General features: G+C 72.0%; 58 protein-coding genes (2 of these 58 only partly in view). 19 read left to right on the forward strand and 39 right to left on the reverse strand.

Annotation, left to right across the window (positions count from 1 at the left end; translation table 11 throughout):
- The 3 genes from QP090_RS09965 to QP090_RS09975 form a co-directional block, all read right to left on the reverse strand.
- A protein-coding gene (locus tag QP090_RS09965; protein WP_285938293.1) for a DUF4097 family beta strand repeat-containing protein crosses the window boundary here: on the reverse strand, positions 1-512 show its 5' portion. The gene continues 427 nt to the left of window position 1, outside the view; the window shows 512 of its 939 coding nt (coding positions 1-512); it begins with the start codon at positions 510-512; the stop codon falls past the left edge of the window.
- A gap of 1 nt (position 513) precedes the next feature.
- Entirely contained in the window at positions 514-810 is a 297-nt protein-coding gene (locus QP090_RS09970) for a WhiB family transcriptional regulator (RefSeq protein WP_285938294.1), read from the reverse strand.
- A gap of 102 nt (positions 811-912) precedes the next feature.
- On the reverse strand, positions 913-1,059 hold the full coding sequence (locus QP090_RS09975; protein WP_285938295.1) for a hypothetical protein: 147 nt from the start codon (positions 1,057-1,059) through the stop codon (positions 913-915).
- Positions 1,060-1,219: 160 nt separating this feature from the next.
- On the opposite strand from QP090_RS09975, the gene QP090_RS09980 reads away from it, so the two are divergent.
- Complete coding sequence (locus tag QP090_RS09980) at positions 1,220-1,987, forward strand: GntR family transcriptional regulator (RefSeq protein ID WP_285938296.1); 768 nt, start codon at positions 1,220-1,222, stop codon at positions 1,985-1,987.
- Between the two features lie 15 nt (positions 1,988-2,002).
- Positions 2,003-3,163 (forward strand): type III PLP-dependent enzyme, encoded by a 1,161-nt coding sequence (locus QP090_RS09985; protein ID WP_285938298.1) that lies wholly within the window; start codon positions 2,003-2,005, stop codon positions 3,161-3,163.
- A gap of 168 nt (positions 3,164-3,331) precedes the next feature.
- Here QP090_RS09985 and QP090_RS09990 read toward each other — a convergent pair whose 3' ends face one another.
- The gene (locus QP090_RS09990) at positions 3,332-3,868 is read right to left on the reverse strand and encodes a TIR domain-containing protein (protein WP_285938299.1); all 537 of its coding nucleotides are present in this window, start codon (positions 3,866-3,868) and stop codon (positions 3,332-3,334) included.
- A 33-nt stretch (positions 3,869-3,901) separates the two neighbouring features.
- Here QP090_RS09990 and QP090_RS37820 point away from each other — a divergent pair, with 33 nt between their 5' ends.
- A complete protein-coding gene (locus QP090_RS37820; protein WP_490393312.1) occupies positions 3,902-4,516 on the forward strand; it encodes a Pycsar system effector family protein in 615 nt (204 codons plus the stop codon).
- Positions 4,517-5,316: 800 nt separating this feature from the next.
- On the opposite strand, the gene QP090_RS09995 is transcribed toward QP090_RS37820, so the two are convergent.
- Positions 5,317-5,856: a TetR/AcrR family transcriptional regulator gene (locus tag QP090_RS09995; RefSeq protein WP_285938300.1), complete on the reverse strand. Its 540-nt coding sequence runs from the start codon at positions 5,854-5,856 to the stop codon at positions 5,317-5,319.
- Positions 5,857-5,931: 75 nt separating this feature from the next.
- Here QP090_RS09995 and QP090_RS10000 point away from each other — a divergent pair, with 75 nt between their 5' ends.
- Positions 5,932-6,411, forward strand: a complete 480-nt coding sequence (locus QP090_RS10000; protein WP_285938301.1) for a hypothetical protein — start codon at positions 5,932-5,934, stop codon at positions 6,409-6,411.
- Between the two features lie 18 nt (positions 6,412-6,429).
- Here QP090_RS10000 and QP090_RS10005 read toward each other — a convergent pair whose 3' ends face one another.
- From QP090_RS10005 to QP090_RS10045, 9 genes are all read right to left on the reverse strand, one after another.
- On the reverse strand, positions 6,430-8,142 hold the full coding sequence (locus tag QP090_RS10005; protein ID WP_285938302.1) for an ATP-binding cassette domain-containing protein: 1,713 nt from the start codon (positions 8,140-8,142) through the stop codon (positions 6,430-6,432).
- Positions 8,139-10,007, reverse strand: a complete 1,869-nt coding sequence (locus QP090_RS10010) for an ABC transporter ATP-binding protein (RefSeq protein ID WP_285938303.1) — start codon at positions 10,005-10,007, stop codon at positions 8,139-8,141. The genes QP090_RS10005 and QP090_RS10010 overlap by 4 nt, the downstream gene beginning before the upstream one ends.
- 177 nt (positions 10,008-10,184) lie before the next feature.
- A complete protein-coding gene (locus QP090_RS10015) occupies positions 10,185-10,337 on the reverse strand; it encodes a VenA family class IV lanthipeptide (protein ID WP_285938304.1) in 153 nt (50 codons plus the stop codon).
- Between the two features lies 1 nt (position 10,338).
- Positions 10,339-12,261, reverse strand: coding sequence for an alpha/beta hydrolase family protein (locus QP090_RS10020; RefSeq protein ID WP_285938305.1), 1,923 nt, complete (start codon positions 12,259-12,261; stop codon positions 10,339-10,341).
- The gene (lanL, locus tag QP090_RS10025; RefSeq protein ID WP_285938306.1) at positions 12,258-15,086 is read right to left on the reverse strand and encodes a class IV lanthionine synthetase LanL; all 2,829 of its coding nucleotides are present in this window, start codon (positions 15,084-15,086) and stop codon (positions 12,258-12,260) included. The genes QP090_RS10020 and lanL overlap by 4 nt, the downstream gene beginning before the upstream one ends.
- A 602-nt stretch (positions 15,087-15,688) precedes the next feature.
- Complete coding sequence (locus QP090_RS10030; RefSeq protein ID WP_285938307.1) at positions 15,689-17,773, reverse strand: dynamin family protein; 2,085 nt, start codon at positions 17,771-17,773, stop codon at positions 15,689-15,691.
- Entirely contained in the window at positions 17,722-19,455 is a 1,734-nt protein-coding gene (locus QP090_RS10035; protein ID WP_285938308.1) for a GTPase domain-containing protein, read from the reverse strand. The genes QP090_RS10030 and QP090_RS10035 overlap by 52 nt, the downstream gene beginning before the upstream one ends.
- 130 nt (positions 19,456-19,585) lie before the next feature.
- The gene (locus QP090_RS10040; protein WP_285938309.1) at positions 19,586-20,902 is read right to left on the reverse strand and encodes a serine/threonine-protein kinase; all 1,317 of its coding nucleotides are present in this window, start codon (positions 20,900-20,902) and stop codon (positions 19,586-19,588) included.
- A 120-nt stretch (positions 20,903-21,022) separates the two neighbouring features.
- A complete protein-coding gene (locus QP090_RS10045) occupies positions 21,023-21,406 on the reverse strand; it encodes an MmcQ/YjbR family DNA-binding protein (protein WP_285938310.1) in 384 nt (127 codons plus the stop codon).
- Positions 21,407-21,554: 148 nt separating this feature from the next.
- Between QP090_RS10045 and QP090_RS10050 the strand changes: the two genes are divergently transcribed.
- Positions 21,555-22,193, forward strand: coding sequence for a hypothetical protein (locus tag QP090_RS10050; RefSeq protein WP_285938311.1), 639 nt, complete (start codon positions 21,555-21,557; stop codon positions 22,191-22,193).
- On the opposite strand, the gene QP090_RS10055 is transcribed toward QP090_RS10050, so the two are convergent.
- The 11 genes from QP090_RS10055 to QP090_RS10105 are packed head-to-tail and all read right to left on the reverse strand — an operon-like array spanning position 22,194 to position 31,651.
- Positions 22,194-23,015, reverse strand: coding sequence for an HpcH/HpaI aldolase/citrate lyase family protein (locus QP090_RS10055; RefSeq protein ID WP_285938313.1), 822 nt, complete (start codon positions 23,013-23,015; stop codon positions 22,194-22,196).
- Positions 23,012-24,166: an acyl-CoA dehydrogenase family protein gene (locus tag QP090_RS10060; RefSeq protein ID WP_285938314.1), complete on the reverse strand. Its 1,155-nt coding sequence runs from the start codon at positions 24,164-24,166 to the stop codon at positions 23,012-23,014. Before QP090_RS10060 ends, QP090_RS10055 begins: the two co-directional genes overlap by 4 nt.
- A complete protein-coding gene (locus QP090_RS10065; protein WP_285938315.1) occupies positions 24,166-24,528 on the reverse strand; it encodes a Zn-ribbon domain-containing OB-fold protein in 363 nt (120 codons plus the stop codon). The genes QP090_RS10060 and QP090_RS10065 overlap by 1 nt, the downstream gene beginning before the upstream one ends.
- On the reverse strand, positions 24,525-25,667 hold the full coding sequence (locus QP090_RS10070) for an acetyl-CoA acetyltransferase (protein ID WP_285938316.1): 1,143 nt from the start codon (positions 25,665-25,667) through the stop codon (positions 24,525-24,527). The genes QP090_RS10065 and QP090_RS10070 overlap by 4 nt, the downstream gene beginning before the upstream one ends.
- The gene (locus tag QP090_RS10075) at positions 25,664-26,110 is read right to left on the reverse strand and encodes a MaoC/PaaZ C-terminal domain-containing protein (RefSeq protein ID WP_285938318.1); all 447 of its coding nucleotides are present in this window, start codon (positions 26,108-26,110) and stop codon (positions 25,664-25,666) included. The genes QP090_RS10070 and QP090_RS10075 overlap by 4 nt, the downstream gene beginning before the upstream one ends.
- Positions 26,107-26,598, reverse strand: a complete 492-nt coding sequence (locus QP090_RS10080) for an FAS1-like dehydratase domain-containing protein (protein ID WP_285938319.1) — start codon at positions 26,596-26,598, stop codon at positions 26,107-26,109. Before QP090_RS10080 ends, QP090_RS10075 begins: the two co-directional genes overlap by 4 nt.
- Positions 26,595-27,629, reverse strand: a complete 1,035-nt coding sequence (locus tag QP090_RS10085; RefSeq protein ID WP_285938320.1) for a RidA family protein — start codon at positions 27,627-27,629, stop codon at positions 26,595-26,597. Before QP090_RS10085 ends, QP090_RS10080 begins: the two co-directional genes overlap by 4 nt.
- Positions 27,626-28,957 (reverse strand): MmgE/PrpD family protein, encoded by a 1,332-nt coding sequence (locus QP090_RS10090; RefSeq protein ID WP_285938321.1) that lies wholly within the window; start codon positions 28,955-28,957, stop codon positions 27,626-27,628. The genes QP090_RS10085 and QP090_RS10090 overlap by 4 nt, the downstream gene beginning before the upstream one ends.
- A complete protein-coding gene (locus tag QP090_RS10095; protein WP_285938323.1) occupies positions 28,954-30,162 on the reverse strand; it encodes a CaiB/BaiF CoA transferase family protein in 1,209 nt (402 codons plus the stop codon). The genes QP090_RS10090 and QP090_RS10095 overlap by 4 nt, the downstream gene beginning before the upstream one ends.
- Entirely contained in the window at positions 30,159-31,142 is a 984-nt protein-coding gene (locus QP090_RS10100; protein ID WP_285938324.1) for an LLM class flavin-dependent oxidoreductase, read from the reverse strand. The genes QP090_RS10095 and QP090_RS10100 overlap by 4 nt, the downstream gene beginning before the upstream one ends.
- The gene (locus tag QP090_RS10105) at positions 31,139-31,651 is read right to left on the reverse strand and encodes a MaoC family dehydratase (RefSeq protein WP_285938627.1); all 513 of its coding nucleotides are present in this window, start codon (positions 31,649-31,651) and stop codon (positions 31,139-31,141) included. Before QP090_RS10105 ends, QP090_RS10100 begins: the two co-directional genes overlap by 4 nt.
- A gap of 156 nt (positions 31,652-31,807) precedes the next feature.
- Here QP090_RS10105 and QP090_RS10110 point away from each other — a divergent pair, with 156 nt between their 5' ends.
- Together QP090_RS10110 and QP090_RS10115 are read left to right on the forward strand one after the other, a co-directional pair.
- Positions 31,808-32,839, forward strand: a complete 1,032-nt coding sequence (locus QP090_RS10110) for a nitrilase-related carbon-nitrogen hydrolase (protein WP_285938325.1) — start codon at positions 31,808-31,810, stop codon at positions 32,837-32,839.
- Between the two features lie 36 nt (positions 32,840-32,875).
- On the forward strand, positions 32,876-33,328 hold the full coding sequence (locus QP090_RS10115) for a DUF3598 family protein (protein ID WP_285938326.1): 453 nt from the start codon (positions 32,876-32,878) through the stop codon (positions 33,326-33,328).
- A gap of 71 nt (positions 33,329-33,399) precedes the next feature.
- Here QP090_RS10115 and QP090_RS10120 read toward each other — a convergent pair whose 3' ends face one another.
- Positions 33,400-34,143 (reverse strand): FadR/GntR family transcriptional regulator, encoded by a 744-nt coding sequence (locus QP090_RS10120; RefSeq protein WP_285938327.1) that lies wholly within the window; start codon positions 34,141-34,143, stop codon positions 33,400-33,402.
- Between the two features lie 131 nt (positions 34,144-34,274).
- Here QP090_RS10120 and QP090_RS10125 point away from each other — a divergent pair, with 131 nt between their 5' ends.
- From QP090_RS10125 to QP090_RS10145, 5 genes are all read left to right on the forward strand, one after another.
- On the forward strand, positions 34,275-35,774 hold the full coding sequence (locus QP090_RS10125; protein ID WP_285938329.1) for a class I adenylate-forming enzyme family protein: 1,500 nt from the start codon (positions 34,275-34,277) through the stop codon (positions 35,772-35,774).
- A 52-nt stretch (positions 35,775-35,826) separates the two neighbouring features.
- Entirely contained in the window at positions 35,827-37,059 is a 1,233-nt protein-coding gene (locus tag QP090_RS10130; RefSeq protein WP_285938628.1) for a DUF4437 domain-containing protein, read from the forward strand.
- Between the two features lie 257 nt (positions 37,060-37,316).
- Positions 37,317-37,502 (forward strand): hypothetical protein, encoded by a 186-nt coding sequence (locus QP090_RS10135; RefSeq protein WP_285938330.1) that lies wholly within the window; start codon positions 37,317-37,319, stop codon positions 37,500-37,502.
- Positions 37,503-37,586: 84 nt separating this feature from the next.
- Positions 37,587-38,135 carry a MauE/DoxX family redox-associated membrane protein gene (locus QP090_RS10140; RefSeq protein ID WP_285938331.1) on the forward strand — a complete coding sequence of 183 codons (549 nt, stop codon included), beginning with the start codon at positions 37,587-37,589 and terminating at the stop codon, positions 38,133-38,135.
- Between the two features lie 61 nt (positions 38,136-38,196).
- The gene (locus tag QP090_RS10145; protein ID WP_285938332.1) at positions 38,197-38,487 is read left to right on the forward strand and encodes a hypothetical protein; all 291 of its coding nucleotides are present in this window, start codon (positions 38,197-38,199) and stop codon (positions 38,485-38,487) included.
- 155 nt (positions 38,488-38,642) lie between these two features.
- Here QP090_RS10145 and QP090_RS10150 read toward each other — a convergent pair whose 3' ends face one another.
- From QP090_RS10150 to QP090_RS10185, 8 genes are all read right to left on the reverse strand, one after another.
- A complete protein-coding gene (locus QP090_RS10150; RefSeq protein WP_285938334.1) occupies positions 38,643-39,059 on the reverse strand; it encodes a spore-associated protein A in 417 nt (138 codons plus the stop codon).
- A gap of 128 nt (positions 39,060-39,187) precedes the next feature.
- Complete coding sequence (locus QP090_RS10155) at positions 39,188-39,919, reverse strand: ABC transporter ATP-binding protein (protein WP_285938335.1); 732 nt, start codon at positions 39,917-39,919, stop codon at positions 39,188-39,190.
- Entirely contained in the window at positions 39,916-41,745 is a 1,830-nt protein-coding gene (locus QP090_RS10160) for a branched-chain amino acid ABC transporter ATP-binding protein/permease (RefSeq protein ID WP_285938336.1), read from the reverse strand. The genes QP090_RS10155 and QP090_RS10160 overlap by 4 nt, the downstream gene beginning before the upstream one ends.
- Entirely contained in the window at positions 41,745-42,614 is an 870-nt protein-coding gene (locus tag QP090_RS10165; protein WP_285938337.1) for a branched-chain amino acid ABC transporter permease, read from the reverse strand. The genes QP090_RS10160 and QP090_RS10165 overlap by 1 nt, the downstream gene beginning before the upstream one ends.
- The gene (locus QP090_RS10170) at positions 42,611-43,801 is read right to left on the reverse strand and encodes an ABC transporter substrate-binding protein (RefSeq protein WP_285938338.1); all 1,191 of its coding nucleotides are present in this window, start codon (positions 43,799-43,801) and stop codon (positions 42,611-42,613) included. Before QP090_RS10170 ends, QP090_RS10165 begins: the two co-directional genes overlap by 4 nt.
- Before the next feature lie 191 nt (positions 43,802-43,992).
- Positions 43,993-44,796 carry an IclR family transcriptional regulator gene (locus QP090_RS10175; protein ID WP_285938339.1) on the reverse strand — a complete coding sequence of 268 codons (804 nt, stop codon included), beginning with the start codon at positions 44,794-44,796 and terminating at the stop codon, positions 43,993-43,995.
- An 18-nt stretch (positions 44,797-44,814) separates the two neighbouring features.
- The gene (locus QP090_RS10180; protein ID WP_285938340.1) at positions 44,815-45,159 is read right to left on the reverse strand and encodes a hypothetical protein; all 345 of its coding nucleotides are present in this window, start codon (positions 45,157-45,159) and stop codon (positions 44,815-44,817) included.
- 78 nt (positions 45,160-45,237) lie between these two features.
- The gene (locus tag QP090_RS10185; RefSeq protein ID WP_285938341.1) at positions 45,238-45,861 is read right to left on the reverse strand and encodes a cupin domain-containing protein; all 624 of its coding nucleotides are present in this window, start codon (positions 45,859-45,861) and stop codon (positions 45,238-45,240) included.
- An 89-nt stretch (positions 45,862-45,950) separates the two neighbouring features.
- Between QP090_RS10185 and QP090_RS10190 the strand changes: the two genes are divergently transcribed.
- Both QP090_RS10190 and QP090_RS10195 read left to right on the forward strand, forming a co-directional pair.
- On the forward strand, positions 45,951-46,826 hold the full coding sequence (locus QP090_RS10190) for a VOC family protein (protein WP_285938342.1): 876 nt from the start codon (positions 45,951-45,953) through the stop codon (positions 46,824-46,826).
- Positions 46,827-46,853: 27 nt separating this feature from the next.
- Positions 46,854-47,354, forward strand: a complete 501-nt coding sequence (locus tag QP090_RS10195) for a hypothetical protein (RefSeq protein ID WP_285938343.1) — start codon at positions 46,854-46,856, stop codon at positions 47,352-47,354.
- Between the two features lie 16 nt (positions 47,355-47,370).
- Here the strand turns inward: QP090_RS10195 and QP090_RS10200 are convergent, their stop codons facing one another.
- Complete coding sequence (locus tag QP090_RS10200) at positions 47,371-47,817, reverse strand: YybH family protein (RefSeq protein ID WP_285938344.1); 447 nt, start codon at positions 47,815-47,817, stop codon at positions 47,371-47,373.
- Between the two features lie 148 nt (positions 47,818-47,965).
- Between QP090_RS10200 and QP090_RS10205 the strand changes: the two genes are divergently transcribed.
- Positions 47,966-48,850: an IclR family transcriptional regulator gene (locus tag QP090_RS10205; protein WP_285938345.1), complete on the forward strand. Its 885-nt coding sequence runs from the start codon at positions 47,966-47,968 to the stop codon at positions 48,848-48,850.
- 18 nt (positions 48,851-48,868) lie between these two features.
- Here the strand turns inward: QP090_RS10205 and QP090_RS10210 are convergent, their stop codons facing one another.
- Entirely contained in the window at positions 48,869-49,582 is a 714-nt protein-coding gene (locus tag QP090_RS10210; RefSeq protein ID WP_285938346.1) for a hypothetical protein, read from the reverse strand.
- Between the two features lie 118 nt (positions 49,583-49,700).
- Here QP090_RS10210 and QP090_RS10215 point away from each other — a divergent pair, with 118 nt between their 5' ends.
- Complete coding sequence (locus tag QP090_RS10215; protein ID WP_285938347.1) at positions 49,701-51,116, forward strand: aldehyde dehydrogenase family protein; 1,416 nt, start codon at positions 49,701-49,703, stop codon at positions 51,114-51,116.
- Here the strand turns inward: QP090_RS10215 and QP090_RS10220 are convergent.
- Positions 51,113-51,574: a VOC family protein gene (locus tag QP090_RS10220; protein WP_285938348.1), complete on the reverse strand. Its 462-nt coding sequence runs from the start codon at positions 51,572-51,574 to the stop codon at positions 51,113-51,115. The two genes, QP090_RS10215 and QP090_RS10220, sit on opposite strands and share 4 nt — an antisense overlap.
- A gap of 162 nt (positions 51,575-51,736) precedes the next feature.
- Here QP090_RS10220 and QP090_RS10225 point away from each other — a divergent pair, with 162 nt between their 5' ends.
- The 3 genes from QP090_RS10225 to QP090_RS10235 all read left to right on the forward strand — a co-directional run bounded on the left by QP090_RS10225 (position 51,737) and on the right by QP090_RS10235 (position 54,387).
- On the forward strand, positions 51,737-53,173 hold the full coding sequence (locus tag QP090_RS10225; RefSeq protein ID WP_285938349.1) for an FAD-dependent oxidoreductase: 1,437 nt from the start codon (positions 51,737-51,739) through the stop codon (positions 53,171-53,173).
- A 92-nt stretch (positions 53,174-53,265) separates the two neighbouring features.
- Complete coding sequence (locus QP090_RS10230) at positions 53,266-53,676, forward strand: YchJ family protein (RefSeq protein ID WP_285938351.1); 411 nt, start codon at positions 53,266-53,268, stop codon at positions 53,674-53,676.
- 207 nt (positions 53,677-53,883) lie between these two features.
- The gene (locus tag QP090_RS10235) at positions 53,884-54,387 is read left to right on the forward strand and encodes an NUDIX hydrolase (RefSeq protein WP_285938352.1); all 504 of its coding nucleotides are present in this window, start codon (positions 53,884-53,886) and stop codon (positions 54,385-54,387) included.
- Between the two features lie 56 nt (positions 54,388-54,443).
- Here QP090_RS10235 and QP090_RS10240 read toward each other — a convergent pair whose 3' ends face one another.
- Positions 54,444-54,605: a hypothetical protein gene (locus QP090_RS10240; RefSeq protein ID WP_285938353.1), complete on the reverse strand. Its 162-nt coding sequence runs from the start codon at positions 54,603-54,605 to the stop codon at positions 54,444-54,446.
- 139 nt (positions 54,606-54,744) lie between these two features.
- Positions 54,745-54,751, reverse strand: partial view of a LysE family transporter gene (locus QP090_RS10245; protein ID WP_285938354.1) — the 3' end only. It continues 173 nt past the right edge of the window; the window shows 7 of its 180 coding nt (coding positions 174-180); its start codon lies beyond the right edge, outside the window; the stop codon is at positions 54,745-54,747.

Here is a 54,751-nt window from a genome sequence, read left to right on the forward strand (position 1 = left end):
GAGGTGAAGTCGACCTCGGCGAACTCTCCAACCGCGTTGAGCGGTGCCGAGCGGGTGAGCGCGCCCACCGTGGAGCCCTCGGGTACGTGGGCGGTGATCTCGATCTGGCCGGCGGCCTCGATGCCGCCACCGGTGACGGTCACGCCGTCGATGACGACCCGGCCACCACCGGTGACCACACCGCCGGTGATGGTCGAGCCGGTGATCGTCACTCCCGCGGGGACGTCTCCGAACGACTGCACGACCGTGACGCCACGGTTGCCGAACACCGTCTGACCGGCGTTACCGGCGACCTCGGGAACCTGGACGACCAGCGCGCCGCGGCGCTCGTCCCACCGCAGGACCGCGTTACGGACGGCGGTGTGCAGGGCGGGGTCATCTCCACGGGCGGTCACGGTGACCTCGGCGACCGTGCGGGCCGGGTTGGCGGTCACCGTGATGACGCCGGCCGGCAGGTCCAGCGACAGCGGCACCGGGCCGGAACGCTGCGCGATGACGGAACGAGTCGTCACGTCAGGCCACCTCGCCCATGTCGAGGGCGGACAATTCGGCGATCTCGTCGGCGGTGAATCCGGCCCACACTCCGTAGGTGGGCAGGATCCGAAGCGCGAAGTTCAGGCATCCGTCGCGCAGCGGGCAGGACGCGCACACCTCGGCGGCGACGACCTCACGCGCCGCGCGCTCGTCCGGCGACTCCTGCGCCGGACAGTCGTGAAGCTCGGGATCGAACCGGCACTGTGCGCCCTCGATGGGCATACCGCGCAGGTCCACGGCGGGCAGGCTCTCGAAAACGGTCATACGAGCGGACACGGGCAACTCCCTGGTGAGATTCGTGATCGATCGGGACACCGGCCCCGGCTGCGTGCTTGGTGGCGTGTGCACCGGGACCGGCGGGCGGTAGAGGGGCATCGGTCAGCCCAGCGCGCCGGCGAACTGCTGAATCGCGGCGACGATCTTGTTGATCATGTGCGCGGCCGAGGTCGGGTTGTTGACCGCGTACACCGCGACCACCACACCGGCGACCCACTGACCGACCTTGCTGGACTTCTGCGGGAACATCCGGACCATCTCCTCCCATTGAGATATACGCCAAACGTTTGGCGTCTGTCTTGCCTCTAATTGTGGCCATCCCGCGACGGATGTCAAGGGGTGCCAATCGTTTGGCGTATGCCGTAGTCTCTGATTAGGTAGCCCTAAGGGGCTAGGAAGGAGCAGGTAGATGCAGCATTCGGAGCGGCACGGGTTCCGCGAGATCGCCACGAAAATCCGTCAGGAGATCGTCGAGGGCCGGTACCCAACGGGGTCCGTCCTGCCGGCAGAGCCAGAGCTTGCCGACCGGTACGGCGCATCCCGCAGCTTGGTCAACCGAGCGATGCAGGTGCTCGCGGCCGAGGGCATCGTCCGGCCTCGGCAGGGCCGCGGCACGATGGTCACGTGGCTTCCGCCGATGCTCCACTCACCCGCCCGCTACGACCGGATGACCCGGGAGAACCAGGGCGCACGCGGGGCGTTCGACGCCGAGGTTCGTAGCCGCGGCCTAGAGCCACAGCACGAGATCACCACCGAGCACGCCGAGCCACCGGTGGCCGTAGCCGAGATGTTGGGCGTGTCGACCGGGGAAGAGAACTGCCTCGTCCGGCGCCGGCGTCTGCTGGCCAGCGGCATCCCCATCCGGCTTAACGCCAGCTGGTTCCCGCTGGACATCGCAGGCGGGACCGTCCTCGAAGAGGAAGGCCCCGTGATCGTCGGCGGCGTCAAGAGCGCCCTCGGCGAACTCGGCTACCCGCAGGTGTCGGCGCGTGAACAGATCGTTCCGAGCCGTCTGCCCACCGACGCCGAAGCCAACGCGCTGGAGATCAGCCCGGAACGTACCGTTGTGGAGATCACGCACGTGGGCATGACCGCCGAGGGACGGGCCGTCGAGGTGACCATCTCCGTCGCCCCCGCCCACTACCTCACGGCCCAGTACGAATTCCCGCTCGCCTGAACCGGAGACCACCCAGTGATCACGCGTCTCGTCGAAGACCACGCCCAGGCCCTAGCCCGCAAGGCCGAACTGCCCGCGTTCGTCTACGACCTGGCCGCGCTCCGAGGGCACGCGGCCGAGGTCAAGGAGGCTCTCTCCGGCCCCGGAGCGCCAGAGATCTTCTATGCCGCAAAGGCCAACCCGGACGCCCCGATCCTCCGTGCCCTGGCCCCATACGTCGACGGAATCGAAGTCGCGTCCGGCGGCGAGCTGGCGCACGTCCGCGAGGCGCTGCCGGACGCGCGCCTAGCCTTCGGCGGCCCCGGCAAGACCGATGACGAACTCGAGCTGGCGCTGAACCTCGGCGTCGAACGGATCCACGTCGAGAGCCCCTACGAACTCACTCGCCTCGCGAGCATCGCCCGGACAACCGGCCGTGAAGTCGACGTCCTTCTACGGCTGAACCTCGCTGGCGACCGCAGCGGGGTCGCGCTGGCCATGAGCGGCCCGTTCGGCATGGACCCGGGACTTATGGAGTCCTGCACAGACATCCTGTCTGCCTCCCCAGAGATCCACCTGCGCGGAATCCACGCGCACCTCGCGTCCGGCCTCGACGCGTCGGCCATGGTGGCCCAGTCCGCCGAGATCCTCGCTTGGGGCCGGACGTGGCTCGACAGGATCGGCCACACCGGGCCGCGTGAGTTTAACCTCGGCGGCGGCATGGCAGTCGACTACAGGACGCCCAACACCCGATTCGACTGGAAACAGTACGGCGCCGGGATCGCAGCCATGGCCCAGCCAGGCGAGACTCTGCGCATCGAGCCGGGCCGTTCCATCAGCGTCTACTCGGGGTGGTACGTCACCGAGGTACTGGACGTGAAGAAGGCACACGGTCAGTGGTACGCCGTCCTACGCGGCGGCACCATGCACATCCGGACACCCGTCACCAAGCAACACAACCAACCCTTCGTGGTGCTCAACCGCGACAGCGCCGGTCCCACAGTGACCAACGAACCCGTCACCCTAGTCGGCCAACTCTGCACACCAAAGGACGTCTTCGCCCGCGAGATCCCCACCGGCCACATCACCGTAGGGGACCTGGTGGCGTTCTCCATGTCCGGCGCCTACGCCTGGAACATCTCCCACCACGACTTCCTCATGCACCCAAAACCGGCGTTTTGCTACCTAGACGCATAATTCGAATCTCGATAGGGCCCCTGTCTCGGCGATGCCAGACAGGGGCCCTATCCATTGCACGCGAGAACACCGAGTCGAGAGCACGGGTCCGATATCCGACTTCTCGGCACCTAGCACACCAGACTATCCGGGGCAGCCGATGCACCGATCCAGCACCGGAACATGGGGTTAATCATTCAACGCTTCCACCTTATCGGCGAGTTCACGCAGTGCGCTGGCAATAGCATTACTTTGCAAGTCTTCCGCGCCAGAGACATAATGTGCAACCTCCTGCCCGATCCTCAAGAAATCGTTCTCGACATTCCTATAATCAAAGCGCATATATTGAAACGAACTAAATTTACGCACGTCTTGAGGCAATTGCAGCTCGGCCAACCTGGGAGCCCCCGATATAAGGATTGGGATGATAACGACCCCAACCTCAAGGGCCTTAGCAATCTCCTTGCGAACCCAGTCATCCGAACCAAAGAGCTTCCCACCAGTAGCCTCTACGCCTTCTCTCCAACTCTTCCCTACGATTACAAGCATTACTCTCGAAGACTCAACTCCCGCAAGTAGAGCGGACTCGTAGTCGCTACCTGGGACGATGGACCTACTAGCGCGAAACACGTTGTTGCGACCGAACATTTGAGATAGCATCTGATCCAACAGTGCAGCCGCATAGGCATCGTCTGCACTCCTATAGCTAATGAATATTGATCCCATCTGACACTTCCCTCCCTTCAGAGCGGGCACTCAATGTTTTACTCAAGACGCGACAGAGAGTCCGACCGCTTAAATCGTGCTGAACAAGACAGGGAACTACTTGACCTCGTCAAGTGGAACATAACACGATACGATCAGATTCGAGCTGCAACAGCGTCCCGGGCTTCTCTTCTTGTTAGCGCCAACGCTCTCCTACTCGCCGGTACTACAGTGTTACTCAACAGCTACAATACAAAAAGCACAAATAAGAGCTGGCAGATAGACGCTATATCTATATCTTTTGTGGCAATTGTACTAGTGACGGTCGCCTCGATTTCAATATCTATATGGTACTGCGTGGGTGCCGTCTCTGCCTACAAGAGACGTAGGACTAGCCGTCAAACCTTTCGCGACCAATTGCCGCCGAGATTCCTCTTCAACTGGGGCGACACTCTTAGAGCGAATGGAAACTTTCAGGATTTCTTCACCGCACTGCAATCGAAAACTGCGGAGGAAACTCTCAAGGGAGCATCGGCGGAACTTTGGGGTGCAATCTATCAACACTCAACGAAGCACCATTCTCTCCGCATGGGAATTAGATTCTTCCGAGTTTCCCTCCTTTTGTTCGTCACACTGGCAATAATAGCTCTGCTTCACAAGTCCTATTGATCGCCGATGAGTGTCTTCGGCTCTGCGTCCGGTCGTTGGCCGACGTCAGGCACAGCAGGCGGTACACACGGAAACGGCTCCAGAGCCGCGACTGTCGGTATCGGGCTCAGGGATCAGACTCGATCAGAAGCAGCGCCGCGCAATCCACAGAATCCGCACAACCCTCTGACCCCAGGCAGCGAGCAAACCTGGACTGGATCGAGGGTTGCCGCATTATGCCGCAGAAGTACACGTAATCCGTTGACCTGCAACAATACTTTTGGCGGCGAGCGCCTCTGAGAGGTGCGCAACCACATCGATGGCACGGACGCACCTCGACCCAAGAGCGTGTGACCTGCGCAGCTTCCCTGCCGTGAAGCGCTGGCACCGTTTTGCGATTCTGTGGAGTGCGCGGCGAGGTACCTGCCACCGCAGCCGCCGGGGGCTACGCAGGCCGTGAATCAGACCTCTCGTTGCGCCGCTCAGCAGCGTCTGACACGAGGCTTGATAGGTGGGACGGGTGCAGGAGGGATCTCCGCCAAGAGCGGCTCAGTGCTTGATCATTCCCAATGCGTCCCCAATCCGCTCGCTGGAGTGTCGACAGTGGCCTCGTTTGCGCAGGTCGAGAGTTTCTCGTGTGAGTGGTGATCACCTGTCTCCTAAAGCGGGTGCCGCAGGTTCAAATCCTGCCGGGGGCGCTTTCAGGGCGACACTGTGGACCAGCAGGGACGCCCCCGGCTATGCCGGGGGCGTTCTGGTTTTCTTGATCACCCTTCCGCGCCTGATCCCCGCTCGTGAACGCCGAAAGCGCCCCGGCCTCATCAGGGCGTGCCTTGGAACGCGTCGATGCCCTTGCGCCAGGTGGTGTCGAGATGCGCGTCAGGCGGGAAGCGCTGGTTCAGCTCGAGGATGACCATGCCGTGCGCGAAGGCCCAGATGGCCCGTGCGCGTTCGCGGTCACCGCCGGTGGCGTCGAGGAGCGGCATCGCGGCAGCGTCCTCGACGCCGGGGGCGAGCAGGTCGCGGCGCAGGGGCCGCTCGGTCATCAGCCGATAGAGGTTCGGCTGGCGGCGCGCGAAGTCGCGGTACGCGGTGGTGAGGGCGGCGATCGGGACATCGGATCGATGGACGGCCTGCGCGAACAGTTCGGCCTGCTCCTCGAAGCCGACCGAGATCAGCGCCGCCTCCAATGCCTGCTTGTCGCGGAGATGCTCGTAGATCGAGGAGGCGCGGATCCCGAGTTGGGCGGCGAGGCGACGCATCGACAGTGCATCAGGGCCCTCCCGCTCGAGGAGCAGCCGCGCGGTCTGCACGATCTCCCGGGCTCGTGGGGTGAGCCGGCTCAGTGCGGAGGAAGTCATCCGTCCTGCCTTCCCGAAATGCCCTAACAGTGTTAGGTTGCAACCCTAACACCGTTAGGGCGAAAGGTGACGTCGATGCCCGCTCATGCTCTATCCCTTCACGTCGAGACCGACACCGGCTCCGCGCGGATCCGTGACCGCGTCGCGCGGGCTCTGCTCGTCCTCGCCGCCGCCGGTGCCGTCGCCGCGGTGGTCAGCGCAGTGAGCACCGTCGCGGACGCCGGACCGGCCACACGGATGGTCGAGACCTGGCGCATGCTCGGCTTCGGTGTCTTCGCGGGCGTGTTCCTGCTGCTGGCCTACCGCCCCCGGCTCTACGCCGGGATCTGGGAGCTCGCCATCCTCAACAAGCTCGGCCTGACCCTGGCCGCCTTGTCCTTCGGGAGCGGGACCGACGGCGCCGGCGCGGCGCTGATCGCCGACGGAGCGGTCACGCTCATCCTGCTGGCCGCGTACGTGCTCAACCGGGGCTGGACGGCCTGGTCGGCCGCAAGGGGTCGTGGCGTGATGCAGGGCGTCAGCGACCGCCGCCACCCCGTCCGGGACGGAGCCTGAGCGTCGCTCTCGCCGGGGTCATGACCGCCAGTGCCCCACGAGTTCGGCGTAGAGGGGGCTGTGGCGGAGGAGGGTCTCGTGCGTCCCGAGCATCGGGCGGGGGCCGTCGATGAGCAGCACCTGGTCGGCGCGCTGGGCCGAGCTGATGCGGTGCGCGATCACGATGAGGGTGCCGCCGCGGGCCGCGAGGGCCCGTTCGGCCCGCGCCTCCGCCGCCGGGTGGAGGTGGCAGGTCGCCTCGTCGAGGATGACGACGGCGGCGGCCGACAGGTGGGCGCGGACGAGGGTGATGAGCTGGCGCTCCCCCTGGGACAGCGGACCGCCGCCGGGAGGGATCTCCGCGTCGTACCCGCCGAGACGGTCGACGGTCTCGCGCAGCCCGACGGCGTCGACGGCCCTCTCGAGGTCGGCGGTGGTGGCCTGTGGCCGCAGGTAGACGAGGTTCTCCCGCAGCGTCGCGGCGAAGACGTACGCCTCTTGCGGGATGAGCGTGATCGTCCGCCGCAGCCGCTCCGCGCCGACCCGGGCCAGGCGCACGCCACCGAGCCTGATGTCGCCCTTCTGCGGCTCGAGGTGGCCGGTGAGCAGGCTCGCGAGGGTCGACTTCCCGACGCCGCTCGGCCCCACCACGGCGAGGTGGGCGCCCGCGGCGATCCGCAGGGACAGGTCGGTGAACACGGGTTCGGCGTGCGGCGAGTAGGCGAACGTGACGTGCTCGGCCGCGACGTCGTGGGACGTGGGGACGATCGTGACCTTCGCTTCCGGGGCGCCGGCCGGGCGGGCGCAGACCTCGGCCAGCCGTCCGAGGACGACGGCCAGGCTGAGCAGCAGCGTCCCGCCGGCGTCGACCAGGACGACGAAGGCCGGTTGCAGGGCGGTGATGAGGTAGCTCACCCCTCCGGCCGCCTGCCCGGCGGTGAGGTGGTGGTGCGCGATCAGCCACGGGGACATCGCGAGCAGCGCCAGGAGCGGCACGTGCACGCCCAGCGTCAGCACGGGCAGCCGGAGCAGCCGCGACCGGGCGAACGCGCGCAGCGCCTCGGCCTGGGCGTCGATCGCCCCGGCGACCGCCTGGGCCGCCCGGTCCTCGGCCGCGCAGACCACGACGTCGCGGACGCCCTGCACGACCGCCGCGGCCGTCTCGCCGATGTCCTCGGCGTGCCGGATGACGGCCCGGTAGCGTCCGATCTGGATGTGCAGGAACGCGGCGAACACGGCCGCCCCGAGCAGTACGAACACGGTGATGACCAGCGCGAGGAGCGGGGACAGCAGGACGAGCCCGAGCAGCGCCGCGACCCCGGCGGACAGGAGCTGGCGCATGTTGCGGATCGCGGTGGCCAGCAGCGCCCGGACCGCCTCGACCTGCTCGGTCACCTGCGACACCCCGGCCCCTCCGGACGGCTCGTCGTCGATCATGCGGCGGAGCGAGGCGGTGACGACGTCGGTGATCAGCGAGTCGCGCAACGGCTCGACGAGGGCGGCCAGCGACGGGTAGACCTGCCTGGTGCCGAGCGCCCCCAGCGCGTACAGGACGGCCAGGACCGCGAGCCATGCCAGGCCGACGAGCGGTTTGCGCGGGAGGAACCCCTGGTCGATCGCCGTGGCGAGCAGCAGCCCGGACGCGAACACCGGCACGGCCTCGAGGGCGGACCATGCCGCCAGCCGCCGCGCCGCCGGCGACCGCCCGCTCGCATGCTCCCGCAGCAGCCGGAGACCGGCCGAGGACCTCATCCGCGCCCAGGCCGGGGGGTGGACGTGGGCGCGGGGGTGAAGATGGCCCGGTAGTCGGGGTCGGGCCAGAGGCGGGTGTGGGGGGCGAGGGCTCGGAGGCGGCCTCCGTCCAGCCAGGCGACGAGGTCGGCGCGGGCGGCGGTGGCGGGGCGGTGGGCGACGACGAGGCAGGTGCGGCCGGTCAGGACGCGTTGCAGGGCCTGCGTCACCCGCAGCTCGGTGGCGGTGTCGAGGCTGCTGGTGGCGTCGTCCAGGACGACGACGCGCGCGGCGCTCAGGGCCGCGCGGGCGAGGCCGAGGCGTTGCAGCTCACCGCCGGACATCGGGGCGTCGGCCGGCGCGGTGTCGTAGCCGGACGGGAGCGCGCGGACGAAGTCGTCGGCCGACGCGACGCGGGCGGCCTCGCGGACCTCGGCGCGGGTCGCCTCGGGACGGGCGTAGGCGATCATGTCGTGCAGGGTCGCGCCGAGCAGCGCGGGCCGTTCGAAGGCGTAGGCGACGGTGCGGCGCAGCTCGGGCAGCGCGAGGGTGTCGATCGGGACGCCGTCGAGCTCGATCCGTCCCGCGTCCGGGTCGAGCAGCCGTCCGGCCAGGGAGACCAGCACGCTCTTGCCCGTCCCCGAGGCGCCGACGACGGCGACGCTGGTGCCCGCGGGGACGGTGAGGTCGAGGTGGTCGAGCACGGTCCGGTCCCCCATCCGGACGGTGACGTCGCGCAGCCGCAGGTGGCCGGGGCCGTCCGGGAGCGGGGCCGGGCGCGCGGGCGGGACGACGGCCGGGGCGGTGCCCAGGATCTCGCCGACGCGTCCCGCGCCGACCTGGCAGTTCAGCAGCGCGACGAGCGTGTCGAACAGGCTGGCGGAGCCGAGGGCCATGGCCGTGTAGGACGAGGCGGCCACGAGCTGGCCCGTGGTGATGTCGCCGGTGGCGAGGCGGACGCCGGCGATGGACAGCACCAGGATCTGGAGGAGGGGCGCGAGCAGCGACAGGCGCCAGCTCACCTGTCGCTGCGCGGCCCAGGTGCGCAGCCCGGCCTGGTGCAGGTCCGGCAGCGGTGCGAGGATGCGGCCGACCTCGCGGGCGGCCGTGCCGCCGGCCCGGATGGTGCGGACGCCGAGGCGGGCGTCGAGCATCCGGGTCGCGATCGCCGCCTGGCATCGCTGGTAGCGGGCGAAGGGCTCACTGGCCTTGACGACGAAGACGCGCAGCAGCACGACCGCGGGCGCCATCCCGACGGCGAGGGTCAGCGCGAGCAGCCAGTCGATCGTGGCCAGCGCGATGACGGCTCCGGCCGTGGTCAGGACGGCGGCCGTGCCCGACAGCAGCAGGATCGGGAACGTGGCCGGGGCGGCGGCGCTCTCGGTGAGGCGGGACAGCACGTCCCCGGTGGGGAACCGCCGCTGGCCCGGTACGCCGAGCGCCAGCACCCGTCCGACCAGGCGGTGCCTGAGCCAGGCGGTCATCCGGCTGCCGCAGTACGAGCCGACGAGGTCCTCGCCCGCGTCGGCGAGGGCGGCCACGGTGAGCACCGCCGCCAGGCCCGCCAGCGCGGCGGGGAGTCCCGCCCCGTCCTGTCCTGCGTCGATGGCGACGGCGAGCATGACGGGCGTGATCAGGGACGCGACGACGCGGGCGAGGGTGAGCGCGGCCAGCAGGGACATCATGGCCCGGGAGCGGCCCGCCACCGTGCGGAGCAGGCGGCCCCCCTGGACGCGCAGCGCGTTCGAGGCGTCCTGCGAGCCGGTCAGGTAGGCGAGCCCATGAGAGGGCCTGTGGGCGGATCCGCCGGTGGGTCCGCCGGTGGGTCCGCCGGTGGGTCCGCCGCCCGGCGCGGACAGGGCGGCGGACGTTCTGCGGCGTGGCACGGGGAGCGTACGGCGTCTTCGTGTCGTGGCCACGCTCTCGGCTCCGTTCGGTCTCGACGCTGAACGCATCGGGCGCGTCCGGTCACGGGCCGGCCCTTCGACCAGCCCGTGACCGGCGTCCTGTGGGGCTCGGCTGCTAGCTCACCGGACCCGGCGGACGGTCGTCGTCTACTGCTGTCAGCAGGAGACGCCGACACAGATGGTGTTCAGCAACGTGAGCAGGCCCGTGCAAGCGCACGTTCCCCCGAGCTGGATCCCGTCGATCTCAATGGGGTCGGTCTCGGGCAGCTCCTGCAGCTCAGCCACAAGGTCACCGTCGAAAGCGTTCATTTCACCTCCCCTCCTGGCCGGTATGAAATCGGTGCCGCTCCCTGCCGAGGCAGAAGCGGACCACCGTTTCGCGGAGGACGTCCGGCCACGCCTGGACCACGGCCACGTGGTCGTCGTCGACTTCCACGTAGGCGAAGTCGGGGCCTTCGGTCCTGCCGAGTTCGAGGAGGCGCCGTCGCAGCGCCCGTGATTGCCCGACCGGGATGATCTGGTCGCGGGTTCCGTGCACCAGCAGCAGCGGCGCGGTGATCCGTCCGCACCCGTCCAGGACGTCGCGGCGCGGGCCCGTCCGGTCGTCGTGGCCGAGCCCGCTCAGCCGGGCCACGCGGTCCCTGACCGCCGCGTCCGCGCTCTGGTGCAGGCTCGGCGCCGAGGTGAAGGGCGCGAGCGCGACGCATCTCGACCAGAGGCCGGGATCGGCGCCGGCAGCCAGCAGCGCCAGGTACGCGCCGTAGCTGGCGCCGAGCAGGATGGGGCGGGGCTGCCCGCCGTCCCTGGTGGCGGTGATCGCGCGGGCGAGGTGGACGACGTCGTCGAGGTCCGGGCCGGCCCAGTCGCCGATGACGGGGCGCAGGTGCTCCATGCCGTAGCCGGTGCTGCCCCGGTAGTTCGGCGCCAGCACGGCGATGCCGGCCGCGGCCAGGTGTTGCAGCAGCGGGTCGAACTCGAACCGCCATGAGGAGAGGGGGCCGCCGTGCAGCGCCATCACCAGGTGGCGGGAGCGGCGCCAGTCAGGGCCGCCATAGACGATCGCCTCGATGGTGCCCGCCGGTCCGGGCAGCTCGACGAGGTCGGCGCCTTTCCAGGCCGCCCGGTCGTCCACCGGATGCGGGCTCGTCGACCAGCGGTGACCGGCCACACCGCCGGTGGACGCGATGGAGGTGGACGCGGCGGCGCCGGCGGCGGCGGTGGTCGCGGCCGGGATGGCCGCGCCTGGGACGGTGGCCAGGGTGGGGGGCTGGTGCGGGGCGGAGAACCGGATGTGGATCGGCTCGCCCGTCCAGGACGCGGGTGGCCAGAGTGTGCCGGCCGGGCCGGGGATCGGCTCGACGCGGTCCTCGGCCGGGAGGTAGACCAGCAGGCGGGACGCGGCCCCGTGCACCTCGTGGATCAGCAGGCGGTGACCGCCCGCGTCGAAGGTGAGGGGGGTCCTCGGGTGCGGTGACCGGTTGAGGACGGTGGGGAACCGCACCGGACCCGCGCCGGATAACCGCAGGCCGATGCGTTCGGCGCCGGGCGATCCGCTGGTCACCGCGAGGTGGTCCGTGCGGGGGCTGTAGGCCGCGATCCGGTCGTCGCTCGTGGCGGAGACCGACCAGGCTCGGCGCCAGCTCCGTTCCCGCAGGTCGACGACGATTCCGTTCGCGCGGTGCCCGCCCGCGGTGTGGTCGAGCGCGGTGTGGTCGAGCGCGAGCAGCCGCCCGCCGTCCAGCCAGACGCCGCCCGACAGCGTCCCCGGGACGCGCAGGACCGGTTCGAGGTGCGGACGCCTTCCCGAGAGCCGCCAGATCCGCGAATGGCGCGTGTCGTCGAGCGTGATGAGCAGCGTCGTCTGATCGGGGGACGGGGCGGCCAGCAGGTATCCGGTGAGCATAGGGGGCGTGGCGCAGGTGGCCCGGGTGGTGGTCGACGCGTCCGGCGACTCCGGCGGCTCCGCCAGGAGGATCTCGCCGCGGCCCGACGGGCCGTCCGGTGGCCGCATGACCACGACGCGGCCGTCATCGAGGGGGATCGCGCAGGTGCGGCGGTCGATCGGGCCGGCGGCGACCGTCCGGCGACTCGGCGCGGAGCGGGCTAAGTCCCAGCGCTCCAACGTGATCTCGTCCTGGCTGCCGCGCAGGCAGGTGGCCCAGCGGCCGTCGCCCGAGAAGGCGAAACCGAACCGGCTCGGGATGGGCGGGAGATCCGGCACGCACGCGGTCATGACGCGCGCGCCTGAGAGGCCGGGCCAAAGGCCGTCCGGACGGGCGGCGGGGCGTCGGCCGCCTGGGGGGACGGGCGGGTGTCGGCGTTCTGGAAGCGCGGGGTCCCGTCGGCCATCCACATCCGGGGGGACCGGTGCTGGAGGCGCAGCAGGAAGCCGAGGACGCCGGCGACGCCGTCCCCCCACGACACCGCCGGTGCGCCCTGCTCGCCGGGGAACACCAGGTGCCCGTCCCGGTACGCGCGGTTGGCGATGATGACGCGGGCCAGCCGCCACGCGGCGGCCTCGTGCCGGTCGCGGTCGCCCGCCGCGGCCATGTCGAGCAGGAGGTCGCCGTTGCCCGAGAGTCCGTGGCACTGGCCGAGCACCCCGCGCCAGGCGTTCTCGACGACGGCCTGGGCAGACAGGTCGGCGACGCGTGCGAACCGTTCGTCGCCGGTGGCCTGGTGCAGCCTGACCAGGAAGCCCGCGATGCCGGCCGCGCCGTGGCACCAGTACGGCGCCGTCGGCTGGTCACCGGTCCCGGCCCCCCACTTGGCCTCGCGCTCGGTGATGAACGCCTGGTCGAGCAGCGTGTCGCCGACGCGGACGGCCAGCTCCAGGCAGTCGGCGCGGCCGGCCGCCTCGCCGCAGGCGAGCAGGAAGTAGCCGACGCCCGCGATGCCGTGCGCGAAGCCGTGGTAGCGCTTGCCCGCCAGCTTGGACTCGTACTCGGCGGGCGTGGCCCAGCCGATGGCGCCGGACCGCTCGTCGGCGGACGCGATGAGCGCGTCGGCGGAGGCGGCGGCGCGGTCGGCGTAGGCCGTGTCGCCGGTGCGCGTCCACAGGTGCAGGGCGGTGAGGCCGATGCCGGCCGTCCCGTGGGTCACGTCGGGGTTGGGCACCGACACCGGGAGCGCGTCCCCCACCGCGAGGGCCTTGGCAGCCAGCGCGTCGTCGCCGATGGCCCGGCCCGCGTCCAGCATCGACCACGCGGTGCCCGCCGTGCCGAAGTACAGCCCGGACGGCCGGGTCATGCCCTGGTCGAGCTGCCGCGCGATCCACCGTCCGGCGGTGCCGATGACGTCGGGGACGCGCGGGTCGCCGGTGAGCTCGAAGCATCGGACGAGCGCGCCCAGCGGTCCGGCGGCGCCGTGCTGGAGGCTGCACGGGTCGGGCGCCCCGTGCGCGCAGGAGACGGGCCAGAGGCGCTCGGCGGAGTCCGGGGTCATCGACGCGATCAGGTGGCCGGTGATGCCCTCGACGGCCCGCCGGACCTGGTCGCGCGTCTCGTCCGAGGGGACGCCGTCCCGGCGCGCGCGGGGGACGGAGCGTCCGGGCACGTGGACCGGCGGGGTCAGCAACTGCTCGCGTGCCTGGGACGGGGTCCAGCGCCGCTCCGGCTCCTCGGCCATCAGCCCGAGGAACATCCGGCTGAGGCCGGGCGGCAGGTCGAGGCCGACCGAGCGGGCCGCCAGCCATTCGGTGAGCCGCTCCGACATCGGCCGGGCGGCCGGCAGGTCGTCCACGAAATAGGGTGGAGAGCCGGTGAACAGATAGCAGAGCGACGCGCCGAGGCTGTAATAGTCCGCGGATATCGAAGTCGGTGATCCAGCCAATTGTTCGGGGGCGCCGTATCCGGGGGTGCCCACGCGAGCGGGCGGCCCGTCCTCGGGCTCATCGACGCTCACCGCGAATTCGAGGTCGATCAGGATGGGCCGGCCGTCGGGGCGCACGATGACGTTCCCGGGGCTGAAGTCCCGGAGGACGAGCCCGGCCCGATGCGCGGTGCTCACGAGGTCGACCAGCCGCGCGGCCATTTCGAACGCGCGTGGAAGATGCCCGCCCCAGCCGGTCTCGCCGATCAGATCGGGCACCCATTGGTGCAGGGATTTCCCGGGAATCATCTCTTCGGCGAGAAAAAGGTGGCCGCCCTGCGGGAACAGCAGGATCGGGCGGGGCGCCACGCCGAGGTGCCTGAGCGCCTCCAGCGCCCGTGCCTCCCCGCGGAGGCGATCTCGGGTGTCCTTTCCCGCCTCGTCTCCGGCCACGTGGGGGCGCGCCTCCTTGATCACCACCAGGTCGCCGGACGTGACGTCCAGCGCGCGGTACACGCCCCCCTTGTTCAGATAGCGGATCGCCTCCTTGACCCGGAACCGGTCGCCCAGCATCACCCCGCCGGACCCGCCGGACGGCTTCGCCGCACGGCCCATTCCGTTGTCGGGAAACGGGCAGACCGCCCAGGAAGGTGCCGCGTACGTGCCGTTCCTCCGGTCTTCTACGGGATTTCCGTCCGGGTCGAGGATCATCCACGCGTAGAATCCGTCGTTGGTCATCCTGCGCTCTTCGACGAACGCGCCATAGCGGTAGTGGACGAGACTCTCGGGCGCGTAAGGCCGATCCGAAAGGATGCGGGGGCCGGGCAGGCCGGCCGTCGCATCGTGGAGTTCAGCCGCGAGGCGGACCGCCTCGGCGTCGCTCTCCGGGTAGATCGTGATGAACTTCCCCGAGTGGCCGCGGGAGGTGTTGCGCGCGTTCAGCAGCTTGACGTAGTCGAGGGTGCAGGCGAACTTGAATCCCGATCCGGACGCCAGCAGCACCTTCAGCGACCGGGCGAGGACCTCTTCCGCCGAAGCCGCGGTCGCGGAGACGTGCAGCTTCCATCCCTGCGGGTGCCGGACGGAGCCGGCCGGGCTGACATAACACCACAGGCCACTCCGGCCCGATTCCCATTCGGCGTTTCCGTGCGGCGATTCGAGCGCGCGCTCCAGCACGTCGACCAGGCTGGTGTCATCGATATCACCGGCCGGTGCCGACCCGAAGACACTGAAATTAAAGTCCGCCATTAGAGCTCCCCCGCCGCCGATTCTTCTGGCGGCCCCACCGATGTCACATTCGACGATCTTGTGGCGGCTTTCCGCTCTCGCGGATCGCGATCACGCCGCCGAGATCACGATTAGTTCTCTGACCGACGACACAATAAGCACGAATCCGGGGCGGGCGCCAGACCCATGTTTCCCATCAAACCCGTGGGAAAAATAGGGAGCACAATCAAAAAGACCGTGTATGCCATAAAAGGCGAGCTTTGCCCGTATTTGACAGCAGATGAACCCGGACCATCCACCAATTGGATCGACGATGGCCATCCGCGGGCAGGTCACCGCACCCCGACGACCCTGCGGTGCGCCATCGATATTCGATCTCCGAATGGACCACCGGTCCGCCGGCGGAGCCGATGCGCCGGAATTAAACGGTGTTATTCAAGGAAAACGGGTGCGGTGCCGGAACTCGCACGAGACGCGTGGTCAGTGCCGCTACTCCGGATTCTCATGGTGTGTCGTCGTCCATCTGGTGTTGATCCGGTTCTGCAAAGGACTGGGTTCACTGGCCGCCGGGTAGCAGTTTCTTACCCGGGAGACCAGTGCCGGGGACCGGTGCCGGGGGCCGGTCAGCGCAGCCCGTCGAGCACTTCCTTGACCAGGACGCCCACCGAGTTCTCGATCTCACCGAGGGACTCCTCCCATTCGGCCAGCGCACGTCCATGGCGTTCGGCCTCGGCACGGCCGGCCCGGAGCCTCTCGATCACCTTCTCGGCGTCGTCGATGGTCTCGTGGATGGAGCGGTTCAGCTCGCCGCCCAGAGTCTCGATCTGCGCGCGCAGGGAGTCGGCGTAGCGCTCGGCGTACCGGAGGGCGATCTCGTTGGCCGCGCGGCGCAGCTCCTCGCGGTACTCGCGGGCGGCGTTCGTCCGCACCTGGCGGCGGCGGAGCCGCCCGGTGACGATCGGGACCCCGACCGCGGCCAGGGCCAGCGCGACCGGGCCGGCGACCATCGCCGTCGCCAGCCCGGCCCAGACCAGCCCGGCCGCGACGCCGCTCGTGGCGAGGACGATCGAGCCGCTGCCCGCCATGCTCGTGGCCGAGAGTCCGGGCACGACGGGCTGGGGGGTGAGCGCGCTCCATCCGGTGATGAGCCCGTCGAGATGGCCGGGCTCCGGGCGGGCGTCCGCCGCCTCGTCCGCCCCGAGCAGGGCGGTGCGCAGGCCGGCGAGCTGCCCCTCATAGTCGCGGAGCAGCGGGGGCAGGCTGTTCTCCAGCATCTCCTGCCGCGTGGCCAGGGAGCCGGCCAGCCCCTTCGGGTCGATGCCGAAGAGGTACAGCTCGCGCTGCAACCGCTGGTCGAGGAAGTCGTCGACGCGCTGGACCTCGGCCCGCCAGCGTTCGCCGCGGTTACGCGGCACCGAGGCCGGCGAGGGCTTCTTCGGCAGGTCGGCGAGCCAGTCAGCCTCGACGTCGGGCAGCACCTTGAGGATATGGTTCTCCACCTCGGTCGCGACGAAGCGCTCGGTCTCCTCCACCCACGCCGACAGGGCGGTCTCGATGCGGGCCACGGTCAGTTCGAGGCTCTGCTTGGTCTCCTTCTTCCGGTCCAGGTCCAGTTGCAGGTCCTCGGCCGAACGCAGCAGCAGGCCGCGGCGGCGGGCGCCGCGCTGCCGCAGTTCCAGCACCTCCCGGCGCAGCACCTCGGCGGGCCTGAGGATCTTGATGCGGGACCGCTCCGCCACGCAGAACTGCGCCAGCGCGTCATAGAGCCTGGTCACCTCGTCCCCGGCGGGCGTGGACCCGGCGGCCGGGTCGGTGATCGCGTCCAGCGCGTCCAGGGCGCTGGTGAAGAAGATCCGCTCGGGCCGGTCGGTGTAGTCGGCCACGATCCCGGCGCACCGCTTCCGGACGCCCTCGCGGTCGCTGTCCTTGCGGATCAGGTCGAACTGGTTGACCACGAAGAAGATGTCGGAGTGGCCGAGCGTCCGCAGCAGGTTCAGGTACTGCTCCTGGTCGTGCTTCTTGAACGCGCCCTTGGCGGTGGTGACGAAGACGATCGCGTCCACCTTGGGCAGGAAGTCCAGCGTGATCGCCTCGCGCGCGATGCTCTCGTTGGTGCCGGCCGAGTCGATCAGCTCGACGGAGCTGGCCAGCAGCGGGAACGGCCAGTAGACGACGCCGTACAGGTAGGGCGAGCGGGCGTCGTTCTGCCCGTCGTACAGGTCCAGCTCGACCTGCCGGGTGAACTCGTCGACGCTGACCGTCTCGGGGTGCCCGTTCTGCTCCCGGAACAGCTCGGCGCCAGGGGTGTCGCCCCACCGCAGCATCGTGGTGAACGCGGTGGTCGGGTTCTCCTTGGTGGGGAGCAGCTCCTCGCCGAGCATCGCGTTGATCAAGGTGCTCTTGCCGCTGCTGAAGTCGCCGAAGACCATGATCCGGAAGGTCTCCCGGGCCAGCGACTCCGAGGCGTGCCCGAGCCGGTCGTACCGGTCGCCGCGTTCGCCCCGGCCGGCGCCGGCCTCATCGCCCGCGCCCGCGCCCTCGCCCTCGCCCTCGCCCGCGCCCGCGCCCCCGACCCCGACCCCGAGGCCGTCGCCGTCGTCGCCGTATGCGCGTTCCAGGTCGCGGGCGATCTCGCGGGTCCGGTAGAAGAGCTCGATCAGCCGGGCTCGCCAGCGCGTCCAGTCCTCGAACCTGCCGGTGGGTTCCATGGCTCCCCGTCCTCGTCGTCGTGGGCCGTCCGGTCGGCGGCCTTCGTGATCTCCGCGCGCAGGTGCCGGGCCTCGGCGCGCAGCCGGCGCCAGTCGGCGGCCTCCCGCTCGGGCCGGTCCCAGACCGCCAGCCGGGCGGCCCACCAGGCGTCGAGGCGCTCTTCCCCCGCCTCCATCAGCCGTTCGTACAGGTCCCCGATCCGGTCGTCGCCGCGCCGGACGGACTCGGCGACGTAGCCGGCCAGCACCAGCCGGGCCGCGTCCCGGACCGCCGAACGCTGCCGCTCGATCAGCCGTCCCCCCACCCTCGGCTGGACCACGTCCCCCAGCAACCGCGGTAGCGGCAGCGCATCGGCCGGGACGACCGCGCCGAACAGCAGCTCGGTCAGCAGCGCCCCCGCCTCGCCGGCGAGGCCGCCGAGGGTGTCGATCGTCGCGGCGGAGAACACCCGCATCCGCCCCGCCGCCTCGGCGAACGCGCCGGAACCGTCGGCGAGCGCGGGGTCGCCGGCCGCGGCCGGGCCGGTGACCTCCAAGTGCGGGCGCGGGCCCGCGATGGCGTCCAGCTCGGCCGCGACCCGCAGGACGTCCCGGCGGAACGCCGCGCCGATGATCGACTCGTCCTCGTCGATCCGGCCGGTCATCCGGGAGTGCAGCTCACCCGCCAGCTCATCCAGCCAGAGCGCCTTCGGATCGGTGTGCTCGGCGACCCGCTGCTCGACCTCGTCGAGGATCTCCGTTTGCAGGGCGGAGACCCGCGCGACGACCTGCGCGCGGAGGCGGTCGCGTTCCGCCGACACCTCCAGCCGGACGACCGACCAGCGGGCGAGGGAGGCCCGGTGTTCGAGATCGCCGGTGCGGCGCGCCTCCCCCGTCCCGCCGGGAGCCAGCGCCTCGTCGGCCAGCGCCTCCAGCTCGTCGCAGACGGTGGACAGCGCCGCCGAGATCCGCCGGTCACGCGTTCTCCGCCGCCCGGACGCCGCCCCGAGATCGGTGAGGCGGGCCCGCAGGGCGTCCAGGTTGCCGGGCCATCGCGGCCGGACGAGGTCACCGCCCGGCCCGGCGAACACCTCGACGGTCCCGCCTGCAGCCTCCGCGATGCGGCGGTAGCGCTCCATGACCGCGTCGCGGTCGCCGGTCACCTCGTCCAGCATCGTCACCACCAGCAGCACGGTGCCGCCGGGCTGCGCGGCCAGCCGGGCGAGCAGGCCGCGCTCTTGCAGGTCGGCTCCACCGACGGCGCGCACCGTCAGGACCACCGCGTCGGCGCCGAGCGCGGCCGACACCGCCTCGGCCGCCTCGCGCCCGTCGTCGCCCCACAGGCCGGGGGTGTCGACGAGTTCGAGCCCGGCCTCGCGCAGCCAGGAGTTGTCGAGCGAGGCGGACCCGTCCGGCTCCCGTCCCGTGCGGGCAGCCCGGACCGCGCGCGGCACCGCGGCCGGCGCCTCGTCCAGCGCGTACGAGCCGGCGAGCTGGTTGATCAGATGTGTCCTGCCGGTGCCGAACCCGCCCACCACGCAGGCGCGGACGCCGTCCGGGCCGCGGTCGGCGCGCACCGCCCCGAGACCGGCCACCAGCCGGCCGAACCCGTGGTCCATGGCGAGCGCGATGACCTGGGCGCAGCGCCGGTCCCACCCGTCCTCCCGCGGGTCGTCGGCTCGCGGGTCGTCTTCGTCGATCATGCTCCCCCTCAAGGCCGTCACAGCTTTCCTGCAATGTCCGCAATGCCACAGGATTGCTGCTCTGCGGCGAGAGTGATGCTCGCTCTAGGACGTCGCGCGCCGGCCCCCGGTTCGACCGGAGCCGTCCGCGTCAGCGGGGGGCGAAGCGCCGGTGGATCAGCGTGGCCACGATGCCCGCGACCTTGACGGACACCTCGACGTCGCCGACCGTCCAGGTGGTGGTCGTGTCGTCGGTCGCGCCCAGCTCGTTCAGGGCGGCGACCGGCAGCATCTCCCGGTCTCCGACCTCGGGGATGAACGTCACCATGTACAGCTCGTCGCGGTCGTTGAAGCCGTACTGGGCGTCCATCACCAGGCCGCAGAACGACTCCGGTCCGAGACCGGTCAGCCACCACTCGCCGTTGCGCTTGGCGGCCTTGGGGAACCGGGCGGTGAACTGGGCGACCGTCGCGCCCCATTCAAGGCCGTTCCAGCCCTTCTCGATCCGGCCCCGGGTCGTGTCGGGGACGTCGGCGGCCGTCCGGTCCGGTGCGGGGCGGCGGCGCGCCCCGAACAGCCGGGCGAGCCCCCTGCGCTGCGGGGGCGGCGCCTCGGCGGCGGTGACCATGGCGGACACCGGCTGCGGCAGCCAATCGCCGGGCGGGTCGTCTTCGGCGCATTCGCGCAGCACCTCGGCCACCGCCGGACGTCCCGCGGGATCCTTGGCCAGGCAGGCCGCCACCAGGTCGCGCATCTCACCCGGCACCCCGGAGAGGTCGGGGTCCTCGTGGACGATCCGGTACAGCACCGCGGTCGGGTGGTCGGCGCCGAACGGGGCGGCGCCGGTCGCCGCGAAGGCCAGCACCGATCCCAGCGAGAACACGTCGCTGGCCGGGCCGATGCCCCGGACGCCGCGCGCCTGCTCGGGCGACATGTAGGACGGGGTGCCGATGACGGCCCCGGTCGACGTCCCGGAAAGGCCCTCCAGCGCGCGGGCGATCCCGAAATCGATCACCCGCGGCCCGTCGGCGGCGAGGATCACGTTGCCCGGCTTCAGATCGCGGTGCACCAGGTCGGAGTCGTGGATGGCCGCGAGCCCCTCGGCCAGACCCGCGCCGAGGACCCGTACCGCCACCGGCGGCAGCGGGCCGTGTTCGGTGATCGCCTCCCCCAGCGACGGGCCCGGTACGTACGCGGTGACCAGCCAGGGCCGCTGCGCGTGCGGATCGGCGTCGACGACCTGGGCGGTGAAGAACCCGCCGACCCGCCGCGCCGCCTCCACCTCGGCGGCGAACCTCCGCCGGAACGCCGGGTCGGCTCCGTACTCGGGGCGCACCAGCTTGACCGCGACCGGCCGTCCGCCCGCGGACCGGCCGAGGAACACCTGCCCCATGCCCCCGACGCCCAGCCGCCCGAGCAGCCGGTACCCCCGTACGCTCTCCGGATCACCAGGCTGAAGAGGATCCATCACCGCACCCCATCGTCGACCAGCACCGTCCCGACCGGATCATTCCAGACAAGGGCCACGGAAGGGGCCGGACCTCGGGGTCACGATTTGAACAGGAACAGGGGGTTCAGCGCGCCGCCGCTAGGGATGCGGGGCGGCCGGTCCGGCCGGCGGGTCGTCGAGGAGCCTGGTGAGGCGCTTGGGGGCGATCAGGCGGTAGCTGTCCTCGATGAGCTCGGCCAGCTCGTCCCAGTCGTGGTCGGCGTCGAGGCGGGCGCCGACCCAGCCCTTGGGGCCGACGTAGGCGGGGACGAAGAAGCGCTCGGGGGACGACCCGACCAGGGCCTCCTGGACACCGGGGCCCGCCTTGAAGGTGATCGAACGGCCGTCCTCGACGCTCATGACGAAGAGCTTGTCGCGGACGCGGTAGGACGGGGCGGTGTGGCCGCCGAAGGGCTTCTCGGTCGCCTCCGGCAGGGACAGGCAGATCTCCCGCAGCCGGAGCGTCGCGTCCTGATCGGTCATGGGCGTCACCTCCATGTCCAGCCTAAGCGGCAGGTCGGACAGGCCGCAGGGCGGCGCCGCCGGAGGCACCACCACCCGGAGGGCTGGCCCCGGGCGGGCCGGTCCTCGTCGGTTGGCTCATCGGCGCCGCGACGCGAATACTGTGCGGATGATCAGTGATTCCACCCCCAACCCCTGGGAACTCACCTGGGCCGATGTCGATCCGGCCCGTCACCCGTTCGCGGTGGAGCGCGTCGCCGCCACCATCGACGGGGTGCCGGCGGGCAGAGCGGACGACGAAACGCTTGCCCTGGTCCGCCGGTTCGGGCCTTGGGCCTGCGCCTGGGACTGGACCCGGGGCTTCAGCGGCGGGCCGGTGACGGTCTGGTGCTGCACTTCCCACCGGCCCCCGGGAATGACCCACGCCGAGATGGTCGAGGCCGCGCTGGTCGATTGGCGGACCTGGCTGGAGACCCTGGCCGCCCGATTCGACGCGCTGGCGCTTCCGGCCGGTTCGCCCCGGGAGCGTTCGGCGGCGTGGGAGCGCGCGGTCACGACCCTGGTGACGGACGTCGTCGAGCGGACTGGGGCCGCGGACGCCTGGTACGTGCACTGCGAACAGGTGCTCGCGTGGTTCCTCACCCACCAGGGCGTCCCGAAGGACCGGCGCGCCGCCCTCCTCACCAAGGCGATCGGCGGCCGTTTCAGTAGCTGGGTCGGCCCCGATCCGGAACTCGTCACCGACCTTGGCCGGCGCATCGCCGCCGCGGCGCAGCAGGCGACCCGGGACCGCGGCACGTCGACGTGATCAGTGGGCCAGGAGGCGGCGGGCGGCGCGGATGACGGCCTCGTCCACCATCCGGCCGTCGTCGCCGACGAAGACGCCGGACCCCGCAGCGAGTCCGGTCTCGTACCTGGCCAGCAGCGCGCGGGCCCGGTCGAGCTCGGCGGGGGTGGGGGTGAAGACCTCGGCGACCACCGCGAGCTGCGCCGGGTGGATGCAGGCGCGGCCGTGGAAGCCGAGCCGCTTGAGCCGGAGCGTGGTGGCCCGGAACGCCTCCAGATCGCGGAACTCGGTGGAGACCGGGCCGATGGGCGGTTCCAGGCCGGCCGCGGCGCCGGCCGCGACGACCTGCGAGCGGGCCCAGAGCAGCTCCGACTCGTCCGGGCCGGGGGTGACGCCGAGGTCGGCGGTCAGGTCGGCCTCACCGAGCTGGAGCCGGACGACGCGGGGCGCGCGGGCGATCGCGGGGGCGGCCAGGACGGCGGCGGCCGACTCCAGCAGCGGGACGACCGGCAGGCCGTCCGCGCCGGCGGCGGTGAGGACGGCGTCGAGGGCGTCCAGCTCGGCGGCGCTCTCGGTCTTGGCGACGCAGAGGCCGTCCAGCCCGGGTCCGGCGATCTCGCGGACGTCGGCGTGGCCGGGCTCGCCGGGGTTGATCCGGACGGAGACGAACGGGCGCCGCGCGGGCAGGGTGCGCAGCCAGGCCGCGACGTCGCGGCGGGTCCGCTCCTTCGCGGCGACCGGCACCGCGTCCTCCAGATCGACGATCAGCTCGTCGGCGGTGCCGCCGAGCGCCTTGGCGAGCAGGTCCGGGCGGTCGCCGGGGACGTAGAGGGCGGTTCTCAACCGATCGTCTCCTTGCCGGAGGTCAGCGCCTTGGCGATGACGGTGCGCATGATGTCGTTGGTGCCCTCGCCGATGCTCATCAGCGGCGCGTCCCGGTAGAGCCGCTCGACGACGAACTCCTTGGAGTAGCCGTAGCCGCCGTGCACCTGCATCGAGGTGAGCGCGCACTCGATCGCGGCCTCGCTGGCGAAGGTCTTGGCCATGCCGGCCTGCATGTCGATCCGGTTGCCGGCATCGGCCTGCGACGCGGCCCAGTAGACCAGCAGCCGGGACGCCTGGACCTTGATGGCCATCTCGGCGAGCTTGAGCTGGATCGCCTGGAAGTCGTGGATCGGGTGGCCGAACGCCTCGCGCTGCGCGGCGTACTTCAGCGCCTCGTCGTAGGCGGCCTGGGCGATGCCGAGGGAGCGGGCGGCGATGTTGATCCGGCCGGTCTCCAGGCCCGACAGCACCTGCTGGAGGCCGCGGCCCTCGGTGCCGCCGAGCAGGTTCGCCGCGGGCACCCGGACGCCGTCGAAGACGATCTCGCAGGACTCGGTGCCCTTGTAGCCGAGCTTCGGCAGGTCGCGCAGCACCTCGAAGCCGTCCTCGACGAGCAGCACGGACATGCCGCGGTGCGCGGGCGAGGCGGCCGGGTCGGTCTTGACCAGCACCGGCAGCATGCCGGCGTGCCGGGCGTTGGTGATCCAGGTCTTGCGGCCGTCGATGACGTAGTGGTCGCCGTCGCGGCGCGCGGTGGTGGTGATGCCCTGGAGGTCGGTGCCGGCGCCCGGCTCGGTCAGGCCGATGCCGGTGCGGCGGCGCCCGGCGGCGAGGTCGGGCAGGAAGCGGCGCTTCTGCTCCTCGGTGCCGTGCCTGGCGATCGTCCAGCAGGCCAGCGAGTGGCTGCCGAGGATGCCCGCGATGCCCATCCAGCCCTTGGAGATCTCCTCGAAGACCAGGGCGAACGACACCATGTCGACACCGAGGCCGCCGTACTCCTCGGGCACGGTGAGCCCGAACAGGCCGAGGTCCTTCATCGTCTCGACGATCTCGGTCGGGTACCGGTCGGTGGCCTCCCACTCCTGGGCGACGGGCCGGATCTCGCGGTCGACGAAGTCGCGCAGGGTGTCGCGGAAGAGCCGCTGCTCGTCGTTCAGCTCGAAGTCCATCAGGCGTCCTTTTCGAAAACGGGGAGGTGCCGGCCGTCCGGCAGTGGCCGCCAGCCGACCCGCACCGGCTCGTCGCAGGCCCACGGCCCGGGTCCGGTGAGGTGGGTGAGCAGGATCGGGCCCTCGGCGAGCCGGACCCGGGCCAGGACGTAGGGCGCCTGGAAGGCGGGCGAGGGGGCGCGGTGCACGACGGTGAAGGAGTCGACGGTGCCGTGCCCGGACGCCTCGGTGAACTCCAGGTCGGTGCCGCCGCAGCCGGTGCACAGCTCGCGCGGGTAGTGCTGCGCGTGGCCGCAGGCCCGGCACCGCTGGACGGTGAGCCGGCGGTCCGCGGTGGCCGCCCACCACTCGTCTTCGATCATCGGTCCGCTCCCAGCAGGACGGTGGCGTGGCTGGACAGGATGCCGCCGGTGCCGTGGGCGAGCGCGATCTCGGCGTCCGGCACCTGCCGGTCGCCGGACTCGCCGCGGAGCTGCCGGACCGCCTCGACGAGCAGCAGCAGCCCGTACTGGCCGGGGTGGCAGTACGACAGGCCGCCGCCGTTGGTGTTGAGCGGGAAGTCGCCGCCGGGCCGGATCCGGCCGCCGGCGACGAACCCGGCGGCCTCGCCGGGCGCGCAGAAGCCGAGGCCCTCCAGGGTCAGCAGGACGGTGATGGTGAACGAGTCGTAGACCTCGGCGACGTCCACGTCGGACGGTTCCAGCCCGGCCATCGCGAACGCGCGCCGTCCCGAGTCGAACGAGCCGGGCCGCAGCAGGTCGTCCGCGCCGGTCATGCTGGTGTTGGTGGTCGACTCGCCGTAGCCGAGCACGACGACCGGCTGCCTGCGCAGGTCGCGAGCGCGTTCCAGCGAGGTCAGCACCACGGCGCCGCCGCCGTCGGTGACCAGGCAGCAGTCGGCGGCGGTCAGCGGCGAGGAGATCATCGGCGCGGCGAGCACGTCGGCGGCGGTCAGCGGCCCGGCGCCGTACCGGAACGCCTTGGGGTTGAGCAGCGCCCACTCCCGCGCGGCCACGGCGATCTCGGCGAGCTGCTCGCGCCCGGCGCCGTAGGCGTGCAGGTACCGCTGCGCGGCCATCGCGTAGTAGGAGATCGGGAACAGCGGCCCGTACGGCGCCTCGAAGATCGCCTCGGGGGTGTGCGCCTCGCCGGCGCCGCCGAGCGAGCGGGACCGCGCGGACCGCTGGTCGGACCCGAAGGTGATCAGCACGGTGGAGCACTGGCCGGCGTCGATCGCCTGCGCGGCGCGGGCGACGAACATCTCGAACGCCGATCCGCCGGCGAAGGTCGAGTCGGTCCAGGACGGCTGGATGCCCAGGTAGTCGGCCATCTGGGTGGCCGAGAACCGGGACACGCCGGTGGTGGCGATGCCGTCGACCGCGCCGAGCGCGATCCCGGCGTCGTCCAGCGCGCGGGTGATCGCCTGGGCTTGGAGCCCGAGGATGGACGCGCCGGTCACGCCGAGGTCGGATTCGGCGGCGCCGACGATGGCGACGGTCACGGCGCGGCCTCACCGGACGCGACCGTGCCGGACGCGACCGTGCCCAGCTCGACCTCGGTGGTGGCCGGGGCGACGGCGACGCGGCCGTCCTCGACGACCTCGACCCGCTGGTCGACGGTGATCAGGCCGCCGTCCACCGCCGTGACGGTGCCGGAGCAGCGCACGGTCTCGCCCGCGAACACCAGGTTCGTGAACCGGAAGCTCAGCCGGCGCAGCCGCGCGGACGGGCCCAGCCAGTCCTGCACCTGCTCGGCGAGCAGCGCGCCGAAGACCTGGCCGTCCACGACCGGGGCGGGCAGCTTGCGCGGCTCCAGGTAGGCGGGGTCGTAGTGCAGCCGGTGCCAGTCCCAGGTCGCGCCCGCGTAGGCGACCATGTCGGCGAGCTCGATGCGGCGGACCAGCTCGGGCAGCGCGTCCCCCGCCCGCACCGCGGCGGCCGTCATGCGATCTCCACGTAGATCAGGGTCTCCTCGTTGGTGGCGAGCGGCTCGCCGCGCTGGTCGGCGTAGGCGGCGGTGGAGGTGACGATCAGCATCGCCAGGCCCTTGGCGTTCACCCGCTCGGTGATGTCGGTGATCCGCCAGGTCGCGGTGATCACGTCGCCGGGCCGGACCGGCCGGTGGAACGCGTAGGCGTTGCCGCCGCGCACCAGCCGGGTGCCGGGCACGTCCAGGTGCCACATGTGCCCGGCGAACCCGTCGCCGTCCCGGGGCAGCCCGGTGTACTGGTTGGTCTCGAAGATCAGCGTGGGCGGCGCGATCACCCCGTCGTGGCCGTGCTCGCGCGCGTACGCCTCGTCGGTGTAGAGCGGGTTGGCGTCGCCGACCGCCTCGGCGAAGTAGCGGATCGAGGCGCGGCCGAGCTCCTCGGGCGCGGTGTAGACGACCTCGCGGCCGACCAGCGCGCGCATCTCGTCGGTCAGCAGGCTCACGGGAACACCGCCGTCGGGACGACCTCGATCATGAAGTCCGGGCGGAGCAGCGCCGTGCAGACCACCGCGGAGATCGCCGGGGTGTCGCCGAAGTACCTGCGCCGGATCTCGGCCACCTCGGCGTACCGCTCCACGGCGGCGGGGGTGATGTACTCCACCAGCCGGGTCACGCAGCCGTAGGGCGGACGGTCGCCGAGGCCCGCCTCGCGGAGCGTCGCGGCGATGGCGGCGTAGGTGTACTCGGCCTGGGCGAGCAGGTCGCCGTCGAAGATGCCTTTCTGGGTGGCCGGTTCGAGCGCGCCGAAGCCCGACATGAACAGGGTGTCGCCCGCCGCGACGCCCGGCTTGTAGGTGAGGGTGTCGTACCGCTTCCAGCCCGGGTTGACGGTGCGGAGCGGCGCGGTCGAGGCGATCGCGTCGAGCGAGACCATCGCGCCCGGCATCACCGGCTGGTCGACGATGATGCCCGCCGCGCCGGGGAAGACGCCGTCCTCGCTGCCGAGCAGCTCCTTGCGCGGGCGCCCGCAGCGCGGGTACTCGGCGCGGGTCGCGCTCGCGGTGTAGTCGGTGGTCTGGACGAGCGCGCCGAGCCCGAGCCCGGCGGCCTTGAGCAGCTCGCCGGCCTGCTCCAGGCACTGGCGGTACTGGGAGCGGAAGTCACCGCCGCGCGGGTGGATGCTCGGCAGGTAGACGATGCCGCCGGCGACGCGGAGGGCGCCGCGGTGCATACCCTCGTCCGGCGCCGCCTCGATCAGCTCGCCGCCGCCGGGGTAGGCGGTCAGCTCGACCGCGAGGTCCTCGCCGCCGGGCAGCGCCTCCACCGCGACGGTCGCGACCGGCGCCCGGTGCCCGCCGATCGCGGCGCTGCGGGCCGCCTCGACGTCGCCGTAGGCGCCGAGCGCGGCGGCGGTCGCATACTCGACGACGTGCACGATGTCGCCCGCGGTCGCGCCGGCGGCCGTCAGCCCCGCGACGGCCTTCTCGTACGCGCCGCCGATGGTCCCCGCGTAAGCGGGCAGGCGAACAGTCACGCTTCCTCCAATGCGGTCAGCAGCGGCCGGACCGACGTCAGGTCGGGCAGGCCGAGGATCAGGTCCACACGCTCGGCGGAGCCGAGGTTGGCGAGCGCCTTGCCGCGGACGGTCCCCTCGATGTCGGGGTCGTCCGGGCCGCCGCCGCTGCGCGGCACCTCGGCGACGAGCTCCTCGCCGTCGCGGGTGACGGCGCGCAGGCGGCCGGGCTGGTCGGCGGCGGCGCCGCCGAAGTCGACGACCCGGGTGCGGATCCGGGACGCGAGGTCGAGCACCTCGGGCCGGTCGATCACGGCGTAGGTCGCCGCGGTCACCTCGCCGTCGATGATCATGGCGGCGACGCTCCACGGCAGGCTGAACTTGGCGTCGTAGGCGGTCCGGGGGCGTTCCTTGCCCTCGGCGCAGACGATGGACGCGGCGTCGGGGTGCACCTCGGCGGTGACGCTCGCGACGGCGGCGCCGTGCAGCCCGCGGGCGGCGTCGAGCTGGGCGTGCATGAGCTGGCAGGCCGGGTAGGGCTTGACGGTGATCCGGGTCAGCTCCCACCGCTCGCCGAGCCCGGCGAGCACCGCGGCCGGCTCGATCCGGCGGTCCAGCAGCGCGCCGTACAGGCCGTACCGGCCCTCGATCACGGTGTCCGGGCCGGTCGCGCCGAACCCCGCGAGGGTCGCGGCGAGCACGCCGCCGCGCGCGGCGAAGCCGGGGTGGAGCTGCTTGGTGGACGCGCCGGTGTTGAGGAACTCCAGCAGCCCGCCCGCCTGGCTGCCCGCGATGCCGAGCGCGTCGGTGGTCTGGTCGAGCGTCAGCCCGCGCATCCGCGCCGAGGTCAGCGCGGCGGCGACGACGCCGCACACCGAGGTGGCGTGCAGGCCGCGCGCGTGGAAGCCGTGCGGCGCGGCGGCGCCGAGCCGGCAGAGCGTCTCCAGGCCGGCCACGACGCCGAGCAGCAGGTCGGCGCCGCCGAGGCCGAGCGCCTCGGCCTCGGCCAGCGCGACCGGCAGCACGGGCGCGGACGCGTGGACGAGGCCGCCCGCGTGCGTGTCGTCGAAGTCGAGCGCGTGCGTGAGGACCCCGTTGGCAAACGCGGCCTCGGCGCGGGAGACGCGTCCGGTGCCGGGCGCCTGGCCGAGGATGGTCGCCTCGGGGGTGCCGCCGAGCGCCCGCGCCGTCCGCACCGCCGGGTCCGCCGCGCCGCTCCGCGCGGCGGCGACCGCGCAGCCGAGCGCGTCGAGCACGTGCCGGGTGGCGGCGCGGCGCACGTCCCCGGGCACGTCGCCCAGGCGGAGGCCGAGGGCCCAGGCGGCCAGGTCGCGGGCGGCGGGGCTCATGCCCGCGCCTCCGGGCCGAAGGCGCCCGCGGCGGTGAGCTCGGCGACCCGCTCCTCGGTGAGGCCCAGCACCTCGGCGGTGACGTGCGCGAGGTCCTCGCCGCGCTGCGGCGCGCGGCGGTAGGCGGGCGGCTCGGCGCCGACGCGGACCGGCGAGGCCAGGTTCCGCAGCGTGCCGTAGCGCGGGTGCTCGGTCTCCACGACCAGGTCGCGGGCCAGGGTGTGGGCCTCGGTGAGCGCGGCGGCCACGTCGTTGATCGGCCCGCACGGGATGGACGCGGCGTACAGCGGCTCCAGCCATTCGGCGACCGTGCGGGTCGCGAACAGCGGCTCCAGCTCGCCGAGCAGCGCGGCGGCGTTGCGCTGCCGGTCGGCGAACGTCGCGAAGCGCGGGTCGTCCGCCAGGTCGGACCGGTCCAGCACGACCGTGAGGCGCTGCCAGAACTTCTCCTTGGCGCAACCGACGACCAGCCAGCCGTCCCTGGCGCGGAAGTTCTGGAACGGCACCAGCGACGGGTGCGCGGAGTGCCGCGTCCGGGCCGGGGTGAACCCGGCGTTGAGGTGCCAGACGCCCGGGTAGGTCAGCATCGAGATCGCCGTGTCGTACAGCGAGACGTCGCAGTCCATCCCGACGCCGTCGCGGCGGGCGGCGTGCAGCCCGGACAGCAGCGCGAGCACCGCGACGTACCCGCCGGAGTAGTCGACCAGCGAGAGGCCGGATTTGGCGGGCGGGCCGTCGGGCTCGCCGGTCAGGTCCATCCAGCCGGCCAGGCCCTGGAGGATGTAGTCGTAGCCGGGCTCCTTGGAGCGCGGCCCGGTCATCCCGAAGCCGGTCAGCGAGCAGCACACGATCCGCGGGTTGAGGTGCTTGAGGTCGTCGTAGGTGATGCCGAGCTTGGCCGGGACGTCGCCGCGCAGGTTGGAGTAGACCGCGTCGGACACGCCGACCAGCTCCTCGAACACCGCCCGGCCCGCGGGGGTGGTCAGGTCCAGCGACACCGACCGCTTGTTGCGGTTGAAGGCCTCGTGGAACAGCGAGTCCTCGTCCTGCGCGTACGGGGGGACGTAGCGCCCGACGTCGCCGCCGGTCCGCGGGTCCTCGATCTTGATGATCTCGGCGCCGAGGTCGGCCAGGTGCAGCGAGCCGAACGGCCCGGCGCCGTACTGCTCGAGCGAGACGATGCGCACGTCCTCCAGCGGCCTCATGTGAGCTCCTTGATCAGGTCGATGATCCGCCGCTGCGCGATCCGGATCTCCCCGGGCGCGAGCCCGTGGGTGGGGGGCGTGAGCTTGATCGTGGTCGCGTGCCCGGCGTACCCGGCGACGCGCTCGGCGACCTGCGCGGCGGTGCCGGTGAGGGTGAGCGCGTCGACCATCCGGTCGGGGACGGCGGCGGCCAGGTGGTCGGCGCCGGTGCCGGCCCGGAACGCCTCGATCACCGTGTCCTGCTCGGCGGACAGGTCGTGGAAGGCGAAGAAGTCGGCGTAGGTGCGGACCGAGGCGTAGAACCCGGCCAGCCCCGCCGCCCGGCCGCGCGCGGCGGCCGGATCGTCGTCGATCGAGCAGGCCGCCGACACGACCGCGTCGACGCCGGGGCGCAGCAGCGGGAGCGCGCGCTCGCGCAGCCACGCGGGCGAGCACAGCTCGTGCGAGATCCAGCCGTCCGCGATCTCCCCGGCGAGCTCGGTCATCACCGGGCCCATCCCGGCCAGGTAGATCGGGAACGGCACCGCCGGGAACGGCCGCTGGTAGCCGCGGACGCGCAGGCTCTCCAGCTCGCCCTCCACCACCATCGGCTCGCCGGACCCGGCGTTGGCGGCGAAGTGCCGGATGATCCGCACGGTCTCGCGCAGCCGCGCGACCGGACGCTCCCAGTGCACGCCGTGCCAGTCCTGGTTGAGCCGCTTCACGCCGGTGCCGAGGCCGAGCACGAACCGTCCGCCGGACAGTTCGGCGAGGTCGAGCGCCTCCAGCGCGGTGGTCATCGGGCTGCGGGTGAAGGCGAGCGCGATGGCCGTGCCGACCTGGGCCCGGGAGGTGCCCGCCGCGACCGCCGCCGCCGAGATCGTGGCGCTGCGGTGCAGCTCGGGCAGCCAGAGCGCCTCGGCCCCGGCGTCCTCGGCGGCCCGTCCGGCGGCGACCAGCTCGTCCAGCGTCTCGCCCCACGGGCCGTAGGTGATCCTCATGCCGTCAGCGGCCCGGTCTTGGCCGTCGGGAAGTAGTTCTTGTCGTTGGGCGCGTCGCGCTTGTAGACCATGACGGTGCGGACCCACGAGACGACCTCGTCGCCGTCCTGGTTGAGCCCGCGGGTCCGCGCGGTGATGATCCCGGCGTAGGGCCGCGAGCCGGACTCGCGCATGTCGGTGATCAGCGACTCGGCGTAGAGCGTGTCGCCGACGAACACCGGGTGGGTGAGCTTGATGTCGGTCCAGCCGAGGTTGAGCAGCGCGGTCTGGCTGATGTCGATCACCGACAGGCCGAGCACCAGCGCCACCGTCAGTCCCGAGTTCACGATGACCTTGCCGGTCGGCGAGCGGCCGGCGAAGTCGGCGTTGAAGTGGTTCTGGTTGGTGTTCAGGGTCAGCAGGGTGAACCAGGTGTTGTCGGTCTCGCCGATCGTCCGGCCGAACGGGTGCTGGAACACGTCGCCGACGGCGAACTCCTCGTAATACCGGCCGATCTGGGCCTCATGCACGGTCAACCTGTACCTCCTCGGTGCAGCCCCTGCTCGGGAGCTACCCCGAACTTAAAGGTCAGACTTTTAACTCGTCAAGAGGTGACCGCTCTTGCGCCCGGATCTCAGTTCCGCTTAGCGTAACGCTGTTCCACCTAGACAGGGAGGTAGCGGGACGTGAATCAGACTCCGGCCCCGGCCGTGACCGCGTACCGGGCGCTCGCGCTGCAAACGCGGACCGAGGCCGTCAACGGCCTGGCCCCCGGCGACGCCCGGACGGCGATGGCCGCCTCCATCACCCGGATCGGCGCCCAGATGGCCGCCGCGCAGCGCTGGGTGGGCTCGGACCTGCGGCTGGTCGTGCTGCCCGAGTACGTCCTGACCGGCTTCCCGATGGGCGAGCCCCTCGAGCGCTGGCGCGACATGGCCGCGCTCGCGCCGGACGGCCCCGAGTACGAGGCGCTGAGCACCATCGCGTCCGACCTGGGACTCCACGTCTCGGGCAACGCCTACGAGTCCGACCCGAACTTCCCCGAGCTGTACTTCCAGGCGTCCTTCGTGATCGACCCGAGCGGCGAGGTGGTGCTCCGCTACCGGCGGCTGCACTCGCTGTACTCGCCCTCGCCCTACGACGTGTGGGACCGCTACCTGGAGATCTACGGGATGGACGCGGTGCTGCCCGTCGCCCGGACCGAGATCGGCAACCTGGCCTGCATCGCGTCCGAGGAGATCCTCTACCCCGAACTGGCCCGCGCCCTCGCGCTGCGCGGCGCCGAGGTGTTCTGCCACTCCACCTCGGAGATCAGCAGCCCGGCGCTGACGCCGAAGGAGATCGGCCGGCGCGCCCGCGCCATCGAGAACCTCGCCTACGTCGTCTCGGCCAACAGCGGCGGTCTGCACGGCATCCCGATCCCCGGCGACTCCACCTCCGGCGGTTCCAAGGTGCTCGACTTCGAGGGCCGGGTGCTGGCCGAGGCCGCCGGCGGCGAGAGCATCGTCGCGTCCGCCGAGCTCGACCTCACCGCGCTGCGCCGCTACCGCGCCCGTCCGGGCATGGGCAACCTGCTGTCGCGGGTCAAGCCCGGACTGTGGGCCGGCGAGTACGGCCGGCACGACGTCGAGCGGCCGAACGGCCTGGCCGGCCGGGCGCCCGAGCGGGCCTGGTTCGCCCGCCGGCAGCAGGAGTCGATCGGCCGCCTCCCCCACTGACCCCCCGCTCCACCAGCCGTAACGAAGGGAAACCCGATGGGAACGTTCCGCGAGGACATGCCGCTGCTGGCCCGGCACGAGGGCGAGTGGAAGGGCACCTACACCTACGTCGACGCCGAGGGCACGGTCACCGATCACCACGACTCGGTGCTGACCTGCTCGCTGCCCGAGGACGGCGAGTACGAGTACCACCAGGTCAACAACTACACCTGGGCCGACGGGCGCACCGAGCAGCGGGTCTTCCCCGGCAAGTACCAGGGGAACGGGCACTGCGCCTTCGACACCGAGCGGCTGCGCGGCGAGTTCTGGGAGCTGGACGACCAGGTCATGTACCTGAACTGGATCTACAAGGAGGAGGGCACCGACCTGCGGCTCTTCGAGCTGATCGTGCTCAGCGAGGACGGCCGCAACCGCAGCCGGGTCTGGCAGTGGATCAAGAACGGGGTGTGCTACCAGCGGACCCTGATCAACGAGGTCAAGGTCGGCTGAACGGCCCTGCGGCCCCCTCGCCCCCTCTCACTCCCCCGGGCCGGCCCCCGCCCTGGCCCGGGGCTCGGCGCTCAGGCGTCCGGCTGGGTGGTCCGGTCGATGGTGGTGTAGGTCTCGCGCAGGTTCTCCAGGTGGGCGTGGCACGCCTCGCGGGCGCCCACCTGGTCGCCGGCCTCGATCCGGGACAGGATCTCGCGGTGGTCGTGGTCGACCCCGTACCAGAAGCGGGACGGCGCGTTCTCGCGCAGGAACCGCTCGTTGAGCACCCGGAACACCGGCTGGGTGACCACTTCGAGGAACGGGTTGCGGGCCATCTTGAGCAGCACCGTGTGGAAGTGCCGGTTCGGCGCGAAGATCTCGGTGGGGTCGCGCGTGCTGGGGTCGAACAGCGAGCCCCGCAGTTCGGCCCGGTCGGCCTCGTCGGCCCGCGCCGCGGCCAGCCCGGCCGCCGGCACCTCCAGCATCTCCCTGATCTCCAGGAGCTGGTCGACGGTGATCTGCGTGTCGATCGCGAGCAGGTTGAGGCTGGTCACCAGGTACTCGGTGATCTGGTCGGGCTGCGGGTAGGCGACGAAGCTGCCGCCCGCCACCCCCCGGGTGGTGGTGATCAGGTTCTGGCTGGCCAGCAGCCGCAGCGCCTCGCGGACCGTGCTGCGGCTGACGCCGTGCTCGGCCGACAGATCGGGCTCGACCGGCAGCCGGTCGCCGGGACGGTAGTCACCGGCGAGGATGCGCGCGCGCAGGCTCGCCGCGATCTCCGCGTAGGCGGGCATCGGGGTGGGGGGCCGCTCGGATCCAGCTTTCTCGACAGTCATCCCGAGCATCGTACGGTAAAGGTCAGACTTTCTCGATTTCAGGCATTGACGCGCCGACCGGACACCCGACATGCTGCTCGAGTACGCACATCGGAACTCGATTCCAGATTACGGAACACGGAGGTGGTGTCGTGGCACTGCTCCCGGGCGGCGCGGCGCTCTCGATGGCCGGAGGCGTGCGCGAGTTCGCCTCGGCGACACCGTCCAGGCCCGCCGTCATCGACGGCGACCGCAGCCTGACCTACCGCGCCCTCGACGACCGCGCGAGCCGGCTCGCGCAGACCCTGCTCGCCGCCGGGCTGCGGCCGGGCGACCGGGTCGCGGTCCAGCTCGGCAACCGGCTGGAGTTCCCCGAGATCATCTGCGCGGCGGCCAAGGCCGGGCTGGTGCTGGTGCCGATCGGGACCCGGCTGACCGGTGCCGAGACCGCCTACATCCTGGAGCACTCGGGCGCCCGCGCCTTCGTGTCCGACGGCGAGCCGCCCGTCCCCGTCGACCTTGTGCTCACCATCGGCGGGACCGGCGTCGCCTCGTACGAGAAGGCCCTGGACTCGGCGTCCGGCGCCGACCCGCTGGTCCCGGTCGACGAGAACGACCCGTGCTGCCTCTACTACACCTCCGGCACCACCGGTAGGCCCAAGGGCGTCCTCAGCAGCCACCGCGCGCGGACGCTGATGTGCTACCTGTCGGCGATGGAGTGGGGCCTCGGCGCCCGCCGCACCAGCCTGGCCGTGGCGCCGATGTACCACGGCGCCGGGATGGTCTTCGACTACGCCCCGGTCGTCGCCGGCGGCACCGTGGTGATGCTGCCCAAGTGGGACCCCGAGCACCTGCTCGTCCTCGCCGAACGGCACCGGGCCCAGTCGGCGTTCCTCGTCCCGACGCACGCGCAGACGCTCCGCGCGCTCGGCGACGAGCCCCGCCGCCGGTACGACCTGTCCAGCCTCGACACCCTCTACTTCAACGCCGCCGCGCTGCCCGCCGTCCTGAAGGACTGGGTCGCGGGCGCCTTCCCGGACGCCGGGGTGCACGAGCTGTACGGCTCGACCGAGGCGGGTGTGGTGACCAACTGCCGTCCCGCCGACGCCGACCGCACCGGCTCGGTGGGCCTGCCCTGGTACATGACCGAGGTCCGGGTCGTCGACGACGAGGGCCGCCCGGTCGCGGCGGGCGAGCGCGGCGAGCTGTTCAGCCGCTCCCCGTTCCTGATGAACGGCTACCTCGGCGACGACGCGGCGACCGCCGCCTGCACGACCGAGGACGGCTTCCTCACCAGCGGCGACATCGTCGTCCGGGACGAGGACGGGTTCATCTACGTGGTGGACCGCAAGAAGGACATGATCATTTCCGGCGGGGTGAACATCGCCCCGCGCGAGGTCGAGGACGTCATCAACGCCTTCCCCGGCGTCGCCGACACCGCGGTCGTCGGGGCGCCCGACGAGCAGTGGGGCGAGCGCGTCGCCGCGTACGTCGTGGCCCTGCCCGGCGCGACCGTCGACCCCGCCGCCCTGGACGCGCACTGCCGCGAGCGGCTGTCCGGCCCCAAGGTGCCGCGCAGCGTGGAGTTCCTCCCGGTCCTCCCGCGCAACGCCTCCGGCAAGGTGCTCAAGCGCGAGCTCCGCGACCGCTAGCCCGCCGGCTCCGGCACTGACCGACACTCACATATTTTCAGGAGAGGTGACCATGCGACCCCACGTCGAACTCATCCAGGAGAACGACTACGTCTGGCACGGCGCCGAACTCGTCGGCGGCGAAGGCCGGGCCAGCGAGCGTCGGCTGTCGGTGGACGAGGAGGACGGCTCCAGCTCGCTGCGGGTCGACTTCCACACCCGCTGGGGCCGCGGACCCGGCATCCACCACGCCAACACCGAGTACTACGTGCTCGAAGGCGGGATGACCTACGGCGACCAGAAGATCGGCAAGGGCGGCTACGTGTACGCCCCCAAGGGCATCCCGGTCGAGGCGATCACCTTCGCCGAGGGCACCCGGGTCCTGCTCTACCGCGAGTACGGCGACGCCGGCTTCGACGCGGTGGACAGCGTCCGCGCGCCCGCCTGGGCCGACGCCCGCGAGGAGGTCATCGTCACCGACACCGAGGCGATGAACTGGGACGCGGTGCCGGTCGCGGGCCCGATGCCCGGCCTGTTCATCAAGTACCTGCACGTCGACCCGCACACCGGGTTCTACACCCGCCTCGTGCACGCCCAGGAGGGCTGGACCGACCACCGCCTCGCGCACCACCCGTGCTACGAGGAGGCGTACACGATCCAGGGCCACATGGAGTACAACTTCGGCACCCTGGACCTCGGCACCTACTTCTTCCGTCCGGCCCGGGTCAAGCACGGCCACTTCACCAGTGAAGAGGGCGGCGCGACCTGGCTGATGCGCTCCGACGGCGAGCTGACGAACTGGTACACCCAGAACGAGTGGGTGCGCTGGGGCGGCGAGGCCGTCAACTACGGCCCGGACGAGGGCCGGATGCGCTGGTCGCAGTCGTCCCACGACCTGGCGTCCCGGCCGCCCCGCCGCAACGCCAAGAACATCCGCGAACTGGAGGAGTCGGTGGCCTTCCAGCGCTCGCTGGGCGCCCCCGACGCCGACTACGTCCCGCACGGCCGGGGCACCGACCCCAGCCTGATCGCCCTCGCCAAGGCCCTCGACGCGAAGGCCCTCCAGGCCGGCCATGGTCACGACCATGACCACGAGCACGACCATGACCACGAGCACGCGCCGACGGCCGACTGGGGAGCCGACCCCGCGTCCCTGGAGCACACCGCCGAGCGGACCGACGAGCACAGCCACAACTGGGGCCAGGGCCGCGCCTGGGAGAAGGGCGAGCACATCCCCGCCCCCATCCTGTCCACCCTCCCCGTCCGCAGCCGCTCCGCCGGCCGCTGGGACGGCGACGGGATGTAGTCCAGGGCCCTCCCCGGAGCAGCCCCGGGCGGGACCCGCGCGGAAGAGGGGCCGGAGCAACCCGGCCCCTCTTCCGCGTCCCCTTTTCTCACGTTCCCTTTTCGCCCGCCCTTCCGCGTCCCCTTTTCGCGTCCCTTTTCGTGTTCAGAACACATCCTGAATATCTGCCGCGTTCCTTCCCCTTGCCAGCCGATTTCCGCCGCGTACCGTGCTGCACCAGAGGCCACAACCGGTTCTCCTGAGTGAAAGGCGGCGGCATGGCACGAAGCGTTCTGAGGCTGGCCGACCAACTGGTGTCGAGGCTGGTCCCGCGCGCTGAAGCGTCCGCGGCCACACAGACCAAGTGCGTTTGCTGCGCCAGCACCTACTCCAAGATCTGCTACCGCGACTGCATCTCCGCGGTCTGCGAGCCCTGGGGCTGCCGGGCCTGCAACACCTGCTGAGCGGGCCGGGCGGGTGGGGGCGGCGAACGGGCCGCCCCCACCCGCGCGTCCCGGTCAGGTCATGTCGCGGTGGAAGGAGTCCGGGTGGCCGATCTGATCGTCTTCGCGGTGGCGGTCCTGCTCGCGGAGGTCTTCGCGGTCTCCGCGGCGGGCAAGATACGCGGCCGGACGGCCTTCGCCGGCTTCGCCGGTTCGGTCCCCCGGCTGGTGCCGCGGCTGCCCGCGCGCCCGGCGGCGGTCGCGGTGCTCGCCGGAGAGTTGGCGACGCCGCCGCTGCTGCTGATCGCCCCGGCCGCCGGGTTCGCCCTCGCCGCGCTGCTGCTGGCCGCCTTCGGCGCCGCCATCGGCGCCGCGCTGCGGACGGGCCGCCGGGCCCCGTGCCGCTGCTTCAGCACGTCCGCGGCCCCGCTCGGCCCGGCCCACCTGGTCCGCGCCGCGCTGCTCGCGGCGCTGGCCGCCGCGGGCGCCGCCGGCGTCCTGCTGACTGGGCCGACCAGCACGCTGTTCGCGCTGCTCGGCGGCGCCGAGGCCAGCGGACTGGCGGTCGCCGCCGCCGCCGGGAGCGCGCTCGCCGTCGTGGCGGTCTTCCTCGACGACCTGGTGTTCCTGTTCGGCGATCCCGGAAGGATCTGATCGCGGACGGGCACCAGCGGATCCCTGCTGTTCGACCACCACCGGGCGGGCACGCGCCCTGATGGCGCTGGACGGGACCTACGCCCGGCTGTTCACCCTCCAGGCCGCCGGATACGAGACGAGCTCTCATGATCGGGCCAGTGGTGGCGGGCGCCGCCCGCGCTCCGGCCCGGTGCCGAGGAACGCGGTGCCGGCGCTGGCGGCGGTGCCCGAGCGGGCGGTCCCGGACGGCCGGCTGGTCGCCGTCGGCGACGACCCGTCCGCCAGCAGCGACTCACGTGAGCTCGGCTACTTCCACGGGGACCTCCTGCTCGGCGTGGTGCTGAGGAGGCTGCCGGCCGAGCCCGGATGAGAACGCGGTGTGCCGCCTCCCGCTATGAGTACCCGGTGGAGAGCACGCCGTAGCTCATGGGACCGACGCGAGCGCGCCGGGGATGACGTGCGGCCACCCGGATCCTGGACGGGGCGGAGGCGGCCGGTGGCCTTTGGGGCACCGGCCGCTCGTGGTCAGCCGCAGTGGACCTTCTTCACGTTCCGGTAGTAGCTCCGGCTGGAGAAGATGCCACCGGTGAGGTTGAGGCACTTGCCCTTGGCCTCGAGGTAGACCGGGCCCGCGTAGTACTTGTAGGCGCCGTCGTCGTGGACGCTGACGGTCGAGCCGTCGGTCGCGTACATGATGATCTGCTTCCAGCCGGCCACTCCGGGATCGGTCCCGTAGGTGAGCGCGCAGTTCTTGCCGTTGGAGGAGTTGTAGTACAGCTCGATGCTGCCGACCTTGAAGCTGTCACCGATGTTGTAGACGTCGATGCGCGAGTAGCCGGCACCGCAGGGGCCCGCGGCGTTCGCGGGGGGCGCGCCCAGGGTGAGGACACTGGCGGCGGTCACTGCCGCGGCACCGGCCGCGGTCATTCGCTTGCTGCGCATGGAGGACGTCCCTTCGCCGATCACCATGACCGGCCTCGGGCGTCATGATCGCGGTGACATTTCGGACCCGGCAAGGGCCCGGGGGCCCAAGGTCCGCCCCGGGCCGCGGCCCGGGGCGAACGTGCAGGTCAGGCCGCGGATTCGCCGCCCAGGTAGAGGGTCTTGACCATGGGGTCGGCCTCCACTTCGGCGGCGGTTCCGGACAGTCCGATGCGGCCCCGTTCCAGGACGTAGGCGCGGTCGGCCAGCTTCAGGGCGATCATGGCGAGCTGCTCGACGAGGAGCACCGACATGCCGCGTTCGGCGTGGAGGCGCTTGACGTAGGAGAACAGCTCGGCGGCCTTGAGCGGGGCCAGGCCGAGGGACGGCTCGTCCAGGACGAGGAGCTTCGGTTCGCTCATGAGGGCCCGGCCGACGGCGAGCATCTGCGCCTCGCCGCCGGACAGGGTGCCCGCCGCCTGGTCCCGGCGTTCGGCCAGGCGGGGGAACAGCTCCAGGACCTCGTCCATCAGCGTCTGGGTGCGGGCGCGGCTGCGGCGCAGCGGGAAGCTCCCGAGCTGGAGGTTCTCCAGCACGGTGTGGTCGGGGAAGATCCGGCGGCCCTCCGGGACGTGCCCGATGCCGAGGCCGGTGCGGCGCCAGCCGGGGACCTTCGTGACGTCCTTCCCCGCGAACACGACCGTCCCGGCGGACGGCTTCAGCAGGCCCGACAGCACCTTGAGGGTGGTGCTCTTGCCGGCGCCGTTCGGGCCGAGCAGGACGACGAACTCGCCCTCCCCCACCGTCACGCCGACCTCGTCCAGGACGCGGACGCCGCCGTAGCCGGCCTTGATTCCGCTCATCTCCAGCAGCGCGGTCACGTCAGGTCCTCCACCAGGTCGGGGCGGCCCAGGTAGGCGTCCAGCACCTGGGGATCGGCGCGGACGTCGGCGGGCGGACCGCAGGCGATCACCTTGCCGCTGTCGATGACGGTGAGCCGGTCGCAGACGTCCATGACGAAGTCCATGTTGTGCTCGATCAGCACCACCGCGAGGCCGTGGTCGCGGAACGCGCGGCAGAGCCGGGTGAGGGCGTCGATCTCGGCGGGGACCAGACCGGTGGCGGGCTCGTCCAGGATCAGCACCCGGGGTCCGGACGCCACGGCGCGGACGACCTCCAGGAGGCGCTTCTGCCCGTGCGAGAGGTCCCCGGCGAGCTGCCCGGCGCGTCCGCCCAGGCCGGCGAACGCCAGGAGCTCGGCGGCCTCGGCGCGGGAGGCGCGTTCGCGCCGCCGGTACGCCGGGAGCCGCAGGACGGCCGAGATCCAGCCGTAGTCCTCGCGCCCGCGCATCCCGGTGAGGACGTTGTCGAGCACCGACTGCTGCGCGAACAGGTGCGGGACCTGGAAGACGCGGGTGACGCCGCTCTCGGCGACGGCCCACGGCCGGTCCGGGGCGGGCTCGCCGCAGATCAGCACCTCGCCCGCGTCCACCTTGTGGAACCGGGTGAGGCAGGCGACGGTGGTGGACTTGCCGGAGCCGTTCGGCCCGATGATGCCGTGCACGCTGCCCGCGGCCACCGACACGTCGACGCCGTCGACGGCCTTGACGCCGCCGAAGTGCTTGACCAGGCCGCGTCCCTCCAGGGCGGGGACCTCGCGGTCGACGGCGCCCGGCAGCACCGATTCGGGCAGCCCGCCGGACGGTTCGGCGTCGGTGCCGTCCGGCGGCCGGCCGAACCGGCTGCCCCGCCAGGTGCCGACCACGCCCTTGGGGATCACCATCATGGCGATCAGCAGGGTGAGGCCGAGGAACAGCGTGGTGTAGCGGGCGTAGTCCTTGATCAGCTCGACCACCACGGCGATCACCGCGACGCCGAGCACCGGGCCGGCCAGGGTGCCGATGCCGCCGAGGAACAGCCCGACGAAGAACACCAGGCCGTTGTCGAGCAGCCCGACGTCGGGGTTGATGAACCCGAGCTGCAACGCGTACAGCCCGCCGGCGAGCCCGGCGATCGCGCCGGCCAGGGTGAAGACCAGCACCTTGGTGCGGGTGGGCCTGATGCCCATGGCCGAGGCGGTGTCGGTGCTCTCCTTCACCGCCATCACCGCGCGGCCGACGCCGCTGCGGACCAGGTTGCGCTGGACGATGTAGGTGAGGACCAGGGCCAGGAGGGTGACGTAGTAGAACGCGGTCTTGGACAGCCCGCCCGGGGTCACCCCGACGATGCCGTTGACCCCGTCGGTGACCGCCTCCCAGGACTTGCCGCCCTCCACCACGATCAGGTTGGCGGCCAGGGTGATCATGCCGAAGTAGAGGTATGTCGCGCGGAGGCTGATCACCAGGACCAGGGCGGAGAAGGCCGCGCCGAGCGCCATCGCCAGCGCGACCCCGACGAGCCAGGGCAGCCCGGCCTTAACGGTGGTGTACGCGACGGCGTAGCCGCCGAGCAGCTGCATGCCGGTGTGCATCATCGACAGCAGCCCGCCGTACCCCATCGACATGTTCAGCGAGATCGTGAGGATCGCACTGATCGCGGCGGACGCGACGATGCCGTTGTAGTACGAGGCGTTGTAGCTGTAGAAGTCGGTGAGCGAGGGCCAGGCGAGCAGCAGCGCAGCGGCGACCGCCGTCAGCCCCGCGGGCAGCCACCGCATCGCCCTGGTCAGGGCCGACGCTCGCGCGGGTGCGCTCATCGGTGCGCTCATCAGTGCGCCTCCATCGGCTTGCCGAACAGACCGGAGGGGAAGGCCACCAGGATCAGCGCGAGCAGCCCGAAGACCACGAAGTCGCCGATGGTGGCGCTGGTCAGGTTGCGGATGACCGCGTCCAGCAGGCCGACGATCATGCCGCCGGCCAGCGCGCCGCGCGGCGAGCCGACGCCGCCGATCACCGCGGCGGTGAACCCCTTGATGGTGAACACCAGCCCCGAGGCCGGTCCGATGAACAGGATCGGCGCGGCCAGCACGCCGGCGAAGGCGCAGATCACCGCGGCGATCACGAAGCTGAGCAGCACGATCCGGCGGACCGGGATGCCCATGATCACGGCGGCGTCGGCGTCGTGCGAGGCCGCCCGGATGGCGCGCCCGTAGGCGGTGAGCCGCAGGAAGGCGTCGTAGCCGGCGACCACCACGATCGCGACCGCGATCGTCAGGAGCTGCTGCCAGGAGATCCGCTGCCCGAAGATGTCCAGGAAGCCGGACACCAGCGCCTTGGGCCGCAGCGCGTCCACGTCGTAGAAGCGGAGCGTGAACAGCGCCTGGAAGATCATCGCGGCGGCCAGCGTCGCGATGATCCAGGCGTACCGGGAGCCGGACAGCCGCACCGGAAGCATGATCATTCGCTCGGTCAGCAGCCCCATCACCACGCCGAGCCCGAGCGTGAGGGCCAGCGCGGCCGGCCAGCCCCAGTGCCACAGCGCGACGACCTGGTAGCTGATCGCCGCACCGAGCACGATCGGCTCGCCCTGGGCGAAGTTCATCACCCGGGTCGGCTGGAAGACGATCGCCAGGGCGAGCGCGACCAGCGCGTAGATCGCCCCGGCGAACAGCCCGTCGATCCAGACCTGAGCGCTCACGACGAGGAGATCTCCTTGGTGAACCAGCCCTTGGCGTCCTTGCTCCACTGGTAGAGGTGGACCTCGTTGTAGAACTCGTGGGTCTTGCCGGGCTTGACGGCGTTGCCGGACGGGGTCTGCTCGGCGGTGAGGTCGAGCGCCTCGATGGCGGGGGCGACCTTCTCGGCGTCGGTGCTCTTGACGGCCTTCACCGCCTGCTCGAACGCGAACAGGCAGTCGGCGGTGATGGCCGCGCCCTTCGGCGAGGTCGCGCCGGTCTTCGGGCCGACGTTCTTGCCGTACTTGGCCTCGATCGCCTTGATGTGCTCCAGGTAGCCCGGCTTCCACTGGGCCCGGTCGATGCGCTCGGGGTACTGGTAGAGGGGGGCGGGGAAGACCGCGCCGTCGGCGGCGTCACCGGCGGCCTCGACGAACGAGATGTTCTGCATGCCCGAGCCGCCGCCGACGAGCTTGCCCTTGAAGCCGATCTCCGCCGCGGCGGCCATCGTCTTGGAGCCGCCCGCGCTGCTGGAGACCATGATGGCGCCGGCGTTCTTGAACTTCTCGACGTAGGCGCGGTGGCTCTGGTCGTCGGCCCGGTTCGTCTGGTAGCCGAGGTACTTGATGCCCGCCTTCGGCAGCATCTCCTTCAGCGCGGCGTCGGTGTTCTTGCCGGTGTCGTCGGCCTCGTAGACCAGGCCGAGGGACTTGACGCCCTCCTGCTTCAGCCAGCCGACGACCTTCTCGGCGTCCAGCAGGAACGGGTCCTGCGAGCGGAAGCCGTACTTCAGCTCGGCGAAACTGCCGGTGGAGACGGCCGGCTGGCAGTTGAGCTTCTTGTTCTTCTCGTAGGTGCCCTTGGCCGCGTCGTAGAACGCGGTCAGCGACGGGCCGATGACCAGCTTCACCGCGTCGTTGCCGGCCAGCTCGTTGGCGGCCTGGACGGCCTTGCCGGGGTCGAGCGCCGAGTCGCGGACGATCAGCTTGAGCTTGGCGCCGTCGATCCCGCCGGTGGCGTTGATCTTCTCGATCTGCACGTTCAGCGAGTTCTGCTGGGAGATCCCGAGGACCGCGAAGGGACCGCTCATCGGGGAGATGAGGCCCACCTGGATCTCCGGCTTGCCGTCGGCGCTCTTTCCCGAACATCCGGTCGCGGTCACGGCGAGCGCCGCGAGTCCCGCGACGGCCGTGACGACTGATCTGCGCATCTGCACCTCCACCAGGATGTTCCTTTTCTCGGAACGCGGTTCCGTGCGATGGACGCTATAGAGGCGCTCGTCACAGTGTCAATAGGTCTGACTTTTAAGTCTATGACGTTTTTGTTACGCGCTGAGCTGCGGGAACGCAGGAAATCGCCGCGCCCGCCGGAGCGGGCGCGGCCGGGGCCTGGAGCGTCCTCTCAGCCCCTGTCGGTGACGTGACCCATGAGAGTGGAAAGCCGGGCGGTCACCTCGAGCAGCGCGGCGGCGCACGCCCCGGCCTCCCCGCGGAACCGCTCGACCGGTCCGCAGACGCTGACGACGGCGGCCGGACGGCCGTGGTGGTCGAAGACCGGCGCGGCGACCGAGGCGGCACCGGACTGCCGTTCGGCGAACGACCGGGCGTAGCCGTCCCGGCGGATCTCCTCCAGCTCGGGCCGGAGGGCCTCGGGGTCGACCACAGTCCGGTCGGTGAGCCGGCTGAAGTGGTCGACCGAGAGGTACTCCTCGACCTCGGCGTCCGGGAGGAAGGCCAGGAACGCCTTCGACGACGCGCCCGCGTGCAGCGGGAACGGGACGCCGAGCGTCACCGACATGAGGACCTCGCGGTCCGGGGTCACCTGGTCGATGTAGACGCGCTGCGCGCCGACCCGGGACGACAGCGTCGCGGTCTCCCGCGTCGCCCGGGAGAGCGCGACCAGGTCCGGGGCCGCCAGCCGCCGCACGTCGATGGCGTCCAGGTAGGCCAGGCCGAGCCGCATCGCGGTCAGCCCGAGCGCGTACCGGCGGGTCTCGGCGTCGACCTCGACCAGCCCGCGGCTGCGCAGCGAGGTGAGGATGCGGTGCACCGCGGGTTTGGAGAGCCCGAGCACGTCGGCGATCTCGGTGACGCCGAGCGTCCGGGCGCCGGGCGCGGTGAACAGCACCAGCACGTCCGCCGCCCGCTCCACCGTGGTGGCCGACTGGCCGAGCCGGCCGGCGGCGCTCCGGGTGTCCTGGGGCATGGCGGCGCTCCCCCCGTCTCAGTCGCGGTTCAGGCCGATGGGCACCGGCGGGTCGGTGACGATCCGGGTGTCGAGGAACTCCCACCAGTCGTCCTGGGTGACGCGCTCGCCCTCCCACTCGGCGTCGGCCTTCAGCCCGCCGAGCGCGGCGCGGTAGGCACCCCAGCCCGCCTCGTCCTCGAACGCGGCCCAGTTCTCGATGGTGTAGACGTCGCCGATCACGCTGTAGTACCAGCGGACCGACTTCACCGAGGGCAGGTCGCGGTAGAACCAGCGCTCGCGGTCCTCCAGCCAGGCCCAGAACTCCTTCTGGTTGCGGCGCGCCCGCTCGCTCAGCCGCATCCGGTACACGAGGTAGATCATGATGGTCCTCCGAAGCGTTCCGCTGGACGTGACGGCGTCACGCCTCAACTCTGCGGGACATCTTGTAACAGCTTTCCGCTAATTGGAATACCTGAGGTGAAGGAACACGCGTCCGGGACGATCCGGGAGCGGCTCGCCCGGGGCGGACGCCGTCCAGCGCGGGCCGTCCAGCCAGAGCGCGCGGGCCGCGGGTGCGGGCGCGGCCGTCCGGCCGAACGTCGTGGGCGCGGTCGCGTACAGCCGGGTCTCGCTCGCGGTCCCGGTGCGCAGCGGCAGGCCGCCCGCCGGGACCCGGACCGAGCGCAGCGGCGTCCGCTCGGAGGGCGCGGGGACGTAGTCGGCCGGGCCTTCCACCCAGCGCGGGATCCCGGCGAACCAGGCCAGCGTCAGAGCCCCTGACCTGCTGTTGGAGTCGATCCGGACGGTGCCGCGCGGGATCAGGGCGCGGTCGCCCGGCCGGTAGGCCGTACCGGACACGATCAGCTCGCCCTCGAGCACGACGAACTCCTCGTCGCAGGCGTAGTGCCCGGCGACCGGACGGGTCCATCCGGGCGGGAACCGGACCAGCGAGGTCGAGCTCCCGTCGGCGGGATCGACCTCCAGCCGGACCATCCCCACGGCCGGGTCCGATCCGGGGATCGTGAACGGGACCCAGGGGAGATCCGCGCCGCGGGGGTCCGCGTCGGCCGTGCGCAGCGTCATCGACGTCCTCCATCTGTTTCTTTATTCGGAACAGTGTTTCAGATAGCATCCGGGTCGGCCACCCGGTCGCCGTCCCCCTTGGAGGGTCCATGCTCAGCAGCCCGCGGTACGCCGTCCTCGGATGCCACGACCTGCCCGCCGCCGCGTCGTTCCTCGGCGTGCTCGGCTACACCGAGCGGCACCGCGGCACCCTCGCGGCGGACGCCGCCGGGGCGCTCTACGGCCTCGCCGGACCGGCCGAGGAGGCGCTGTTCCTCCCCGAGGGCGCGGATGACGGCGGCCTGCTCCTGGTGGCGGCCCCCGAGGGGAGCACCGCGCTGAGCCTCGGCGGCTACGCGGTCGACGTCTACACCAGCGACATCGAGGCCAGCGCCGCCGAGCTCGTCGCGGCGGGGGCGACCGCGTCCGCGATCTCCCGCTGGGAGCTCGGCGACCGGCCGTTCGCCGAGTGCCGGGTCACCGGCCCCGGCGGCGTCGCCGTGGTGATCATCGAGGGCAGCTCGCGGCGGGCCAGCCTGCTGGACGGCGACCCCGCGCGGCGGCACTCCGAACTCCAGGCCGCCGTGCACCTGACCGCCGGCTGCGACGCCGCGTTCTGGCCAAGGCTCGGGCTCGTCCAGCTCTACTCGCAGCGCGTGGTCGACCCGGTGGTGGCGCGGCTGATCGGGCTGGACGACCCGGACGCCGAGATCATCCTGGACCTGTTCTGGGACGGGCACGGCGCCCGCGTCGAGCTGATCAGCTTCCCCGGCCTCGACCTCCCCGCGGGCGACTCCGCGTTCACCTCGGGCATGCGCTCGGGCGTGTTCACCGTCCCGGACGTGGCCGCGGCCCGCGCCCTGCTGGAGGACGCGGGCGCGCGCGTCGGCGCCCTCACGGACAGCGGGTTGCGCGGCGGCCCGGCCTTCACCGCCGAGTCGCCCGACGGCGTGCACCTGGAGTTCTGGACGCGCGCCGAAGGCTGACCCGCCGCCCGGGGGCACACGCCCTGGGTGACCATCACTCACCTCCTGGTCGCCGACCGCGACGCCGTACGTCGCGGGCGGGGTCGACCAGGACACGCCCGCCTCGGCGAACCGCGCGTGCGCGACCTCGATGTCCTTGGCGTACATGTCGATCCCGATCAGGCCCACGTCCAGGTTGTGCGGCCGGGCCGCGACGGCGAGCGGCTCGGGCACCCGGACCAGGTGGATCCGGCCCGTGTCCGCGCCGGCGGCGGCGAGGGCCACCACCTCGACGTCCGCGCCGCCCGTCCCCCAGAGCGCGCCCGCCACCGCGGCCGGGACGGCGCCCTCGGCGGCCACCTCGTACCCGAGCCGGTCGCGGAAGAAGGCGAGGTGCGGGCCGAAGTCGCCGACCCCGACGATCGCGGCTACCTGTACGAGCTGATCCAGCTCTCCCGCGACGGCCTCCAGAAGGTCCGGACCTGGCACTGGATGAGCGGCGACCGGCTGGTGAAGCGGACCGTGATCAACGAGTCCAGGGTGGCCTGACCGGCGGCGCGCGGGGTCACCGGGGGGCGTCCAGCGGGTGGGCGCCCTCCGGCCACCAGTCGCCCGCGCCGTACGGGTCGGCGAGCGGCTGGGAGCCGTGCTCGTGGACGACCCGCCAGCGGTCGCCCTCCAGCCGCATCAGCCAGGTCATCCGCATCCGGAGCCGGCCCGACTCCCCGTTGCCGAGCACCTCGTAGTCGATCACGCCGGTGACCTGGCCGAGCGTGGCGTTCTCGAACACGTGCGGGCCCTCCACCCAGTGGAACGCGCCGATCCCGACGGGGGCCTGGAAGTAGGCCCGCCAGCCCTGCTCGATCCGGTCGCCGCCGCGGGTGGTCCAGCGCGGCCCCTCGGGGAACACGTAGGCGTCCGGCGCCCCGGAGAAGGAGTCCAGAACCACGTCGAGATCGCGGTCGATGACCGCCTGGATCATGCGCTCGGCCGCGCTGAGCGGGGTGTCCACGGCTACTCTCCTCTGTTTTCGGTCACGAACATGTGCTTGATTTCATACGCATGAAATAGGGTTCTGAGGTTCGGCACGCACCGTTCGCCAGTTGGAACGGTTTTACACTGGTCGAAACGGCCTGCCACCTGGGGAAGGATCTACGTCCATGAGCACCACCGCTCCCACGAGCGAGCTCTCTCCGCGCACCGACGAGCGAGGCCCCACCGGCCAGACCATCGCCACCGTCGAGCGCGCGGCCGACGTCCTGATGTACTTCGCCGAGCAGCGGGCCGCGACCCTCGGCGTCACCGAGGTGGCCACCGCGCTCGGCCTGTCCAAGGCGGCGGTGCACCGGATCCTGACCTCGCTGCGCGGGCGCAGCCTGATCGAGCTGGACGAGTCGTCCCGGCGGTACTCGCTCGGGCTGGGCGCGATGAAGCTCGGCATGGCCTACCTGGAACGGATCGACGTGCGGTCGGTGGCCCGGCCCGAGCTGGTCGCGCTGTCGGAGCGGACGGTCGAGACCGCGACGCTGTCGGTCCGGTCCGGCTGGACCCGCTCCTACATCGACCAGGTGACGCCGCGGCGCGAGCTGATCATGTCGGTGACGCTCGGCGTGCCGTATCCCCTGCACGCGGGCGCGTCCTCCAAGGCGTTCCTGGCCTTCCTGTCCGACGAGGAGGTCGACCACTACCTCGCGCAGCCCGTGCTCGACCGGCTCACCGCGGCGACCGTCGCGACCGCGCCGGCGCTGCGCCGCGAGATCGCCGAGATCCGGGAGCGCGGCTACGCGCGCTCGACCGCCGAGCGGCAGACGGGCGCGGCGTCGGTCGCCGCGCCGATCCTCGACCAGAACGACCGTCCGATCGCGGTCATCAGCGTCAGCGGGCCGACCGACCGGTTCACCGATGAGGCCGACGCCTGCTCGGCGGCGCTGCTGCAAACGGTGCGGCGCCTGTCGGAGCGGTTCGGCCACCAGCCCGCCGTCGCCGTGCCGGCTCTCGGGGACGAGGGCGCGAGCGCGGCCGCGAGCGGGATGACCGCCGGCTGATCGCCGCGGGGCGCGCACTCAGTACGCCGTCGTGCCGGGCTTGACCACGCCGAGCAGCGCGGCGACCACGACCAGGACCCAGATGGCCAGGACGTAGGGGATGCTGCCCTGCACGGCGCCGCGGATGTCGCGTTCCACCTCGGGGCTGCTGCCCTTGGCGAGGAGCGTGCCCCAGGCGGCGCCGAACGGCTTCAGCTTCACCCTGATCGCCAGCCCGCCGGCGATGCACAGCGCGTAGGCGGCGACCTTGCCCGCCAGCCACCTGGGGTCGGAGGTGACGCCGAACGGCTCGTCCGCGACGAAGGTGTAGGCGGCCCCGCCGAGCAGGACGGCGATCAGCGCGCCGCGGACGATCAGGTCGGTCCGGTGCACCGCGTCACCGAAGCGGCCGGGCCCGCGGCGATAGTCGGCGATGACGAGCCACAGCCAGACCAGCGCGAAAATCCAGATCGCGGCGAGCCGCCGGCCGCCGAACATGTCCCGGCCGAGGTCGTCGGAGGCCATCAGCGTGATGCCGCTGGGCAGGAACAGCACCAGGCAGATCCGCGGCGACATGTCGACCACGTGCATGATCTTCACCGCCACGCCGCGGGCCGCGGTGGACAGCTCGGGCTTCAGGATGAACCTGCTGGAGTAGAAGACACCCAGGTCGCCGCCCAGCCAGTAGACGAACAGGATGATGTGCAGCAGGATCGCCCAGCTGTGCAGGGTCCAGCCATGGGTGCCGGTCACGGGGCCTCCGGATGGGGGGTTAAACGTCAGACTATTATTCGTACCATCAACCCGCCGCCCCATTCCAGATCTAGTGGAACATCGTTACAGTCATCGGAACAACTGAGGAGAGGTTTCGATGGGACGAGAGATCACTGTCCGCGACCCCCGCACCGGCCGGTCCGACCACACCCTGACCTGCGCGGACCCGGGCGAGGTCGGCGCCGCGGCGGCGCGCGCGCGGGCCGCCCAGCCGGGCTGGCTCGCGCTCGGTGTGCCCGGCCGGGTCGCCGCCCTCCGCGCGCTGCGGGACGCGCTCGCCGAACGCGGCGACGCGATGGTGGCGGCGCTCGTCCGCGACACCGGGCGGCTGCCGGTGTCCCGGCTGGAGGTCGACAGCGTCCTGGCGTCCCTGGACCGGTGGTGCGACCAGGCACCGGGGCTGCTCGCGGGCTCCGGCGCCGCGCCCACCTCGATGCCCGGCATCGAGCACCGGCCGGGCCCCCTCCCGTACCCGCTGGTCGGCGCGATCAGCCCGTGGAACTTCCCGCTGCTGCTGGCGATGATTGATGTGGTGCCAGCGCTGCTCGCCGGCTCGGCCGTGCTGGTCAAGCCGAGCGAGGTGACCCCGCGGTTCGCGGCGGTGATGCGCGAGTGCGCGACCGCGGTGCCCGCACTGGACGGGGTGCTCGGCTTCGTCGACGGCGACGGGACGACCGGCGCCGCCCTGGTCGGCTCGGTCGACCTCATCTGCTTCACCGGCAGCGTGCGGACCGGCCGCGCGGTCGGCGCCGCCGCCGCGGCCCGGTTCATCCCGGCGTTCCTGGAGCTCGGCGGCAAGGACCCGGCGATCGTCCTCACCGGCGCCGACCTGGACCGCGCGGCGGCGGCGATCCTGTGGGGCGGGACGGTCAACACCGGCCACTCCTGCATGTCGATCGAGCGGGTCTACGTGGCCGAGGAGGTCTTCGAGGAGTTCGTCGGCCTGCTGGTCGCGCGGGCGCGGCGGGTCGGCCTGGCCTACCCGGAGGTGACCGACGGCGAGCTCGGGCCGGTGATCTCCGCGGCGCAGACCGGGATCATCACCGACCAGATCGCCGACGCCGTCGCGCACGGCGCCACGGTGCACTGCGGCGGGACGGTCCGCGTCCTCGGCGGCGGCGAGTACCTCGAACCGACCGTCCTCACCGGCGTCGACCACTCCATGCGGATCATGCGGGAGGAGACGTTCGGGCCGGTGCTGCCGGTACTGCCGTTCGCGGACGCCGACGAGGCCGTGGCGCTGGCCAACGACAGCGAGTTCGGGCTGTCGGCGGCGGTGTTCGCCGGGACGACCGAGGCGGCGCTCGCGGTCGGCGCGCGGCTGGAGGCGGGCGGGATCAGCGTCAACGACGCCGCGCTGACTGGGCTCGTCCAGGACGGCGAGAAGAACGCGTTCAAGTCGTCCGGGCTCGGCGGGTCGCGGATGGGCGCGGCGTCGATCCGGCGCTTCCTGCGCCAGCGCTCGTTCCTGATCCGCGACCCCGCCACGAGCGCGCCCTGGTGGTTCGCCTAGAGCGGGCGCACCTCGATCTCGACGCCCGCCGGACCGCGCACCGTGCGGGCGTCCAGCCGGGTGCCGCCCGCGCCGGCCTGCGGGATCGTCCACCAGATGCCGTCGCCGCCGAGCGCGACGAACTCGCTCAGCGTGGCCGCGCCGTAGGGGTCGGTCACGCGCTCGCCGGACCGCCCGCCCGCGGCGTCGATCTTGGCGGCGGTCCGCTCCAGGTCGCGGGAGTAGATGCCGAGCAGCCGCGGCCCGATGTCCCAGAGCCTCGGGCCCGGCAGCGCGGCGTCGGCCTCGGGGACGGCGACCAGCCGGAGCCGTCCGGTGCCGGACCCGGCGACGCCGAGCAGCGCCTCGCCGCCGTCCCGGCGCAGGACCTCCAGGTCGAGCGCGCGGGTATGGAAGGCGATGGACGCGTCGAGGTCGCGGCAGCCGGCCACGGCCTCGACAACGGCTCCGAGCGGCATGAGTGGCCTCCGTATTTTGGAACACTGTTTCGATTTGTGCGCAACATAGGCCGGGGCGCGGCGCAGCGTCCACGCGGAACCTTGCGCTCACCAGCATCTACCGGGCACCATGAGCAGCACTGTGAAACATTGTTCCTGTAAACGGAACACGAAGGAGCCGATGTGCCGACCCAGCAGTACGACCTCGTCATCATCGGAGCCGGTACCGGCGGCATCCCCTGCGCCGTCGAGGCCGCCGGGCGCGGAGCCCGGGTGCTGCTGGTGGAGAAGGACGGCCGGGTCGGCGGCACCCTGCACACCACCGGCGGGCACCTGTCGGCCGGCGGCACCCGCAGGCAGCGCGAGCGCGGCATCGAGGACTCCGTCGCGGCGCACCTGGCCGACATCGAGCGGATCAGCGGCGGCACCGCCCGCGCCGACCTGGTCGAGCTGGCCGCGCGCAACGCGCCCGAGACCGTCGACTGGCTGGAGGACCACGGGTTCGCGTTCGCGCCCGAGTCCCCCCGGCTCGTCTACGGCCACGAGCCGTACGGCGTCGCCCGCACCTACTACGGCAAGGACGCCGGGCTGTCCATCCTGGCCGTGCTCAAGCGGCTGCTGGACGAGCAGGTCGAGGCCGGACGGGTCGAGCTGTGGCTGAGCAGCACCGCGATCGGGCTCGTTGAGGCGCCCGGCACCGCGCCCACGGTGACCGTGCTGCGCGGCGGCGTCGAGGAGGTCGAGGTGCGGACCGCGGCGCTGGTGCTCGCCACCGGCGGGTTCGCCGCCGACGTGGAGCTGTTCGAGGAGATCGAGGGGGTGCCGCTGGTCAGCGCCGCGCACCCCACCTCCACCGGCGACGGCCTGGTCATCGCGCGCGAGGCGGGCGCGGCCATCGCCGGACGCGGCCGGTACCTGCCCACGTTCGGCGGCCTGCCGCACCCGACCACCCCGGGCAAGGCCTACTTCGAGGAGCGCCCGCTGCTGGTCGCGGCCGAGCGACCCCCGTGGGAGATCTACGTCGACCGGGCCGGGCGCCGGTTCGTCGCCGAGGACGAGCCGAGCATCGACCTCAAGGAGCGGGCGCTCGCCGCCGCCACCGACGGCACGTTCTGGACCGTCTTCGACGACGCGGCCCGGCGGAACTCGGTCCCGATGGTCGTCGGCTGGAGCCCCGAGGACGTCCTCGCCAAGGCGGGCACCCGCGCCGGGGTGCACCGGGCCGACACCCTCGCCGAGCTCGCGGCGCTGACCGGCATCGACCCGGCGGGGCTGGCCGCCACCGTGGACCGCTACAACGCCGCGGTGGCCGCCGGGCACGACGCCGAGTTCGGCCGCACCCACCTGCCCGCCCCGATCGCCGCGGGCCCGTTCTTCGCGATGGAGAACCACGCGATCACGCTGGTCACCTTCTCCGGCGTCGACGTGGACGGGCACCTGCGCGTCCGCCGCACCGACGGCCGCGCGATGGAGGGCGTGTACGCACTGGGCGAAATCATCGGCGCCGCCGCCACCTGCGGGAACAGCTTTTGCGGCGGCATGCTCGTCACCCCGGCCCTGACGTTCGGCCGCCTCCTCGGCCGCCGGCTGGCCCCGGCGCCCGCCACCGCCACCGCGTGATCCCCCGCGCACCGCGCCGCGCACCGCGCCGCGCGCCTCCGCCGCCCGCCCCGATGGGCGCCGCAGTGCCGCGCGTGGTCGACAATGGACGGATGGCCAAACGTCGTAGCGCACCCTCCCGTCCCGCTCCCCCGTGCCCGTGCGGGCTGCCCGCGCCGTACCCGGACTGCTGCGGGCCGCTGCACCAGGGCGACGCGGAGGCCGCGACGGCCGAGCAGCTCATGCGGTCCCGATACAGCGCGTTCGCCAGGGGGGACAGCGCGTACCTGCTGGAGAGCTGGCACTCTTCCACCCGTCCGCCCCGGGCGAACCCCGAGCCCGGCGTGCGCTGGGAGGGCCTGGAGATCATCGGCACCACCGACGGCACCATGGACGACACGGAGGGGACGGTGGAGTTCCGCGCCCGCTTCGCCGACCGCGGCCGTCCGGGTGAGCTTCACGAGGTCAGCCGGTTCGTCCGGCAGGACGGCGCGTGGGTCTATCTCGACGGCCGGGTGAGCTGATCCACCGGCCCGCCCCGCCGAACTCTCGAAACCGGTCATCAGCGGCCAGATCTGGGCATCCTCGCGGCCCGCTCCGCTCTGGGCAAGGCCGCCGATCTGGGAGACGATGCGGCGAGCGGGGCCGGGCCGTGGCCCCCGTGCGGCCCGGCCCTCGCTGTGTCGCCATGACGGTTGAGGCCCCAGGAGACAGCGCCTAGCCTGCCGAGTATGGCCAAGACCAGGTATCGACGGCGGTCCGCGCGAGTGCTGCTCGTCGACGGCGAGCAGCGCATCCTGCTGCTGCGGTATCTCGATCCCCCGGGCGGGCCCGAAGACCGGCACTACTGGCTGACCCCCGGCGGCGGCGTGAACCGGCGCGAGACCCTGGCCGAAGCGGCCTCGCGCGAACTGCGGGAAGAGATCGGGCTGGTGGTCGCCGCCGCCGATCTCGGGCCGCGGGTCGCCGTCACGTCCGGCTACGCCGACCTCGGCTGGGCGCGCGGCCGGTTTCGCGACGACTTCTTCCTGCACCGGGTCGCGGCGCACGAGGTCGACTTCGGCGGCCTGGACACGATCGAGACCGAGATGGTCACCGGCTACCGCTGGTGGACGGTGGACGAGCTCGGCACGGCCGGCGAACCCGTCTACCCGCTGGGCCTGGCGCCGCTGCTGACGGGCCTCCTGGCCGGCGTGATCCCGTCCGACCCGGTGCCGCTGCCCTGGCACCACTGACCGGCACCCGAACACCAGGACACCGCGACGGCGGTCCGGGCGGTCAGTCCGGGCGGTCAGTCCGGGCGGTGGAGGCCGATCGCGGCGGCCCGGTAGTCGCTCGGGCTGACCCCGTACGCCGCGCGGAAGGCCCGGCTGAACGCGGCGAACGGTCCGCGCGAAGCCGCGACGGCGGCCCGGCCGGACGGGTCGGGCCCGGGGACGAGTCGGCGTCGCACGTCTCGTCCCCCGGGCCCGCTTCCGCCTGGACACGCCGCCTCGCCCGCCACAGGGCCGACCCGCCCAGCCACGCGAGGTAGGCGGCGCCGCTGATCCGCACCGCGTCGTAGGCGGCGTGCGAGGCGGTCAGCGGCGCCGTCAGCCC

Source organism: Actinomadura xylanilytica (assembly GCF_030283145.1).
Taxonomy (GTDB): Bacteria; Actinomycetota; Actinomycetes; order Streptosporangiales; family Streptosporangiaceae; genus Spirillospora; species Spirillospora xylanilytica.

Excerpts from the sequence above, each read along its gene's own strand:
- QP090_RS10100 (WP_285938324.1), bottom strand. The coding sequence starts at position 31,142 with ATGAGGATCACCTACGGCCCGTGGGGCGAGACGCTGGACGAGCTGGTC.
- QP090_RS10120 (WP_285938327.1), bottom strand. The coding sequence starts at position 34,143 with ATGACTGTCGAGAAAGCTGGATCCGAGCGGCCCCCCACCCCGATGCCC.
- QP090_RS10005 (WP_285938302.1), bottom strand. The coding sequence starts at position 8,142 with ATGAGGTCCTCGGCCGGTCTCCGGCTGCTGCGGGAGCATGCGAGCGGG.
- QP090_RS10150 (WP_285938334.1), bottom strand. The coding sequence starts at position 39,059 with ATGCGCAGCAAGCGAATGACCGCGGCCGGTGCCGCGGCAGTGACCGCC.
- QP090_RS10135 (WP_285938330.1), top strand. The coding sequence starts at position 37,317 with ATGGCACGAAGCGTTCTGAGGCTGGCCGACCAACTGGTGTCGAGGCTG.
- QP090_RS10220 (WP_285938348.1), bottom strand. The coding sequence starts at position 51,574 with ATGCCGCTCGGAGCCGTTGTCGAGGCCGTGGCCGGCTGCCGCGACCTC.
- QP090_RS10145 (WP_285938332.1), top strand. The coding sequence starts at position 38,197 with ATGGCGCTGGACGGGACCTACGCCCGGCTGTTCACCCTCCAGGCCGCC.
- QP090_RS09975 (WP_285938295.1), bottom strand. The coding sequence starts at position 1,059 with ATGTTCCCGCAGAAGTCCAGCAAGGTCGGTCAGTGGGTCGCCGGTGTG.
- QP090_RS10050 (WP_285938311.1), top strand. The coding sequence starts at position 21,555 with ATGATCAGTGATTCCACCCCCAACCCCTGGGAACTCACCTGGGCCGAT.
- QP090_RS09990 (WP_285938299.1), bottom strand. The coding sequence starts at position 3,868 with ATGGGATCAATATTCATTAGCTATAGGAGTGCAGACGATGCCTATGCG.
- QP090_RS10115 (WP_285938326.1), top strand. The coding sequence starts at position 32,876 with ATGGGAACGTTCCGCGAGGACATGCCGCTGCTGGCCCGGCACGAGGGC.
- QP090_RS10160 (WP_285938336.1), bottom strand. The coding sequence starts at position 41,745 with ATGAGCGCACCGATGAGCGCACCCGCGCGAGCGTCGGCCCTGACCAGG.
- QP090_RS10130 (WP_285938628.1), top strand. The coding sequence starts at position 35,827 with ATGCGACCCCACGTCGAACTCATCCAGGAGAACGACTACGTCTGGCAC.
- QP090_RS10065 (WP_285938315.1), bottom strand. The coding sequence starts at position 24,528 with ATGATCGAAGACGAGTGGTGGGCGGCCACCGCGGACCGCCGGCTCACC.
- QP090_RS10185 (WP_285938341.1), bottom strand. The coding sequence starts at position 45,861 with ATGACGCTGCGCACGGCCGACGCGGACCCCCGCGGCGCGGATCTCCCC.
- QP090_RS10035 (WP_285938308.1), bottom strand. The coding sequence starts at position 19,455 with ATGATCGACGAAGACGACCCGCGAGCCGACGACCCGCGGGAGGACGGG.
- QP090_RS09980 (WP_285938296.1), top strand. The coding sequence starts at position 1,220 with ATGCAGCATTCGGAGCGGCACGGGTTCCGCGAGATCGCCACGAAAATC.
- QP090_RS10000 (WP_285938301.1), top strand. The coding sequence starts at position 5,932 with ATGCCCGCTCATGCTCTATCCCTTCACGTCGAGACCGACACCGGCTCC.
- QP090_RS10215 (WP_285938347.1), top strand. The coding sequence starts at position 49,701 with ATGGGACGAGAGATCACTGTCCGCGACCCCCGCACCGGCCGGTCCGAC.
- QP090_RS10230 (WP_285938351.1), top strand. The coding sequence starts at position 53,266 with ATGGCCAAACGTCGTAGCGCACCCTCCCGTCCCGCTCCCCCGTGCCCG.
- QP090_RS10205 (WP_285938345.1), top strand. The coding sequence starts at position 47,966 with ATGAGCACCACCGCTCCCACGAGCGAGCTCTCTCCGCGCACCGACGAG.
- QP090_RS10235 (WP_285938352.1), top strand. The coding sequence starts at position 53,884 with ATGGCCAAGACCAGGTATCGACGGCGGTCCGCGCGAGTGCTGCTCGTC.
- QP090_RS10020 (WP_285938305.1), bottom strand. The coding sequence starts at position 12,261 with ATGACCGCGTGCGTGCCGGATCTCCCGCCCATCCCGAGCCGGTTCGGT.
- QP090_RS10015 (WP_285938304.1), bottom strand. The coding sequence starts at position 10,337 with ATGAACGCTTTCGACGGTGACCTTGTGGCTGAGCTGCAGGAGCTGCCC.
- QP090_RS10075 (WP_285938318.1), bottom strand. The coding sequence starts at position 26,110 with ATGACGGCCGCCGCGGTGCGGGCGGGGGACGCGCTGCCCGAGCTGGTC.
- QP090_RS10095 (WP_285938323.1), bottom strand. The coding sequence starts at position 30,162 with ATGAGGCCGCTGGAGGACGTGCGCATCGTCTCGCTCGAGCAGTACGGC.
- QP090_RS10175 (WP_285938339.1), bottom strand. The coding sequence starts at position 44,796 with ATGCCCCAGGACACCCGGAGCGCCGCCGGCCGGCTCGGCCAGTCGGCC.
- QP090_RS10170 (WP_285938338.1), bottom strand. The coding sequence starts at position 43,801 with ATGCGCAGATCAGTCGTCACGGCCGTCGCGGGACTCGCGGCGCTCGCC.
- QP090_RS10030 (WP_285938307.1), bottom strand. The coding sequence starts at position 17,773 with ATGGAACCCACCGGCAGGTTCGAGGACTGGACGCGCTGGCGAGCCCGG.
- QP090_RS10180 (WP_285938340.1), bottom strand. The coding sequence starts at position 45,159 with ATGATCTACCTCGTGTACCGGATGCGGCTGAGCGAGCGGGCGCGCCGC.
- QP090_RS09995 (WP_285938300.1), bottom strand. The coding sequence starts at position 5,856 with ATGACTTCCTCCGCACTGAGCCGGCTCACCCCACGAGCCCGGGAGATC.
- lanL (WP_285938306.1), bottom strand. The coding sequence starts at position 15,086 with ATGGCGGACTTTAATTTCAGTGTCTTCGGGTCGGCACCGGCCGGTGAT.
- QP090_RS37820 (WP_490393312.1), top strand. The coding sequence starts at position 3,902 with ATGTTTTACTCAAGACGCGACAGAGAGTCCGACCGCTTAAATCGTGCT.
- QP090_RS10040 (WP_285938309.1), bottom strand. The coding sequence starts at position 20,902 with ATGGATCCTCTTCAGCCTGGTGATCCGGAGAGCGTACGGGGGTACCGG.
- QP090_RS10060 (WP_285938314.1), bottom strand. The coding sequence starts at position 24,166 with ATGGACTTCGAGCTGAACGACGAGCAGCGGCTCTTCCGCGACACCCTG.
- QP090_RS10190 (WP_285938342.1), top strand. The coding sequence starts at position 45,951 with ATGCTCAGCAGCCCGCGGTACGCCGTCCTCGGATGCCACGACCTGCCC.
- QP090_RS10045 (WP_285938310.1), bottom strand. The coding sequence starts at position 21,406 with ATGACCGATCAGGACGCGACGCTCCGGCTGCGGGAGATCTGCCTGTCC.
- QP090_RS10090 (WP_285938321.1), bottom strand. The coding sequence starts at position 28,957 with ATGAGCCCCGCCGCCCGCGACCTGGCCGCCTGGGCCCTCGGCCTCCGC.